The sequence below is a fragment of the Paenibacillus sp. A3 genome (genome assembly GCF_001399685.1).
Taxonomy (GTDB): domain Bacteria; phylum Bacillota; class Bacilli; order Paenibacillales; family NBRC-103111; genus Paenibacillus_G.
Genome location: NZ_JTHN01000087.1, coordinates 1 through 57671 on the forward strand (window position 1 = coordinate 1; position 57671 = coordinate 57671).

Annotated in this window: 48 protein-coding genes, 5 tRNA genes and 2 pseudogenes (1 of these 55 running past the window's edge); 45 read left to right on the top strand and 10 right to left on the bottom strand. The window is 46.1% G+C overall.

The features are described 5' to 3' along the window. Nucleotides 1–298, top strand: a pseudogene (locus QJ48_RS37465) (hypothetical protein); the annotation flags it as partial. 28 nt (nt 299–326) lie between these two features. Here QJ48_RS37465 and QJ48_RS13415 read toward each other — a convergent pair. Beyond that, nucleotides 327–2306 (bottom strand): ABC-F family ATP-binding cassette domain-containing protein, encoded by a 1980-nt coding sequence (locus QJ48_RS13415; protein WP_054974082.1) that lies wholly within the window; start codon nt 2304–2306, stop codon nt 327–329. 246 nt (nt 2307–2552) lie between these two features. Here QJ48_RS13415 and QJ48_RS39490 point away from each other — a divergent pair, with 246 nt between their 5' ends. Next, nucleotides 2553–3041 (top strand): endonuclease/exonuclease/phosphatase family protein, encoded by a 489-nt coding sequence (locus QJ48_RS39490; protein ID WP_162238488.1) that lies wholly within the window; start codon nt 2553–2555, stop codon nt 3039–3041. A 41-nt stretch (nt 3042–3082) separates the two neighbouring features. On the opposite strand, the gene QJ48_RS13425 is transcribed toward QJ48_RS39490, so the two are convergent. Further along, nucleotides 3083–4843 carry an ATP-binding cassette domain-containing protein gene (locus QJ48_RS13425; protein WP_054974084.1) on the bottom strand — a complete coding sequence of 587 codons (1761 nt, stop codon included), beginning with the start codon at nt 4841–4843 and terminating at the stop codon, nt 3083–3085. Beyond that, nucleotides 4834–5664 (bottom strand): ATP-binding cassette domain-containing protein, encoded by an 831-nt coding sequence (locus QJ48_RS13430; protein ID WP_054974085.1) that lies wholly within the window; start codon nt 5662–5664, stop codon nt 4834–4836. The genes QJ48_RS13425 and QJ48_RS13430 overlap by 10 nt, the downstream gene beginning before the upstream one ends. A 125-nt stretch (nt 5665–5789) precedes the next feature. On the opposite strand from QJ48_RS13430, the gene QJ48_RS13435 reads away from it, so the two are divergent. The 9 genes from QJ48_RS13435 (at nt 5790) to groL (ending at nt 12994) form a co-directional block, all read left to right on the top strand. Continuing rightward, nucleotides 5790–6365 carry a biotin transporter BioY gene (locus QJ48_RS13435; protein ID WP_054974086.1) on the top strand — a complete coding sequence of 192 codons (576 nt, stop codon included), beginning with the start codon at nt 5790–5792 and terminating at the stop codon, nt 6363–6365. A 641-nt stretch (nt 6366–7006) separates the two neighbouring features. Then, complete coding sequence (locus QJ48_RS13440) at nt 7007–7642, top strand: 5-formyltetrahydrofolate cyclo-ligase (RefSeq protein ID WP_054974087.1); 636 nt, start codon at nt 7007–7009, stop codon at nt 7640–7642. Then, the gene (moaC, locus tag QJ48_RS13445) at nt 7635–8129 is read left to right on the top strand and encodes a cyclic pyranopterin monophosphate synthase MoaC (protein ID WP_054974088.1); all 495 of its coding nucleotides are present in this window, start codon (nt 7635–7637) and stop codon (nt 8127–8129) included. The genes QJ48_RS13440 and moaC overlap by 8 nt, the downstream gene beginning before the upstream one ends. A 33-nt stretch (nt 8130–8162) precedes the next feature. Beyond that, a complete protein-coding gene (gene mog, locus QJ48_RS13450; protein ID WP_025851909.1) occupies nt 8163–8663 on the top strand; it encodes a molybdopterin adenylyltransferase in 501 nt (166 codons plus the stop codon). Next, complete coding sequence (locus QJ48_RS13455; RefSeq protein ID WP_054974089.1) at nt 8653–9657, top strand: molybdopterin-binding protein; 1005 nt, start codon at nt 8653–8655, stop codon at nt 9655–9657. The genes mog and QJ48_RS13455 overlap by 11 nt, the downstream gene beginning before the upstream one ends. A 40-nt stretch (nt 9658–9697) precedes the next feature. Further along, nucleotides 9698–9961: a twin-arginine translocase TatA/TatE family subunit gene (gene tatA, locus QJ48_RS13460; protein WP_054974090.1), complete on the top strand. Its 264-nt coding sequence runs from the start codon at nt 9698–9700 to the stop codon at nt 9959–9961. A gap of 47 nt (nt 9962–10008) precedes the next feature. Further along, nucleotides 10009–10776, top strand: a complete 768-nt coding sequence (gene tatC / locus QJ48_RS13465; protein ID WP_054974091.1) for a twin-arginine translocase subunit TatC — start codon at nt 10009–10011, stop codon at nt 10774–10776. 198 nt (nt 10777–10974) lie between these two features. Further along, on the top strand, nt 10975–11256 hold the full coding sequence (gene groES / locus QJ48_RS13470) for a co-chaperone GroES (protein ID WP_010494510.1): 282 nt from the start codon (nt 10975–10977) through the stop codon (nt 11254–11256). 103 nt (nt 11257–11359) lie between these two features. Beyond that, nucleotides 11360–12994, top strand: a complete 1635-nt coding sequence (groL, locus tag QJ48_RS13475) for a chaperonin GroEL (RefSeq protein WP_054974092.1) — start codon at nt 11360–11362, stop codon at nt 12992–12994. Nucleotides 12995–13295: 301 nt separating this feature from the next. Here groL and QJ48_RS13480 read toward each other — a convergent pair whose 3' ends face one another. Next, on the bottom strand, nt 13296–14990 hold the full coding sequence (locus QJ48_RS13480; protein ID WP_054974093.1) for an S-layer homology domain-containing protein: 1695 nt from the start codon (nt 14988–14990) through the stop codon (nt 13296–13298). A gap of 159 nt (nt 14991–15149) precedes the next feature. Continuing rightward, entirely contained in the window at nt 15150–17633 is a 2484-nt protein-coding gene (locus QJ48_RS13485; RefSeq protein ID WP_054974094.1) for an O-antigen ligase family protein, read from the bottom strand. Between the two features lie 201 nt (nt 17634–17834). Here QJ48_RS13485 and galU point away from each other — a divergent pair, with 201 nt between their 5' ends. The 16 genes and pseudogenes from galU (at nt 17835) to QJ48_RS13575 (ending at nt 38900) form a co-directional block, all read left to right on the top strand. Further along, entirely contained in the window at nt 17835–18722 is an 888-nt protein-coding gene (gene galU, locus QJ48_RS13490; protein ID WP_054974095.1) for a UTP--glucose-1-phosphate uridylyltransferase GalU, read from the top strand. Nucleotides 18723–18743: 21 nt separating this feature from the next. After that, a complete protein-coding gene (locus QJ48_RS13495) occupies nt 18744–19493 on the top strand; it encodes a glycosyltransferase family A protein (RefSeq protein WP_054974096.1) in 750 nt (249 codons plus the stop codon). A gap of 120 nt (nt 19494–19613) precedes the next feature. After that, entirely contained in the window at nt 19614–20741 is a 1128-nt protein-coding gene (locus QJ48_RS13500) for a glycosyltransferase family 4 protein (protein ID WP_237762906.1), read from the top strand. 60 nt (nt 20742–20801) lie between these two features. After that, the gene (locus tag QJ48_RS13505) at nt 20802–22820 is read left to right on the top strand and encodes a glycosyltransferase (protein ID WP_054974098.1); all 2019 of its coding nucleotides are present in this window, start codon (nt 20802–20804) and stop codon (nt 22818–22820) included. Beyond that, the gene (locus tag QJ48_RS13510; protein WP_054974099.1) at nt 22807–23940 is read left to right on the top strand and encodes a bifunctional 2-polyprenyl-6-hydroxyphenol methylase/3-demethylubiquinol 3-O-methyltransferase UbiG; all 1134 of its coding nucleotides are present in this window, start codon (nt 22807–22809) and stop codon (nt 23938–23940) included. Before QJ48_RS13505 ends, QJ48_RS13510 begins: the two co-directional genes overlap by 14 nt. 24 nt (nt 23941–23964) lie before the next feature. Beyond that, nucleotides 23965–26061: a glycosyltransferase gene (locus tag QJ48_RS13515; protein WP_082420489.1), complete on the top strand. Its 2097-nt coding sequence runs from the start codon at nt 23965–23967 to the stop codon at nt 26059–26061. Next, nucleotides 26058–26858: an ABC transporter permease gene (locus QJ48_RS13520; RefSeq protein WP_054974101.1), complete on the top strand. Its 801-nt coding sequence runs from the start codon at nt 26058–26060 to the stop codon at nt 26856–26858. The genes QJ48_RS13515 and QJ48_RS13520 overlap by 4 nt, the downstream gene beginning before the upstream one ends. Next, a complete protein-coding gene (locus QJ48_RS13525; protein ID WP_054974102.1) occupies nt 26848–28140 on the top strand; it encodes an ABC transporter ATP-binding protein in 1293 nt (430 codons plus the stop codon). Before QJ48_RS13520 ends, QJ48_RS13525 begins: the two co-directional genes overlap by 11 nt. 856 nt (nt 28141–28996) lie before the next feature. Then, complete coding sequence (locus tag QJ48_RS13530; RefSeq protein WP_082420490.1) at nt 28997–30427, top strand: HAD hydrolase-like protein; 1431 nt, start codon at nt 28997–28999, stop codon at nt 30425–30427. Continuing rightward, nucleotides 30403–31068 (top strand): NTP transferase domain-containing protein, encoded by a 666-nt coding sequence (locus tag QJ48_RS13535; protein WP_054974104.1) that lies wholly within the window; start codon nt 30403–30405, stop codon nt 31066–31068. The genes QJ48_RS13530 and QJ48_RS13535 overlap by 25 nt, the downstream gene beginning before the upstream one ends. Before the next feature lie 20 nt (nt 31069–31088). Next, nucleotides 31089–32672: a hypothetical protein gene (locus tag QJ48_RS13540; protein ID WP_054974105.1), complete on the top strand. Its 1584-nt coding sequence runs from the start codon at nt 31089–31091 to the stop codon at nt 32670–32672. After that, on the top strand, nt 32665–33456 hold the full coding sequence (locus QJ48_RS13545) for a glycosyltransferase family 2 protein (RefSeq protein WP_054974106.1): 792 nt from the start codon (nt 32665–32667) through the stop codon (nt 33454–33456). Before QJ48_RS13540 ends, QJ48_RS13545 begins: the two co-directional genes overlap by 8 nt. Then, entirely contained in the window at nt 33453–33920 is a 468-nt protein-coding gene (locus tag QJ48_RS13550; RefSeq protein WP_054974107.1) for a hypothetical protein, read from the top strand. The genes QJ48_RS13545 and QJ48_RS13550 overlap by 4 nt, the downstream gene beginning before the upstream one ends. Nucleotides 33921–34210: 290 nt before the next feature. Beyond that, on the top strand, nt 34211–34429 hold the full coding sequence (gene tnpB / locus QJ48_RS39495) for an IS66 family insertion sequence element accessory protein TnpB (protein ID WP_082420491.1): 219 nt from the start codon (nt 34211–34213) through the stop codon (nt 34427–34429). 951 nt (nt 34430–35380) lie between these two features. Next, nucleotides 35381–35764 (top strand): annotated as a pseudogene (locus QJ48_RS39500) (DUF4277 domain-containing protein). A gap of 1726 nt (nt 35765–37490) precedes the next feature. Beyond that, a complete protein-coding gene (locus QJ48_RS13575; protein ID WP_054974112.1) occupies nt 37491–38900 on the top strand; it encodes an undecaprenyl-phosphate glucose phosphotransferase in 1410 nt (469 codons plus the stop codon). A gap of 728 nt (nt 38901–39628) precedes the next feature. Here QJ48_RS13575 and QJ48_RS35900 read toward each other — a convergent pair. Further along, nucleotides 39629–40111 carry a hypothetical protein gene (locus QJ48_RS35900; RefSeq protein WP_237762907.1) on the bottom strand — a complete coding sequence of 161 codons (483 nt, stop codon included), beginning with the start codon at nt 40109–40111 and terminating at the stop codon, nt 39629–39631. Between the two features lie 362 nt (nt 40112–40473). Here QJ48_RS35900 and QJ48_RS13580 point away from each other — a divergent pair, with 362 nt between their 5' ends. The 5 genes from QJ48_RS13580 (at nt 40474) to QJ48_RS13600 (ending at nt 46638) form a co-directional block, all read left to right on the top strand. Next, nucleotides 40474–41883 carry an outer membrane lipoprotein-sorting protein gene (locus QJ48_RS13580; RefSeq protein ID WP_054974113.1) on the top strand — a complete coding sequence of 470 codons (1410 nt, stop codon included), beginning with the start codon at nt 40474–40476 and terminating at the stop codon, nt 41881–41883. A gap of 169 nt (nt 41884–42052) precedes the next feature. Then, complete coding sequence (gene alr / locus QJ48_RS13585) at nt 42053–43240, top strand: alanine racemase (protein WP_054974114.1); 1188 nt, start codon at nt 42053–42055, stop codon at nt 43238–43240. 473 nt (nt 43241–43713) lie between these two features. Next, nucleotides 43714–43995 (top strand): CopG family ribbon-helix-helix protein, encoded by a 282-nt coding sequence (locus QJ48_RS13590; protein WP_010494551.1) that lies wholly within the window; start codon nt 43714–43716, stop codon nt 43993–43995. 3 nt (nt 43996–43998) lie between these two features. Next, entirely contained in the window at nt 43999–44349 is a 351-nt protein-coding gene (locus QJ48_RS13595; RefSeq protein ID WP_010494553.1) for a type II toxin-antitoxin system PemK/MazF family toxin, read from the top strand. 63 nt (nt 44350–44412) lie between these two features. Further along, nucleotides 44413–46638, top strand: coding sequence for a Tex family protein (locus QJ48_RS13600; RefSeq protein ID WP_054974115.1), 2226 nt, complete (start codon nt 44413–44415; stop codon nt 46636–46638). A 98-nt stretch (nt 46639–46736) separates the two neighbouring features. Here QJ48_RS13600 and cmpA read toward each other — a convergent pair whose 3' ends face one another. Beyond that, nucleotides 46737–46877 carry a cortex morphogenetic protein CmpA gene (cmpA, locus tag QJ48_RS35905; protein ID WP_173426559.1) on the bottom strand — a complete coding sequence of 47 codons (141 nt, stop codon included), beginning with the start codon at nt 46875–46877 and terminating at the stop codon, nt 46737–46739. Nucleotides 46878–46956: 79 nt separating this feature from the next. Then, nucleotides 46957–47319: a hypothetical protein gene (locus QJ48_RS13605; RefSeq protein ID WP_054974116.1), complete on the bottom strand. Its 363-nt coding sequence runs from the start codon at nt 47317–47319 to the stop codon at nt 46957–46959. 141 nt (nt 47320–47460) lie between these two features. Between QJ48_RS13605 and QJ48_RS13610 the strand changes: the two genes are divergently transcribed. The 3 genes from QJ48_RS13610 (at nt 47461) to QJ48_RS13620 (ending at nt 48128) form a co-directional block, all read left to right on the top strand. After that, nucleotides 47461–47937, top strand: a complete 477-nt coding sequence (locus tag QJ48_RS13610; RefSeq protein WP_054974117.1) for a SprT family protein — start codon at nt 47461–47463, stop codon at nt 47935–47937. 18 nt (nt 47938–47955) lie between these two features. Then, a tRNA-Asn gene (locus QJ48_RS13615) sits at nt 47956–48031 on the top strand. 9 nt (nt 48032–48040) lie between these two features. Further along, nucleotides 48041–48128, top strand: a tRNA-Ser gene (locus QJ48_RS13620). A 153-nt stretch (nt 48129–48281) separates the two neighbouring features. Here the strand turns inward: QJ48_RS13620 and QJ48_RS13625 are convergent. Next, nucleotides 48282–49061 (bottom strand): CPBP family intramembrane glutamic endopeptidase, encoded by a 780-nt coding sequence (locus QJ48_RS13625; RefSeq protein ID WP_054974118.1) that lies wholly within the window; start codon nt 49059–49061, stop codon nt 48282–48284. Between the two features lie 262 nt (nt 49062–49323). Here QJ48_RS13625 and QJ48_RS13630 point away from each other — a divergent pair. Further along, a tRNA-Glu gene (locus QJ48_RS13630) sits at nt 49324–49395 on the top strand. A gap of 147 nt (nt 49396–49542) precedes the next feature. Then, a tRNA-Leu gene (locus tag QJ48_RS13635) sits at nt 49543–49625 on the top strand. A 104-nt stretch (nt 49626–49729) separates the two neighbouring features. Here QJ48_RS13635 and QJ48_RS13640 read toward each other — a convergent pair. After that, nucleotides 49730–49939: a CsbD family protein gene (locus QJ48_RS13640; protein WP_054974119.1), complete on the bottom strand. Its 210-nt coding sequence runs from the start codon at nt 49937–49939 to the stop codon at nt 49730–49732. A gap of 160 nt (nt 49940–50099) precedes the next feature. Here QJ48_RS13640 and QJ48_RS13645 point away from each other — a divergent pair, with 160 nt between their 5' ends. From QJ48_RS13645 to QJ48_RS13680, 8 genes are all read left to right on the top strand, one after another. Next, nucleotides 50100–50519, top strand: coding sequence for a pyridoxamine 5'-phosphate oxidase family protein (locus QJ48_RS13645; protein WP_054974120.1), 420 nt, complete (start codon nt 50100–50102; stop codon nt 50517–50519). Nucleotides 50520–50557: 38 nt separating this feature from the next. Then, nucleotides 50558–51454 (top strand): manganese catalase family protein, encoded by an 897-nt coding sequence (locus QJ48_RS13650; protein WP_054974121.1) that lies wholly within the window; start codon nt 50558–50560, stop codon nt 51452–51454. A gap of 153 nt (nt 51455–51607) precedes the next feature. Further along, nucleotides 51608–51690, top strand: a tRNA-Leu gene (locus tag QJ48_RS13655). Nucleotides 51691–51854: 164 nt separating this feature from the next. Next, complete coding sequence (locus QJ48_RS13660; RefSeq protein ID WP_054974122.1) at nt 51855–53162, top strand: plastocyanin/azurin family copper-binding protein; 1308 nt, start codon at nt 51855–51857, stop codon at nt 53160–53162. A gap of 189 nt (nt 53163–53351) precedes the next feature. Then, nucleotides 53352–53918 (top strand): sigma-70 family RNA polymerase sigma factor, encoded by a 567-nt coding sequence (locus QJ48_RS13665; RefSeq protein ID WP_054974139.1) that lies wholly within the window; start codon nt 53352–53354, stop codon nt 53916–53918. Nucleotides 53919–53923: 5 nt separating this feature from the next. Next, the gene (locus QJ48_RS13670) at nt 53924–54724 is read left to right on the top strand and encodes an anti-sigma factor (protein ID WP_054974123.1); all 801 of its coding nucleotides are present in this window, start codon (nt 53924–53926) and stop codon (nt 54722–54724) included. 527 nt (nt 54725–55251) lie between these two features. Continuing rightward, entirely contained in the window at nt 55252–55431 is a 180-nt protein-coding gene (locus QJ48_RS35910) for a putative motility protein (RefSeq protein WP_157261623.1), read from the top strand. A gap of 193 nt (nt 55432–55624) precedes the next feature. Beyond that, nucleotides 55625–57671: the 5' portion of a YhgE/Pip domain-containing protein gene (locus tag QJ48_RS13680; protein ID WP_054974125.1), read on the top strand. 170 nt of this gene lie beyond the right edge of the window; 2047 of the gene's 2217 nt are visible here — the first part of the coding sequence; the start codon lies at nt 55625–55627; its stop codon lies beyond the right edge, outside the window.

Below are 57671 nucleotides of genomic sequence, written 5' to 3' on the forward strand. Positions count from 1 at the left end.
CGTGATCGGCGCGATCATCGCCCGCAAGCTGGCGATGAACGTTCACCTGATCCGCGTCTCCGCTTGGAGCAAAGTGCTGCTTACGGCCTTGGCCGTGATGGCCGTACTGGTGCTGCGCCCTTTAGGACGGCTGCGCCTGTGGGAGCAGCGCTACCCGTACCTGATGCACGGGTGCTACGCCAACGTCATCGGCGCGCTGGCCGCGCTCGCCTTGAACGATTCCGGCATTGTCGCCGCCGCGGCGATGATCGTCTACAGCAGCGTGCCGCTGCTGCTGTTAAAACTGGAGGGCGCCTGATCGCAACGACAGGCGCCCTCCAAGATAACTATATTATTTCCGCAAGCTGCTCCCACTGCTCGTAGCATTCCGCAAGCTGTTCGCGCTTCGCTTCCAACGCCGCGTTCTTCTCTTGCACGAGCACGTAGTTGTTATACACGTCCGGGTCGGTCAGCTCGGCTTCCAAACCGCCGATGGCTTCCTCCAGCTGCGCAATCTGCTGCTCCAATTGCTCCAGCTTGCGCAGGCGGGTGCGCTCTTCGCGCTTCGCCTGCTTTCCGGCCTCGTAATCGCTGCCGGCTCCGGGTTCAGCCGTTTTCGCCGCGCTGCCTTCCGCATGTCCGCGGCCTTTGGCGGCTTCTGCGCCACCGCGGTTTGCCGCTTCCGCCAGCCGTTGCTGCTGCATCTCGGCCAGCTCAAGCTTCTTTTCCACATAATCGTCGTAATTGCCCAGATAAACGGTTACTCCGTCCTTGTCCATTTCGAGCATGTTCTCGGCCATTTTGTTCAAGAAATAACGGTCGTGGGAAATGAAAAGCAGGGTGCCTTCGTACTCCATCAGAGCCGATTCGAGCACTTCCTTGCTGTACAAATCCAAATGGTTCGTAGGCTCATCGAGAATGAGCACGTTCGCTTTTTGCAGCATCAGCTTCGCAAGCGCGACCCTGGCCTTCTCCCCGCCGCTCAGCGAGCCGACCTTCTTGAACACATCCTCGCCGCTGAACAAAAAGTTGCCGAGCACCGTGCGGATTCGCGCTTCCTCCAGATGAGGGAAGGCGTTCCATACTTCTTCCAGCACGGTTTGGTTCGGGTTCAGGCCCGTTTGCTCCTGATCGTAGTAGCCGATCTTGACGTTCGTTCCCCAATCGAACGCGCCACGGTCCTGTGTGTGTTGCCCGATCAGCGTCTTCAGCAGGGTCGATTTGCCGATCCCGTTCGGCCCGATCAAGGCCGCCGTGTCGCCGCGGCGTAATTGGAACGTAATTCCTTGCACCAGCGGCTGCTGCCGATCGTAGGATATGGATAGTCCTCGTATGTCGAGCACTTCCCGGCCGGAAGGCGCTTCGACCTCAAACGAGAAATTGGCCCGCTTCAGTTCGCCAAGCGGCTTGTCGAGCCGATCCATTTTATCCAGCGCTTTGCGGCGGCTTTGCGCCCGTTTGGTCGTGGAAGCCCGGACCAGATTGCGCTGGATGAAGTCTTCCATTTTCGAAATTTCTTCCTGCTGTTTTTCGAATTGCTTAAGCTGCACTTCGTAATCCGCAGCTTTCAGCTCGATGTACCGCGAATAATTTCCGGTGTACCGGCGCGACGTCGTGCGTTCGATCTCATAGATGGCGCCGACAAGCGAATCGAGAAAATAACGGTCGTGGGAGACGACCAGAATGGCTCCGGGATACGAACGCAAATACTGCTCCAGCCACGTCAGCGTCGCAATATCCAAATGGTTCGTCGGCTCGTCCAACAGCAGCAGGTCCGGCGCTTCGAGCAGCATTTTGGCTAGTGCTAGCCGCGTCTTCTGCCCGCCGCTCAGCGTTTGCACCGGGGTAGCCGGGTCCATGTGTCCGAAGCCCATCCCGCTCAGGATTCCGCGGATTCGAGCTTCGATCTCGTAGCCGCCGCGCTCGCGGAACGCATCCGACAGCTCGGCATAGCGGCGCATCGTTTCCTCCGTTTTTTTCTCGTCGGCCAGCACGTCCGGATCGGACATGCGCGTTTCCAGCCGCCGCAGCTCCTCTTCCATTTCCAGCAAACGGTCGAATACGCTCATAAGCTCGTTCCAGATGGAGCGGTCCGACGTTAGTCCGCTGTTTTGTTTCAAATAGCCGATTTTCGTCTCTTTTGCCTTAAAAATGCTTCCCGAATCGTATGATAGCTCGCCCGCGATGATTTGAAGCAGCGTCGATTTGCCTGCGCCGTTGACGCCGACGAGTCCGATGCGCTCCCGCGCCTCGATTTGAAGTGATATATTGGAAAGTACGGTGCTGACGCCGTAGCTTTTCGTGATGGATGAAACTTGAAGCAGCATAATGAATAAAGCCTCCTGAAATCAAAGTCCTGAAAAGGCGACAATCTCCCTCAGTTTAGCATATTTGCCCGCCGATTTCGATTTCCATCCGTTCCCCGATGTACAAAATCAGCCCGCTTGTCTTATGCTTTTATACGCATACTTCCGAATCGTGATCAAACCGAGTGGAGAGGAGGCGATCATCGTGCTTCCGGTACCCGTACAAAAAGAGGCAAACCCGGGACGCGGCGCACCGTCCCGCCTCGTGTGGCTCTGTCGCGGTGTGTCGCGGTACGGCGTCGTACTGCTGAGCCGCTATCCGCTCGAAGCGCCGCAGATTCACCGGCTCACCGGTGGACGCGAACCGCGGCTGCTGCTGACGGCCCAGCTGCGCTTGCCGGACCGAACCGTGACGGTTGCGACCACGCATCTCAGCGTCGAGCTGAAGGACGAAGGCGCCAATGGCCGCAGCTGCTTGCTGCGCTGCGGGTCGGGCAGACGCCTCTGATTTTGCTCGGCGATTTTAACAGCCCGTCTTCCAGTCCCGAGCTTCGGGAGACCATCCGCGGACTTGGACTGAGGCAAGTCAGGCCGAAGCCTTCCTTGCCGACGATTGCTCATGGAGGCAGGATCGACCACATCTTTATCAATTTGCCGGCGGAGCGGTCCGCGCTTGTCAGAGACAGCCGCGCTTCCGATCACAGACCCGTATTTGCCCGGTTGAACGAAACTGAAATCCCCCTCCGCTCACGTTAAGCTGCCAGCTTCACGTGAGACGAAGGGGGATTTTTGTTGGGTCAGCCGCGCAAGGCGGCAAGCCCGCCAAGAAGCAGGAGGCCTGTGACGATGGCGATTCCGTCGGCGCGGGTCAGGCGAAGAGATTCGGTATGGCCCAAGAGCGCGGTTCGACGGCCGATTTTTTTCATCTCCAGAGCGGAGGTCATTTCCTCCGCCCGGTGGAACAGCGCCAGCAGGAGCGGGACGACCAACGCCGGCATATCGCGTCCCCGTACTGCTCCCGGCCGGATGGCCGCTTTGCCTCTTGCCCGAACGATGTCCGAGAACCGCTGCCATTCACGCACGATCAACGGGATAAATTTGAACATGAGCGACACCGCCAAAGCAAACGAATCCGTTCGAAGCTTCAACCGTTTGGCATATCCGAGCCCCCAGGCAAGACCCTGCACCATACGCCCGTAAGGCGTTGCAGCCGCAAACCAGTAGCTTGCGAGTGTGATCAGAAACAGGCGAAACACGTTCAAGCCGGTAGCTAGCGAGTGCTCAAGGGAAAACCCGACGAAGGGAAAGCTGCCGTTTGCCGTCCACTCCAACCCGGCCAAGCCGACGGAGATCAGCATGAACCATGCTAACGGTTTTAGGAGTTTGACCGCGCCGAGCAGCGCGGAGCGGGACAGTCCGATATAGGTGGCGGCAATCGGCAATGCGGCGCAGGCAAGTCCGAGCCAGCTGCTTTGCAGCATCGTGCCTATGACAATGAGAAGATACAGCAGCCACTTGGTGCGCGGATCGAGCCGATACCAGAGCGATTTGGTCGCGGCAGGCGGATGCGCACTTTCCTCGGACAGGCCGGCCGCTTGACTCTGCGGCGGAAGCGGCGCGTGCAGCGCAGATTCATCTGACAGGGGTTCCATCTGCTGCTTGCCGTCCGGATGTTCTGCGTACGGTGCAGATTTTACTGCAACTTTGCGTTGTTCCTTCAGCCGCTCTGCTATTGCATCGGCCAAATCTTCAGGCGAAAGCTTGCCTTTGTCCATCACGGCAATGCCGTTCCTTGCCAGCGCATGCGAAAGCAGGACGCAGCTGGGGAGTCCGACTCCCGCTTGTACGAACGGTTCGGGATTGCCGCATAGAGCGGCGGGTGCCCCATCGGCTGCAATCGTACCGCGGTCGAGCACGATTACGCGGTCCGCCAGCGGAAGAAACAAGTCCAAATCATGGGTGGCGATAATCATGCCGCCCTTGGCCGCTTTGCGGGCTTGCACGTACCGGAGCAGCTCTTTGGCTGCCGCCGATTCAAGCCCCGCGGTGGGCTCATCCATCAGGAGCCAGTCGGGCGAGGTAGCGATTGTTGTGGCTAGAGCAAGCCTGCGCCGCTGGCCTCCGCTTAGCGCGAACGGAGAACGATCCGGATCGAACGCGGCGGCGCCGAGGCTGAGGTCTTCGCAAGCGGATTGAATGCGGCGTTCCTTTTCCATCGCCGTAAGCCCATACGGACGCAGCGAATAGCCGAACTCCTGCCGAAGGCTTCGCGCGAACAGTTGCTGCTCCGGAAACTGGAACGTCAAGCCGAGCCGACGGAGAAGCGGCTGGATGACCCGGTTGCGGCGCCAAAACGGCTCGTCATCCAGACGAATGTCGCCCGACGAGGGCGGCCGCATGCCTGCCAGCAGGTGAAGCAGCGTGGACTTGCCGGAGCCGGTACGTCCGACGAGCAGCGCGACCGTTCCGTCTTCGAATGTAAGATTGATGTCGCTGAGCAAGCGGCGGTTCGGGTCGTCCGATGCTGCTGCGCTTACGTTGTGCATCGTCAGAGGCATAGGCCGCTCACCGCCTTCGCCAAATCATCGTAGCTTAAGGGACGGTCAGGCAGACCATGTCCCTTTTTCTTTAAATGCAGCGCCGTCTGCACGACGAAGGGAGGGTCAAGTCCGATTCGCTCACATGGCGTCTCTGAAGCCGAATCCAAAGCCAGTTCTCCATAAAAGAACGTCTCCGGGGCTCCGTCAAATGCTATCTCGCCTTTCTGAAAAGCGACCATACGGCTTGCATGGACAGCTTCTTCCAGCCGGTGCGTAATCCATACGACGGTCGTTCCCTGAAGATGAGCTTGCCGGACAACCTGCAGCACTTGTTCTCTCGCGGCCGGATCGAGCATGGCGGTCGGCTCGTCCAGCACCAGCACATCGGGAGCGGTTGCGAGTGCCGTGGCGATGTTGACGAGTTGCTTTTGCCCCCCGGACAAGGAGTTCAACGGCGTTTCGGGTGATAATTCGAGCCCGACCCGCAGCAGCGCTTGCTTTTGAATCTGCCTTAGCTCCTCCTTGTTTAAATGCCGGTCGTTCAACGCGAAAGCAAGCTCTTCCGCCGGCGTATCGCCAATATGCTGGGCTTCCGGATGCTGCAGTACGCCGCGGATCTCAATATGCTCTTTCCGGACCATTCGCCCCGCCGTAAGCCGGCAAGTACCAAGCAGTACGGCGGCCAGCGTGCTTTTGCCGCTTCCATTCGGACCTGCAACGGTTACCCACTCCCCGGATTCAATGAGCAGCGTGACGTCGGATAATGCTTTATGGGCGCCCGAGCCGGTCGGGTACTTCACGGATGCTTCCTGCAAGGCTATGAAGAAGGAAGAAGACATAGGTAAAAAATCCTTTCGTTTTTAAAAACCGTGTGCTATAATCCTCAATTGTTAACCTTGAAAAAAAGTTATTGGTTGACGATTGTGTCATCATAACCATACCAAAAAAGGAGGCATTCATCAATATGAAGCTTACGCTTCGAGGCATTGTTTTTAGTGCGCTGTTCGCTGCGCTCGTCGTACTTTTTGGATTTATCAGCATTCCGCTAGGCTTTACGCCCGTGCCTATCACCCTGCAGACGCTGGCCGTTATGCTGGCAGGCGGGCTGCTCGGCGCGCGGTACGGGTTTTTGAGTATGGCGCTGATCGTGGTGCTGACGGCCATCGGATTTCCGCTGCTGCACGGCACCGGAGGATTGGGCGTTCTGCTCGGGCCGACCGGAGGGTATGTATTTATGTGGCCAATCTCCGCGCTCCTGATCGGCTGGCTGCTGCCGCGGATACGTATTCGGGGCCTATGGGGATACGTTGCCGCGTTTCTTGTGCTCGAGCTGTTCGGCTCGCTTCTGCTGTATGTAAGCGGAGTGCCTTGGCTCGCCTATGTGACGGGCATGTCGCTCTCCAAAGCGATGGTTGCCGGTTGTTACCCGTATCTGCTGGGCGACGCTATTAAGGCTGTTGCAGCCACACTGATAATCGCCTCCGTGCGTCAAGTGTTTCCGCCGGAACGGTTAACCGGGGAAGGAATTCCCCAAGAGTAGAAATGATACGGCGGGGATCTTTCATTGGCACGTTAATCTACGAAACTCCCCTTTTACATACACGTCTGCCTTCGGGCAGGCTTTTTTTATTTATGTATAGAATGTATAAGTATTCAGCAGAGCTGAGCCTACTCTTCCTCTAAAACAGAATATTTTTTCCTCGAAAATGCTTCGATAAGAAGTCAACTTGTTGAGAAAGTGGATTTTTACAAAAATAGAGATAAAAACGGAGGTGGGGTATCTACTGGAGGAGCGATAGCGTTCGCCTTTGTCTGCGGGAAATACCCGCTGCTAAGCGGCTACAATCAAAGTTTCCCGCTGACCCGGGGTCCCCGCAAAGTACTCGGACTAAGCTTCCCCGGTTCAACTTCACTTTGTGGGGCGGAGCAGCGACCGGAAGTAGATACCCCACCCCCTCGTACACCTCTATTGGCTATTTGACCACTTTCTCAACACTCTGGCTTCGATAAGAAGATTTTTTATTTTGCGGCGAGTTTTTGGGTAAAATCGTAGAAATTCGTTATTTTGCTTCGATTTATGTTAAACTAGGAGAAAATGCCCCAAAAGGGATTTGCCATCGAGCACGGCACCTATTAGAATGTTGTTAATCCAGAATCGACCCGATGAAATGAGGCCGTTTCATGAATATTAAAGAGAAAAAAATCGAACTTCGCCGCCAGGCCGAAGCGGTTCGTTCAGCCATCCCGGAGGACGAGCGGAAGCGCAAGTCCGAGATCATCAGCGACAAGCTGATCGAGCGGTTGGATGCGCTGCTTCGTCCCGAGCCGTCGATGAGAAGACGTCCGACGTTGCTTACCTATATGCCGGTCAAAACCGAAGTGGACGTGACCCCGGTCATGGAAGCCTGCTGGGATCGTCCTTGGCGCGTCGTGGTCCCGAAGGTCGTGCCTGCCTACAAGCAGATGAAGCTGTTCGAGGTGCGTTCGTACGCGGACTTGGAGCGCGGAACGTGGGGAATCCGCGAGCCGATAGCCAAAGCGCAGCAGCTATTCGATATCCGGCAGGTGGATGTCGCGCTGGTTCCGGGACTGGCGTTCGATGCCAATATGGGCCGGCTTGGCTACGGCGGCGGCTTCTACGACCGTTTTATGCAGCAGTATGTCCGTACCGGTCTGCCGAAGCCTTATATTTTGGCAGCGGCTTATGAGGAGCAGTTGATCCCGGAAGTCCCGATGGGACTGTTCGATTTCCGGATCGACGAGCTGGTGACGGAAACCCGAATTTTGACGGAGAAGGGAGCGGATATCCATGACTGAGGAACGGCAGCCGTCTCCGCTTACCCATCTGAACGAGCAGGGCCGCGCGCGCATGGTGGACATTTCGGACAAGCAGGAAACCGTCCGTACGGCGACGGCCCGCACGACCGTTACGATGCTCCCGGCTACGCTGGAGCTGATCCGGCAGGGAGGCATCGCCAAAGGGGATGTGCTGGCCGTCGCGCAGGTTGCCGCGGTCATGGCTGCCAAAAAAACGTCCGATTGGATTCCGATGTGCCATCCGATTGCGTTGACCGGGGTCGATGTCCGGTTTAGCGATAACGGAGAAGGGCAATTATACATCGAAGCGACCGTCCGCACGAAGGGACAGACCGGTGTGGAGATGGAGGCGCTCACGGCCGTATCCGCCGCGGCGCTGACGGTCTACGATATGTGCAAGGCTGCGGAGAAAACGATGCAGATCGGACCGACGCTGCTGCTGAGCAAAACCGGCGGTAAGAGCGGAGATTTTCACGCAGTCCCATAGAGACTTAATGAAATCCGGGAGAGGAGCAGATGTATGCGCTGGAAAGTGGCTATCTTGACCGCTAGCGACCGTGGTTCGCGCGGAGAGCGGGAAGACACGAGTGCACAGGTCATTCGGGAATTGATTGAAGAAGAAATGAACGGCGAAATTATCGAATACCGTGTCGTGCCTGACGAGAAAGACGAAATTATGGCGGCGTTGATCGAAATGACGGATTATTTCCGGGCCGATCTCATTTTGACAACCGGAGGCACAGGTCTCGCGGCGCGGGATGTCACGCCGGAAGCGACCTTGAGCGTCATCGACCGTCACGCTCCGGGCTTTGCCGAAGCGATGCGCATGTATTCGCTGCAAAAGACGCCGCGTGCGATGCTCTCCCGGGCCGTGTCCGGGATTCGCGGCAAGACGCTGATCCTGAACTTGCCCGGCAGCCCCAAGGGGGTTTCGGAAAATTTATCCGCCGTTATCGACCAACTGCCGCACGCTCTTGCCATTCTGACCGGACGCGAGGGAGACCACGGCGATGAAGCATGATTCGATGCTCGAAGAAGTTCCTGTGGAACAAGCCGTCGGCATGGTGCTTGCGCACGACTTGACCCAGATTATTCCCGGAAAGTTCAAGGGCCGGCTGTTTAAAAAAGGACACGTGATCCGCGAGGAGGATATCCCGGCGCTGCTCAGCATCGGGAAAGAGCATATTTATACGCTTCGTCTGGAGCAGGGCTATCTGCACGAAGACGAAGCGGCTCTGCGGATGGCGAAGGCCGCGCAGGGAGCGGGCGTCACGTTGACCGAGCCGCACGAAGGCAAAGTCACGCTCAAGTCCGCGATCCATGGTCTGGTCAAGATCGACAAAGACCGGATCGACCGGGTCAATTCGCTGGATCAAGTCATCATGTCGACCGTGAAGACGAATACGGTGGCGGAACCCGGCCGTTCCTTGATGGGGACCCGCGTCATTCCGCTTGTTATAGAAGAAGACCGCATTACAGCCGTTGAGCGCATCGCGGCTTCCACGGGACAGCCCCTGGTAGAGGTCAAGCCGTTCCGCCCGCTGCGGGCAGGACTGATCACAACCGGCAGCGAAGTGTTCAAGGGCCGGATTGAGGATAAGTTCGGTCCCGTCGTACGCAGCAAGCTCGCGGCGCTCGGCTCGGAAGTAATCGAGCAACGGTTTGCGCCGGACGACAGTGAAAAGATCGTACAGGAAATCCGCCGCTTCCTGGAGGAAGACCGCGCGGATCTTATTCTCGTTACCGGCGGCATGTCCGTAGACCCGGACGATCGGACGCCCGGCGCCATCAAGCGAGCTGGAGCGTCCGTTGTCAGCTACGGCACCCCGATGCTTCCCGGCTCCATGCTTTTGATGGGCTATCTGGACAGCGTTCCGATTATGGGGCTGCCCGGCTGCGTCATGCACGACCCGTACACGTCGTTTGACGTTCTGCTGCCGCGCATTTGCGCGGGAGAAACGATTACCCGGGCGGATATTACCGAGCTCGGTTACGGCGGGCTTTACGGCTGTTAGTTGATACCGGCAACATCTCCACTGAAGGAGGATCATCGATATGCTCGGAAATATAGGATTCAGCGAAATTTTGCTCATCGGCCTCATTGCTCTACTATTGTTCGGTCCTAACAAGCTGCCGGAGCTCGGCCGGGCACTAGGCAAGACGCTGCGCGAGTTCAAGCAAGGCGCCCGCGATCTGATGGAGACGGATGCTGCTCAGCCGTCGCGTCAAGACGTTACGCCGCCGGCGCCAGCGCAGCAGCCACAGCCGCATGCTGTACAGCAGGAAGCAAAACAAGACTCGCGTCGTTTGCCGGATTAGGGAGCCCCTTGTACTCCCGATTTTGACCGTGTGGAAGGTGAACCGTTATGGAACATGATGAAGGCATGACGCTGGTGGAGCATCTGGCGGAGCTGCGCAAACGAATTATTTGGGTGCTGCTTGTCCTGATCGTCGGCATGGTGGTCGGCCTGCTCGTGGCCAAGCCGTTAATTAATTATTTGAAAAGCGTTTCTCCGATCGCAAACCTGGACTGGTATGTGTTTTCTCCGTGGGATGCAATTAAGATGTATATGAGCTTTTCTTTGGTTGCCGGCCTTCTGGTCACGCTTCCGTTCGCTTTATACCAGATTTGGGCTTTTTTGAAGCCGGGACTCCGTGAAGTAGAGCAAAAAGCCTCTTTAATCTTCATTCCCTTTGCATTTCTTATGTTTTTGCTCGGTCTGGCGTTCGGCTATTTTATCGTGTTTAAAATGGCGCTGTTATTTACTACTGCGATCAGCCAGAGCATGGAGCTTAAAGAAAACTTCGGCATCGCGCAATACTTTTCGTTCATGTTCAATATATTGATCCCGATCGCGCTCGTCTTTGAGTTGCCGATTGTTGTGATGTTTTTGACCAAAATCCGCCTGCTCAACCCGCTGCTTCTCCGCAAATTGCGCCGTTACGCGTATTTGGCGCTCGTTGTGATCGCCACGATGATCACTCCGCCGGATGCTGTGTCCGCCATTATCGTCGCTGTGCCGATGATTGTTCTGTACGAGTTCAGCGTCTACTTGTCGGCGCTCGTCTACCGGAAGCAGCTGCTGCAGGATCAAGCTTGGGAGGCGGAAAGCTCCGCAAAGTCTGTCGAATGACAGGCTTTTTTGTTTGTCTGCTTGTCGTATATTTTGGAAAGGTCTGGAGACAATGATTGAGGTGTGAAAATGTTGTAAAACCACTTGCAAAATTGCTGGGAAATAGTTATCATAAGAATTGTTGTTAGCACTAAAGACGTTTGAGTGCTAATAGGATAAACCATCGTTACCCTAATATCAAAAGGAGGCTATTTTCTCATGATCAAACCGTTGGGTGATCGCGTAGTCATTGAAGCCATCGCTAAGGAGGAAACGACCGCAAGCGGTATCGTACTGCCTGACACGGCGAAAGAGAAGCCGCAAGAAGGCAAAGTCGTAGCTGTAGGCAGCGGTACACTCAAAGACGGCGAGCGCGTTGCGCTTGAGCTGAAAGAAGGCGACCGCGTGATTTTCTCCAAGTACGCCGGTACGGAAGTAAAATTCGAAGGCCGCGAGCTGCTGATTATGCGTGAGAGCGACGTTCTGGCCGTTCTGGCTTAAGAACCAACGCCTCGATTCGATACTTAAGTTTTTGGTTATTTACTTACAAAAATATTCGAACAACCGTTAAAAATATACGATTAATTCTCGGGAGGGTTCATTCATGGCAAAAGAAATTAAGTTCAGTGAAGACGCTCGCCGCGCGATGCTTCGCGGGGTTGACGCGCTTGCGAATGCCGTAAAAGTTACCTTGGGACCGAAAGGCCGCAACGTCGTGCTGGAGAAAAAATTCGGCAGCCCGCTCATCACCAATGACGGTGTGACGATCGCGAAAGAAATCGAGCTCGAAGATGCTTTCGAGAATATGGGCGCTCAACTCGTGAAAGAAGTAGCGACCAAAACAAACGACGTTGCCGGTGACGGTACGACGACGGCTACGGTTCTGGCTCAAGCGATCATCCGCGAAGGTCTGAAAAACGTAACGGCTGGCGCTAATCCGATGGTTATCCGCAAAGGCATTGACAAAGCTGTTCGTGCAGCTGTAGAAGAGCTCGCGAAAATCTCCAAAACGATCGAAGGCAAACAATCCATCGCTCAAGTAGCGGCAATCTCCGCTGCTGACGACGAAGTAGGCCAACTGATCGCAGAAGCTATGGAAAAAGTGGGCAAAGACGGCGTAATCACCGTAGAAGAGTCCAAAGGTTTCGCAACGGAGCTGGAAGTGGTTGAAGGCATGCAGTTCGACCGCGGTTACATCTCCCCGTACATGATCACGGACACGGACAAAATGGAAGCCGTTCTGGATAACCCGTACATCCTGATCACGGACAAAAAGATCACTAACATTCAAGAAATCCTGCCTGTCCTGGAGAAAGTCGTTCAATCCGGCAAGCAGCTTCTGATCATCGCAGAAGACGTAGAAGGCGAAGCTCTGGCGACTCTCGTCGTGAACAGACTGCGCGGTACGTTCACTTGCGTAGCGGTTAAAGCTCCTGGCTTCGGCGACCGCCGCAAAGCTATGCTCGGCGACATCGCTGCCCTGACTGGCGGCCAAGTGATCACCGAAGAGCTCGGTCTTGAGCTGAAATCCACGACTCCGGACCAACTCGGTTCCGCTCGTCAAATTCGTGTTACGAAAGAAAACACGATCATCGTTGACGGCGCAGGCGACAAAAAAGACATCGGCACGCGCGTATCGCAAATCCGTGCTCAACTGGAAGAAACCACTTCCGATTTCGATAAAGAAAAACTGCAAGAGCGCCTCGCGAAATTGGCTGGCGGCGTAGCTGTCGTAAAAGTCGGCGCAGCTACCGAAACCGAGCTGAAAGAGCGCAAACTACGCATCGAAGACGCTCTGAACGCTACTCGCGCAGCAGTAGAAGAAGGTATCGTAGCAGGCGGCGGTACGGCCCTCGTGAACGTCTACGCAGCTGTAGAAGCTGTGCAAGCTGAAGGCGACGAGAAAACAGGCGTAAACATCATTCTGCGCGCTCTGGAAGAGCCTGTTCGCACGATCGCAGCAAACGCAGGTCAAGAAGGCTCCGTGATCGTGGAGCGCCTGAAAAAAGAATCCGTTGGCATTGGCTACAACGCCGCTACCAGCGAATGGGTGAACATGATTGAAGCGGGTATCGTTGACCCTGCGAAAGTAACTCGCTCCGCTCTGCAAAACGCAGCTTCCGTTGCAGCTATGTTCCTGACAACCGAAGCGGTTATCGCAGACAAACCGGAAAAAGACAAACCTGCTATGCCTGACATGGGCGGCATGGGTGGAATGGGCGGCATGGGCGGATTCTAATCCGACCCTAGCCCGGATAGAAACGGCAGCATCCTTTGGGATGGCTGCCGTTTTGGTTTTTGTTTGGGTGTGTCGATACTATAAAGGAGAGAATCTCTGAGGTTTGCGAAATGCTGTTTTAAAGGCCTGCTCATAAAATAGGCCCTGGGGATTAATTAAGCATTTTACGGTCTTGTAAGGAGGGGCTCGTGTCTCTAGCATCCCTTTTTCGTTGATATGATTGGTAAAGCATAACACTAGTTAAGGTCAAAAAATAAAAGACCCGGTACCAAAGGTACCAGGTCTCCTAAAGCATTAAAGATTAATCAATGAAGTCAGCCAGTTTGAGGTAACGTTTCAGCATCGTAGCTGCTTGCGAACGAGTTGCTTTCTCAGCAGAACCGATGGTGTCGTCAGTCAGACCATTGATGATGCCAGCATTTACGGCAGCAGCAATTTCTTTCTTAGCCCAAACGATTTTGGAAGAGTCTTTGAATTTTGCAAGCAGTTGAGCTTGGTTCGACTCGGAAACATCGGAAGCTACGCCTGCATAAGACAGGGAACGGATGATCATAGCAGCCAGTTCTTCACGAGTGATTTGTGCATCCGGACGGAACGTGTTGTCTTCATAGCCATTGATGATACCTGCTTGGGAAGCCGCTGCTACTACGCCAGCGTACCAAGCGGAAGAATTAATGTCAGTGAAATATGTGTTAGCCGTTACGGAGTTCAGACCCAAGGAACGAACAACCAATGCTGCAAATTCTGCACGAGTGATGTTGCGGTCCGGTTGGAATTGCTTGTCGGATACGCCTTCAACCACCAATTTGTTAGCAAGCAGCTCAACGTCTGCTTTGGACCAGTGAGAAGCGAGATCTTCAAACGATTTGTTTGCTTCGATTACCGTGTAGATGCTGTTGCCGTTACGTTGCAACGTAGCAACGGTTTGACCGTCTTTCGATTCAAACGTCGAAGGCACAAAGCTCAGCTTCTTCGTTGTTTCGTTGTAAAGAGCGCCGGTTGCTTTTTTAGCATCGAGGTTTTTGTTAACATTCAACGTACGGGAAACATACGTGTTACCGAAATCAACATTAACAGACTTGCTGTTGCCGGAAGCTGTTACGTTGAAGTCAACAGCCGTTGCAATCGGGTTACCGCCAGCAGCATATACTGCTTTTGTTACGTCTTCATCTGCGGTTCCGGTTACTTTTGCGATGGTTACATTGATTTTCGTTTCTTTCAGTTCAGCGCCCAGTTCTTTCGCGAGTGCTTCCAGTTTCAAAGCAGCCAACGGAAGAGTGATAGTACCGTTGTCGTTGATGATCGTTACAGAAATAGCACCTTTTTTCAGCGCTTCTGCCAATACGTCAGCCGGCATGGCAAGCTTTTCACCTTTGATTTTGATTTTAACTTCTTTGGAGTTTTCAAAAGCTCTTTGCAAGGTGAAAGCATCTACAGAATCACCGGATACTTCGATGACTCCGTTGTTAATGAATGAACCGAAACCACCACCAGGACCATAACTGTTGCTGGATGGATAGTAAGGTTCTTTACCGCTGTTTTGAACATAAACTAAATCGTACACGTTACCAATTCCGTAACCGGCACCGTAGTATGTTTGCATATATACAGTGTCCGGAACGTTAGAGCTAGACAAATTGATGTTGAAGTTATAGTATGTAACCCCATCAACAGTTGTCTCTCTAAACGTTGCATTGTAAGTCGCATCTAGTACGTTCTTAAGGTCGCTATCGGAATAAACTCCGAAGGTTACGTTGCTGCTCTCTTTATAAGTATCCTTAGTCACATAAACGGAACCAGAAACAGTTTTACTGTACTTATCGTATTTCAGGCCGTTTAAATCAAATTCAATGCCGGCAAATGCAAGCACAGGCAGCAGCATCGAGACGATCATTAATGCAGCCAATGCTTGGGATGTTTTTTTCAATACAGTAGATTTCACTTGGGTCTTGCTCCTTTCACGATTGTAAACATTTGTTTTCTCTATTTGACTCATTGTGCATTTCACCTCCCCCCCTGAGTAGAATCGACTAAAACAATACCTTTTTCGATTAAAAATCGTCTTTAAGGCCTAGAATCTATTTTAGCATTATGGACAAAAAAATGGTAGCAAATTGTAGTGTAAATTTAGCTACCATTTTTTTATAAAGTTATTTTAAAATTTTGCGTTTACTAGGTTCTGGATTTCTTGTCGTTCGTTCGGGTCTTTGGCTACCAGCTTATCGAAGAGAGCTTGGTCAGCCTTCCCTTGTTTTTGAAGCGAAGCAAGGTACCAGCGAATAATTAGCCGAGTGGTTTGATTATCGATAGATTCATTAACGCCAATGCGCAACATTGCTTCAGCTGCATCATAGTGACCTCTGATATATTGAATCTGACCCAAAGCCATGCCCATGATAGGAGTGACGCTAAATTCCCGGCCTTGCAGCTGCCCTTTGGGCAGCAAAGAAAGTTCCTTAATTCTGGCCTCTACTTTAGAGTAAATTGACAAAGCTTGGTCATGGTACATCTTCATTTCTTGGGCATCATTTTTGTCTTGTGCTGTGTTCCCGAGATCTGTACTTAAAACAATGCTTTTTTCATACAAAGAAATGTCCCAAGGAAAATTGTTGATTTCTTGATTGGTTCGCTCCAAGGATTCCTTGTTCTTGCCTTTTAATGTTAGAGTAGTAAGCTCTCTATCGATTAAAGTTCGATTATGTGGCTCTTTCTTAAGCATTTCCGTTAAAATACGATTTGCCTCATTAAAATAGTTTTCGTCTTTAGTCTGATTATAGACCTGCAGCAAGATATCAATTTTAAATAAAGCATAGTCCGGATGGTTGGGATTTTGACTCATAGCTTTATCTAACGGTCCGGTGATATCATTAAAATTTTTGCTGATTGAGGCCTGCATTCTGGCATTCTCGAAATTGCTATTAGCATTTAACAGTTGAACTCCGTTGAAGAAAAAAATGATGGAAAGAACAACAAGTAATGCAGGGTAAGCCCATTTAGCCTTTTGAATACTGTTCTTCCATTGTCCTTTTATTTCAAAATCATTATTAGCGATCATTGCTCCAAGGCAAAGGAATAAAAGAATTCCTAAATAAACAAAACTGAGATCAAAATCAAGCGTGCTGTGGATAAGTAACGATATAGCTAAAATATAATAAACATATCGAGAACTTGAGTTTTCACCACTATCATTATGAAACTTGCGATGAAAGAGCCACAGAATCGATAACAAAATAACAATAAAAATGACAAAGCCAATAATTCCAACCTCAACTAAATATTGAAGGAAAAAGTTATGCGCTTGTCGGCTTACATAAGGATTGTTTTGGTACTTCTCATAGAGCGCCGACCAAGCTCCTCCTCCGGCTCCCACCACAGGATAATCCGAATAGAGTTTTAAAGCGTCTTTATAAAATGTTCCTCTTTCCAATACACTGTTTTGTTCGAAGTTAATATTTTCGATACGCTGCTTGATGTTCTCTGGAAACAGATTCAGGAACCCTGTATTGCCAAGCAATAGGAAAGCGACTATGGCACCAAGTACGACAGTTCCTGCCGGAATAATAAAATATGAGACTTTTTTATTGCTTATGGCGTTGAGTTTTTCTTCAACGCGAGGAACAACGAATCTTTGTAATACAGCGGCGATCCCTGTAAAAAGCAATGCCGCGATAATTAATGTGGTCCAGCCTTTCATGGCTAGGGCACCATTGTATTGTTTCACCTGCTCCACACCAACATTTGTAACTGGACTAAGAATAGCCATAGTGATGATGGAAGCAACAATGGTGTAAAGAATGAAGGTGAGCTGCTTCTTCACCTTTAAAAAGATGATTACGACTAAAAAAATAACGGGCAGGATCACCAACGCGCCGCGGGACAAAGTTAGAAAGAAAGAAATTAAAATCGGGATGACCATAAACCCATGAAATACAGTTGAAGTCCATTTTTTGGATATTGAAATTAAATATAAAGAACCGAGCAGCATAGCGATCAGGAAGGCGGCGTAAGCATTTCCATATTGAAATACGGATGTCAGTCTGACGCCGTTATCGTCGGCCATAATAGCATGTTGGTAGATGTTATATTGTGCCATATCGGAAGCAAACCACTTCACGATTGCATAGGCTGTTTCTTTATGCCCAAACCAGTTCATTATGCCGAACCAGACGACCAAGTATCCTGAGCCCATAATTCCGTTTATAAGAAGAGAACTGCCGCTGTCTTGTTTGGCAAGAAAAAAACCAACTAAATAAAAGCTAGCATACACAAACGTGATGAAGACCATATTTGTAGCACTATATTTGGATGCCGGCGAAATGGAAGAGATAAAATAAGTGATAGGAATCAACCAGATCATAATGCTTAGGAAGTCGGACCATCGGTTCAAATTCCATTTATAAAAAGCTAAAATAGAAATAAGAAGCAACATAATAGCCGACCATACGAAGGTGGAAAAAATAGATCGCTCGAAATCGAAATTGTTGCCATTAAACAATGCTCTCTGAAATGGAGCCCATATTAAAATCAATAGGGTAATGCCGGCTAAAAGCCAGAACAAAATAGAATGTTTATCATCACTTGCCAGAGCCTTGTTGCCCACTGCATGATCAGGGACATAATACTTCTTCTTGCCGCTCATGGTTTCTCTCCTTTTTATCTAAAATTACGACATTTATCTTATCATAAAGTAGAATGAATGGGTATATTACACAAGCTTAAGGATTGTTTTGGATTTTTGTAGCGCTGGCAATTAAATAGTAAATTTGATAGAATAACTTCGAGGAAATTCGTCAATTTATTACTTAATTTCGTGTTTTTTAATGAAATTGGAGGATTTATTATGGGTTTAAAAGTGCGGAAAGCAATTATACCTGCCGCGGGGCTGGGCACAAGATTTTTACCTGCAACAAAAGCGATGCCCAAGGAAATGCTTCCTATTGTCGACAAGCCAACGATTCAATATATTGTTGAAGAAGCAGTGGAGTCAGGGATTGAAGATATTATCATAGTTACGGGTAAAGGGAAACGAGCTATTGAGGATCATTTCGATAATTATTTTGAGCTTGAACAAAATTTGTTAAAAAAAGGTAAGTTTGATTTGTTAAATGAAGTTCAGAAGCCCGCAAAGATGGTTGATATCCATTATATTCGACAAAAGGAACCAAAAGGTCTTGGTCATGCGGTATGGTGTGCGCGTAAGTTTATAGGCAACGAACCTTTTGCTGTACTTCTGGGAGATGATATTGTCCAAGCTGAAAAGCCATGTCTGAAGCAGATGATGGAACTTTATGAGGAATATCAATCATCTATTATTGGAGTTCAGCCAGTGAGCTACGATGAAGTATCCAGATATGGGATTGTGGATGGCTCTAATATAAAGGGGCGAATATACTCAGTTTCTTCTTTGGTTGAAAAACCAAAAAGAGAATCTGCTCCTTCGAATTTGGCTATTTTGGGCCGTTATATTTTGACTCCCGAAGTCTTCGAGTTATTAGATCGTCAGGAAACCGGCACAGGCGGCGAGATTCAGCTTACTGATGCCATTTCTCGGTTGGCGCAATCCGAAAATGTCTATGCATATGATTTTGAAGGTATTCGCTATGATGTAGGAGAAAAAATGGGATTTATTAAAACTACCGTTGACTTTGCTTTAGAGAGAGATGACTTAAGACAAGAGATGCTCAAATATTTAATTGAAGTTTATGAAAAAAATAAATTGCTTATTTAAGTGGAGTATTTTGGAGGTATTATGGAGCCATTGGTAGGCATTGTTATTCCCTGCTATAATTATGGGCTATACATTGAGGAAGCAGTCGATAGCGTGCTGAAATCCACATACAAAAATATTGAAATTATTATAGTTGATGACGGGTCTACAGATCCATATACTGTTGACATTTTGAGTAAAATGGAGGCCAAACCATTAACTAAAATTGTCAGAAGAGTTAATGGCGGATTGTCGGCGGCCAGAAATACGGGGATTCATTTTACACAGGCTAAGTATATTCTTACTTTGGATGCCGACGATAAAATCGAGTCTACTTTTATAGAAAAAGCTGTATGGATTCTTGAGCAGAACAGTGATGTGGCTTATGTTTATTCATTAGTACAGCTTTTTGGTGAAGAGAATAAAGTTTGGAGAACATTTAAAGCTCCTTTATCATACTTAAAGTTTCGTAATGTGGTACCTGCCACCATTGTCATGAGGAAAGATTGCTGGGAAGTTGTGAATGGATATGATGAGTCAATGCGTGACGGATACGAGGATTGGGAGTTTATTCTGAGACTCGCCAAATCACGCTTCTTTGGCTTTCATATTAATGAAATTCTTTTTTATTACCGTAAACATAAAGGCAGTATGCTAGAAAGCTCTAGGAAACAAAATAAGAAACTAAGACGTCTTATTAGAGAAAAACATCCGGATCTCTATTTTGCTTGGCGAATACAATACGTATCATTTCTTTTAATTGAATTGTTACGAAGGGTTAAAAGTTATTAATTAATAGCATATTCTATAGAATTAGGTCTTAATTTACTTAGAGGTGCTTCGGAACAATAATATTCTCTTAATAAGAGTCCAGTATTTGTGTGAACTAAGGCTATGGCGGTGAAGTATGTTTTGAAAATAAGAATCTGCCACATAAGTGAAGCAACTTCAGGTGGTGTTTTAACGCACTTAACTCAGCTTGCAGAAAACTTGGATGCTGACGTTTTCGAACAATCCTTTATACTTTCCTCAAAAAAAAACTCAACATTGTCTCAAACTAACTCTTTTTTGGGACATCCATTGTTTATAGTTGATATGGCTAGGACTATATCACCGCGGGCTGACTTGCAAAGTTTATTTCAATTAATAAAAATTCTCAAGACCAATAAATTTGATATTATACATTGTCATAGTTCAAAAGCAGGCGTATTAGGAAGAATGGCAGCATACATGACCGGGTGCAAAATTATTTATTACACTCCTCATTCTTTTTCATTTAATATTTTTAATTCGAAACTAAAAAATGCATTCTATGCATTTGTTGAAAAAATTATGGCCTTGTTTACAACCAAAGTCATATGTGTATCCGTAGGTGAATTTCATTTAGCATTACAAATGAAAGTCTCAGATGAAAAAAAAATGGTTGTTATCCCCAATGGTGTTGAGCTTAAGAAAGAAGGTATGACTCGTGAAAAAAAGAATTTGCCTGAAATCAAGGGGATTGCTTATTCAAAGAAAGTAATAGGATTTGTTGGAAGATTAAGTATTCAGAAGAATCCCGAAATGATCATAAGGGCAATTGAAAAAATAAAAATGGATGATGTTCTCTTGCTTATTATGGGAACAGGTCCTTTAGAAAAAAGTTTAATTGAATTAGTAAATTTACTTGGTGTATCTGACAGAATATTTTTCCTTGGAGAAATACCCAATGTCAGGGAGATACTTGGATCCTGCAACATATTTGTCAGCACCTCGCTTTGGGAAAGTATGCCTTATGCTATTTTAGAAGCTATGGACGAAGAAATTCCTGTTATTGCAACGGAAATATCAGGTGTTACAGATATTGTTAAAAACAATATCACAGGTATTCTCGTTCCGCCTAATGATTACGAGAAATTGGCTAGTGTAATAGAGGAGCTACTTCTAGACAGTGATAAACAAGAAAAATTAACTCAAAATGCAAAAAAAATAATAAATCAAGAATACAATATTGAAAATATGATAGAAAAACTAAAACATCTTTATCTATCTGCTCCTTAGATTTTTTAAACGGATTTTTGAATTAGTTTGTATAAACTCACGAAATAGGTGTTCATTACAATGAAAAAGGAATCTCCGTTAGTTTCTGTAGTTATACCTTGTTTTAATTATGGAAACTATATTAAGGAAACCATTGATTCAGTTTTGTCATCGTATTATAACAACATCGAAATAATTGTCGTTAATGATGGTTCGACCGATCAAGAGACATTTGAAGTTCTACAACAACTTGAGTTAAATACAAAATTAAAAATTATACATCAGGATAATAAAGGACTTCCAGCGGCAAGGAACACTGGAATAAGAGAGTCCCTAGGAGAATATATATTACCTTTAGATGCTGATGATCTAATTCAACCTTCTTTTATAACGAAGGGCGTCTGGCTGTTGGAAAAGGAATCGACGATAGGATTTGTTTATTCATTAGTACAATTGTTTGGGGAAATTAATGAGCTCTGGATCACCGAACCCTTTGATCCAGATATACTGTTACATCATAATTATATCCCTGCAACTGCTCTTTATAGAAAAACAATGTGGGAGCAAGTTGGCGGTTATGATGAATCGATGACTATGGGATACGAAGATTGGGAATTTTGGATTAGATCCTTTTCTTTTGGATGGAAGGGGAGAAGAATAAATGAAGCTCTGTTTTTATATCGGAAACATGGCGTTTCAATGTTATCTGACTCAAGATTAAGACATAATGAAATTGTAAGTTATATAAAAGAAAAACATACGAATTTATATACATTTAAGTGGCAATTTAAACTTTGTAATAAATATGTACTACGGAAAAGTTATAAAATAATTTTTAGAGCTTTACAATTCTTTAAAAGTTTTTTGAGGAAGAATAAATATTTGAAAAAATTAAAGAAAGTAAATATAAAACCCTTAAATATAACAACCAACAAAAGTTATAATAAAAAGGTGCTTTATATCTCAGGAAACCAAGATAAAATACAGGTAGTCTATATTCTTCCTTGGCTTAAGGTTGGAGGCGTTGAAAAAGTATTTCTTGATCTGTTTAAAAATATAGATCGAAGCAGATTTTCTATCACTTTAATGACAAGTATAAAAGATGTAAACGAGTGGGAAGATAAATTTAAAGAAGTTGTAGATCAAATATTCCATTTAGCAGCTTTTACTAATGATGAAAATGAAATGGTGCAATTTTTGTTGGATTATGTTAGTGTGAATGAAGTTCAGTGCATTCACATTAGTAATACACAATTTGGATATCGTGTTTCTAAAATATTGAGAAGTTCTTTTCCTAATGTCAAACTATTAGATACTTTGCATATGGAAGAACCTTATGAACCTTGGGACTATTTTAGGTTTAGTCAATCTTTTTCAATAAATTTTCATAAGAGAGTTGTAATTACTCAATTTTTATCAGAAAGACTAGTTGGATTTTATAAAGAGAGTGCCGATAAAGTGGTTGTTATTGAAAATGGAATTAGTATGCAGAATGCTAATTTTAGTGCCAGTGACACAAATGAAAAAAAATATATTGTATTTGCTGGTAGGCTAGTGAAACAAAAACAACCACTATTATTTATAGATATTGCTCACAAACTTCTTGAAATGAAACCCGAAACAAGATTTCTTTTAATTGGTGATGGACCACTTTATAAAAAAGCAAAAGAGAAAATTGTGCGGCTGGGATTGACAAACTCCATAACACTAATGGGCTATCAAGAAAAAGTTAAACAATTATTGCTGGAAAAAGCTTCGATTTTTATTGCGCCATCGTTAATGGAGGGTTTGCCAATAGTAGGGATCGAAGCAATGGCTAGTAAAGCGGCTGTGGTTGCTTCAGACGTTAGAGGTTGGAGTGATTTGATCAGCACAGGAATAAATGGTTTTCTGGTAGCGCAAGATGACATTCATGCTTATGTTGAAATTATTACAAAATTAATGAATGATGATGAATTCAAACAAAAAATAGTATCTAATGCATTCCAAACTGTTATGGAAAAGTACACTGCGGAATCAATGTCTCGTAAGTACCAAGATGTATACGACAAGTTAATACAATCAAATAAAGGAGAGGATTGTTATTATGGATCATATTGAGCGCATGAATCCATTTTTAAATCAAAATGATTTGATGTTTCCTGAACATTATGGCAGATATATGTTCGCTTTGCAATTTTGCAATGATAAAAAAGTTGTCGATTGTTCTTGTGGAAATGGCTATGGTAGCTACTATTTGGCGTTAAATGGCGCAGGATCTGTTGAAGGAATAGATATTTCGAAAGAAGCTATCGATTTTTGTAAAACCCATTACAAAGCAAATAATTTAACATATACTTTGGGCAATGCGCTTGATTTACAATTTATTGAGGATCATTCTGTTGACACATACGTTTGTTTTGAGACTATTGAACATATTGAAGGGGTAGACTCTTTATTAAGTGAAATAAAGAGAGTTTTAAAAAAGGATGGCCGATTAATTATTTCATGTCCAAATGATAATATTTTTAACCCTGATAACCCCTTTCATGTTGATATATATAATAAAAATAAATTTATTAGCTTGGTTGAAAAGTATTTTAGTACCACATCGTTATGGGTGCAAAACAATACTACCGGTACTTCAATAATGAGGCCGGAACATGTACTAGATGCCAGTGTAAATCAATCGGCTGTACTAAGTAATGCACATCCAATAACTCCTAAGGATGATGAACAGGCTGATACATGGATTTTGGTTTGCAGTGATACTGATTTAGAAATACCGTCCGTTCCAGTAATATCATTTTTCACAACATATAGCCAATATGTTAAAGAAGTTCAGGATACCATAAATTCTTTGTATAAAGAAAATCAAAAATTATCAAATGCATGGAATTTTCAAGTTGAGCTTATTAAAAAATTAGAAGATGAAAATTCGAGATTAGCTATCGCTTGGAATGAACAAGTTGAATTTATCAAAAAAATGGAAGCTGAAAACTCTAAATTATCTAAAGCGTGGGAGGAACATACGCAAACAATAACTGAATATTCCCAAACAATTAAAATACACGAAGAGCAATTGAAAGATTATAAATTAGAAAATGAGAAATTGGCCGAGGCTTGGAATAGGCATACCGAATATATTAAAAACTTAGAAGAAAACAATAAAAAACTATCAGAAGCATGGGAAATTCATACGAGTTATATAAAAAAATTAGAAGAAAAATTATCAAAATAATTTCCGATATAAAATTTGAGGTGCATGATGAGAATTTGTTATGTTTCTTTTGAATACCCCCCCCAATTCGGTGGGGGGATTGGTACTTACGTTGGCAATATTAGTCGAAATTTGGCGAGCCAAGGTCATGAAATACATGTATTAACTTTTAATCCTGAAAATTTACCAGATCAAGAAAATATATTAGGTGTGAATGTTCATAGAATTAAAATGGATGGACCGCAGATGGAAGTGATTAACAATGCGGATTCGGCGAATTTGTCAACTCTTTTATATTGGTCACATTATAGTGAAAAAGTGTATTGGAAGTTAAAAGAACTTACTAATCGCTATTCGTTCGATATTGTGGAGTTCTGTGATTATAGAGGCGAAGGTTATTTTTCAATGCTTGCAAAAAGAACTCGTGGAGAGTTCCGAAATACAAAATTAATTGTAAGACTTCATACTCCTCTATTTGTATTAAATAAGTATAATAGCGTAATAAATGATCCAGGCATGGAGCAGCTTGTACAATTCGAAAACTTCTCAATGCTTTTGGCTGATGAAGTTGTCTCCCCATCGAATGTGCTTGCGAAAATGACTGTCCAAGAGCTAGCATTAAAGAAAAACATTGAAATAGTTCCGCACCCGATAGATATTGAGTCTATTGCAATAAATGACTACGTAGATAGTAATACACTTTTATATGTTGGGAGATTAGAATTAAGAAAAGGTGTTAAAGATCTAGTAATCGCCACGATTAATTTAATGACTAAATATCCAGAGCTAGAATTGAAATTTATTGGTGGGGATACTAATTCAGCTCCAGACGGGAGTTCGATGAAGCTTCATCTTCAGTCATTAATTCCAAAAGAACTCAAAAAGAGAGTACATTTTATAGATCGTTTGCCTAGAGAAGAAGTGTTGAAAGAATACAGTAAGTCAAAGGTAAGCATTTTTCCATCACTTTTTGAAAACTTTCCGAATGTTTGTTTGGAGGCGATGGCCTCTTCGGTACCAGTAATTGTATCGGATTTCAGTGGTATGGCTGAAATGGTTGAAGATAAAAAATCCGGTATTATTTTTGAGGCGGGAAATATAAAGGATCTGCTTGAAAAATTAGAATACGTATGTAAGCTTTCTTTTGAGGAACGCAAAAATATGGGCTTACATGCTAGAAAAAGAGTAGAGGATCATTATAGCGTACAAGCTATTAATAAATTACAAGAAAATTATTTTAATAACTTAAAAGGGATTTCCAAAAAGAACAGAAGTACAAATTATGAAAAAGGACTTGTTTCTGTAATTATTCCTTGTTATAACCATGGAAAATTTATTGAAGAAACTATTGAAAGTATTAAGAAAAACACCTATAAAAATTTTGAGATTATAATTGTTAATGACGGATCCACAGATGAGGAAACTTTAAAAGTATTAGACCATGTTGAAAAAAGTGGTGTTAAAGTTCTGCATCAAGAAAATTCCGGTCTATCAGCAGCAAGAAATACAGGTATAAATACTGCTATCGGCGAATTTATCCTTCCTTTAGATGCGGATGATATTATCGATCCTTTATTTTTTGAAAAAACGGTGGAAGCTATTCAAAAAGATGAGAATATAGGATTTGTTTATACTTACGTCCAATTTTTTGGCGCGGCAAGTGGAATATGGAAGACTCCGGAATTTGACCCTAATCTATTATTAATATCTAACCTGTGCGTAGCTTCATCACTATTTCGGCACGATGCCTTTGACCAGATTGGCGGTTATAAAGAAGATATGACTTTTGGTTTTGAGGACTGGGATTTTTGGATTTACATGGTGGAAAATGGTTGGAAAGGAAAGTGCATTCCTGAACCGTTGTTTTTCTACCGCAAACATCAAGAATCTATGTTATCAAATTCTCAGAAAAACCGCTCCTATCTGATTGAAAAACTTGTTGAACATCATTATACAAGCTATCAAAAATCTTTAAGCTACGTCGTAGTGGAAAAGGACAAAATGTTTTTTGATGCTCATATGTCAAACTATTATAATTTTAGCGAATTAAATTCAATAAAAGGATCAAAAGCTTGGAAGTTTGTCATTACTTTTAGAAAAATTAAAGACAGAGTTCGCAAAGTTTTGGGAGGAAGACGATGACGTCTATACTTCGCAATTTATTTAACCATCGCAACTTGTTGTTTCAATTCATTCAAAGAGATATAGTAGCCAGATACAGAGGATCTTATTTAGGGTTGGTTTGGACACTCATTCAACCTCTCGTAATGTTAGTTGTTTACTCCTTCGTATTCTCGGTTATATTTAAGGTGAAATGGGGAAATGCAGAGGGGGTTTCTAAACTCGATTTTGCAATGGTTACCTTTGCAGGGCTAATTATATTTCAAATTTTCTCGGAACCGATGTACCGATCAACGGCTATCCTATCTGCAAATAGTAACTATGTTAAAAGAGTTGTTTTCCCGCTTGAAATTCTTCCTACATCTGCAGTATTCAGTTCTTTTGTGCTTAACTGTTTTAGTATGGCAATTCTTTTTGGTGCTTTAATATTTTATCAATATCCAGTGGGATGGAATGCTCTTTTCCTTCCCGTAATCTTGATCCCATTGTTGTTGTTTACATTAGGGTTTAGTTATATAGTAACCACATTAGGAATATTTTTTAAAGACTTGGGGCAAGCAATGAGTATTATTATGAATATTTTGTTTTATATTTCGCCTGTTTTTTATCCTATTACTGCTGTCCCAAAAGAATTTCAGATTTATATGATGTTTAACCCGCTTACTTTTTTTGTTGAATCTTTTAGAGCGGTGGTTATTTATAATAGTCAGCCTAATTGGAGTAATTATTGTGTATTACTTGCAATCAGTATCGTGATCTTTATATTTGGGAGTACTTTGTTTAACAAAACTAAGGAGACGTTTTCAGATGTCATCTGATGTAGTTATTGATGTTAAGAATATTACAAAAATTTATAAAATGTATGATAAACCTTCTGATCGCATGGTAGAATGGCTATTTGGAACCAAACGAGGGAAGGAAGTAGTATCGCTTAATGATATTTCGTTTCAAGTAAAAAAAGGACAGACCGTTGGTATAATTGGTCGAAACGGAGCTGGTAAATCGACTATTCTACAAATTATAGCGGGAACACTCTCTCCCAGTTCCGGAACTGTATCGATTCGAGGGCGCGTAGTAGCTTTGCTTGAGTTGGGTGCAGGATTCAACATGGAGTTTACAGGAGAAGAAAATGTATTTTTGTATGGATCTATACTTGGGCTCACAAAACAAGAAATAAAACAACGATATAAACAAATATTAGATTTTGCAGAAATCGGAGATTTTATTAATTATCCCGTTAAAACATATTCGTCGGGTATGTTTGTTCGGCTTGCCTTTGCAGTGGCAATCAATGTTAACCCTGAAATCTTAATAGTAGATGAAGCTCTTAGTGTAGGAGATGTTCAGTTTCAACACAAATGTATGGCTAAATTAAGGGAGCTTCAACGTAATGGTTGTACAATACTATTTGTAAGTCATGATATTGATTCTGTAAAAAGTTTGTGTGATTATGCAATCCTCTTATACAAAGGAAAGTTGCACTCTCAAGGGATAGCAGCCGATATTGCTAGTAATTATATGGAACTTATACACCTTGAGCAACTAGAAAAAAGGACTAGCCAAAATCTAAATTCTAATTCCGTTTATAAAGTGGAAGATGACAGTCTAGATTGGTCTTTGGAAACTTTTGAGGGCTCTGAAAGACATGGATTAGGTGAGGGGAAATTCGTTAGAGTTTTATTAGAAGATGCTTCAGGAAGAGCTCTTGACAATATAGAGTTTGGTGAAAAGCTAAATGTTAAGTTGCTTGTAGAATATTTTAATGATGTTTCCACCGAAATTAACGTTGGTTTATTATTCCGCGATGATAAAGGTATTGATATGCTAGGAGATGATAGTTGGAATCATAAGGTATTACTACCTCCCGGTAAGCAAGGTTCAAGATTTATACTTAATTTTGAATTTCCAAATGTTTGTTTAAAACCAGGCACTTATTCTGTAACTGTAGCATTAGGAGCTATGAGTGAAGATCACTTAACTTGGAATGATTATTATTATGACTGGATCGATAGGGCAAAGATTTTAACAGTGAGAAATAAAGAAAATATAAGAGTATGGAGTAAGGTATTGTTACCTGCAAAAGTATATATTGAGAACTAGATGCTATTTATTATTTGGAATCCGCGGCTAAGAACGTAAAAAAAGATATCGAAGCTAGACAATAAGGGTGTCTCTCATTTTCATAAGAATACGTGCTTATAACCAAGAATTTTTTTGAAATAAAGATGCCCTTTTTCGTGCATAATAGATGTGAGATGAATCTTAATTATTTAAAGATGAGAATCTGCTTGGTGAAGCGGCAGCGCAGGCATCGTGGATAACCATTAGGTTCATCGTCCCGAGCTGGTCATTCGCATTCGCTTCGCTTACTGCGGAACAGTTCTATAGTAGAGCCGGAATCGAGCGCTTCTGTAGCTTGTCGCAAAGAGGACCTCCGACTTTTAACGATCGCGAGCGGAACGGCGATATTCTCTCACGAACGGTCAGATTGTTGAGCAAGAAGCTACTCTTGAAAGATAAGGTCTACCTTGAGAGAATTGAACGTGCAGTTGAGATGGACATAGCCCCTTTTTACCCAATTAAGATATAAGCCCCTCACATATCACAATAGGCATGTATTTTGTTTAGGGCCGAAAGGCTTAACCAAAAGAAGGAAAATGATGTGTATGGTAACCATCTATTTCAAAAAGGACAGATGTCCTTCGCGGTTTAGTTCACAGGGTACACCATTAAAAAGCTGCGTGTTTATTCCAATTACAATCCTTACGAGTTATGGAAGATAGAAAAACCACTAACCCTTTGACGAAACCATTTGCATGCTGGGGTTACGGTTAAAAACCGTGGATTTTTAGTTATTAATCTTCGACAAAGACTCTATATTGTTTGCAGTTTGTTGCAGTGTTTTTGCTGTAAGTTTTTATTATGCTTATTAAATAGGCAGTTCTCATGTTTAATTATGTCGGTATTAGAAGAACTATGTCGTTTACCTTTACTATTAAATGCTGTATTCTTAGAGAAGGTAAATATTATAAATTGGATACGGGGTAGAGAAGGTATGCATATAAATTTAGTTGATTTTGATCAAGTACTCTTTTATACAAGAGAAGCATTAACAAAGGCATATCAGGAAGCATTCCGTATACACGGATTTGTTATTTCAGAACAGCAGTTAATTGAGATTGAGGGACAATCCATTGTGCAGCTGTTCGATAATTTAAATATTCATGATGAGCATTTGCGTTCGGAAATACGCCGATTTAAAAAAGAAAATTACAAGACTTATTTTAAGTATATCATTCCTAATATTGATCTACTTTCTCTTCCTAATAAGGTAATTGTTTCGAATGCTAGCAGCGAAGATATCGCTGATATACTTACATACTATAATATTACAGATGTCATGGGAATTATCGGCAGAGACAAGGTTAAAAAATTAAAACCTCACCCAGATCCATATCTGCAAGCTATGAATTCATTTCCTGCAACCAGTTATACAATATATGAAGATAGTGATACCGGTTTAGCTGCTGCTAAAGCTGCAATGCAATCTGTGGAATATAAACATAAGATTAATATTGTAAAAGTAGATTTACAAATTACTGAGTTCAAAGGTGGCAGTGGGCAATTAATCCGTAAACTTAATAATAAGATTGACAAAATTACCACTACCAATTCTGCTTTACTGACATTAAAGAGAAACAAAGTTCCTGTTCCTGAGATATATTTCTCAAATGATGAAAAGATTATTATGGAATATGTAGAAGGTGACCTGTTATATAACCAATATACTAACGAAAAACACTTTAAAAAATTGATGGAACTGCAAGGAAATATAAGGAAGATACATTATATTAACGGCTGTTCAACAACAACATATATTGAAAGGTTAAAAGATCACAGTAAGTATTTTTCAGCCGACCCCGAACTAACTTATATTTTTAATTATTGCTGTAAATCGTTGTTAGAACATCAGGAGCTTTTTAATAATGAGAGATCTTTTTGCCATGGGGACTTCACTCTCTCCAATATCATTGTAAAAGACGATAAACTTGTTGTAATAGATCCTAATATTAATGATAATGCGATGAGCAGTTGGCTGTTAGATATCTCTAAACTTCTACAGTCCACTAGAGGTTATGAGTATATCTTCGGTATTTCAAAGAATGAGAATCGACCAGAGTTAATCAAGTTGCGGAAAAGCATCATGACTTCTCTTTCTCCCGAGCTTATCCCCCTTGTAGAAACACTTGAATTAAGTCATTGGTTAAGAATGTTAAGGTATAAAAAGGAAATTGGTCATAATGATTTTATTAAAGCCCGAGATATCACTATAGAAATTTTAAAGGAGTTGGAATCCGAAACATGGCAGACTCAGCTGTTATACTAGCAGGTGGACTAAGTACTAGATATGGAAAAAATAAAATACTCGAAATATTCAAAGGGAAAACTCTAATTGATTTTAGTTTGGAATTTTGTGATGAAAATAATATTGAGAAAAAAGTTGTTGTTTATTATGACGAATCTATTGCTAACTACATAAGTGAAAAACATTATAATCAGATAGAAAATGGTCAACTTGTCCTTGTCAAACGGCCAGATTCGCCCGAAGGGACTGGGATGTCCCTAAGAACTGGCGCCGACTTCGCTGGTGATCGATTCGTCGTTTTGTTTGGTGATAACTATTATAAGGGAAAATTAAATGACACTTCTGATCTAAATATAGCCACGTACTTGAGTAAAGAAGAAGACGAAAAAAATCTTCGTTTTGCTGCAATTGTTGATAATAAAATTATTGAAAAGCCACATACTTACTCAAGTGGTCTGTTTTTCACCGGATATATGATTCTCAATAAAAACGACATTCTAAGCCAACCTATAATCTTATCTAAAAGAGGCGAAGTCGAAATCACAGATATTTTTAATAATTGTGTAAATAAAAAGGTTAAAGAGTTGGACATATCGTGGGAAGAGATCACATATATAGAAGATTATAATAAAATGGAATCTTATATTTATAAAAATATCTAAAAAACAATAAGGTGCTTATTATGAAGCTTTTAAGATATGGTATATTTGCCATAATTGCAATTCTAGCGGTATTTCTATCTTTTTACACGGAAAAGTTCTTCATGGTTGGACAACCAGCCCAAATTTTCACATACTATTCTTCCAAAGTTATTTACTTTTTCTATATATTTTTCAGTCTCAGTTTTCTTTTTAACTTTGGTTCATTTTTAAAGAAAAAAGACCCGTTTTATCTTAAATGGGGACGTTATTTTATTTTTCATCTAATCCCATTGCTAATTGCACTAATTTTTTCATGGCCCGGTATCTTTGTATGGGATGAATTTTGGATTTATGAATGTGCAAGTAAATTTATACTAGATAACTGGCAGTCCTATCTTAGCGTTTACTATTATATTATTAATCTTTATATCTTCCCTTCGATCGGGACTATCGTGCTAGCTCATATTATTATATTTTCTTTTGTTAGCTCTTGGATCCTTACTCACTTGACAATAACTTTAACTAATCACAAATTCAAATGGTTACTGCTACTTTTAACTGGGATTGCAGTCGTATCGCCAGCTATTTTGTTTAATACTTTAATGACCTACAGAAGTTCGATTCTTGCGACCTTGGAATTGTTACTTTGCGGATTACTGTACTTCTCAGCTCAAAAGAAAATACACATTAATCCACCTAAATTAGCATTAATTTGTTTGCTGACCGTTCTACTTTCTGTTTGGCGTAAAGAAGGAATATACCACTTACTTCTTGTTTCAATGTTCTTACTTATTTTCTGCCGCCATTATCTAAATCGTAAGGCTTTGATAAGCTTTTTCATTGCTATTATAGGAGGATATTTTACCTTAGATGTTGCGTACTCCTACTTTTTTAGCCAACAACATACTTCAATGAAGTACGAGTTAACAGCATATATGAACCCTCTATCGATCATTCTTGCGGATAAAGATTCATCTATTGATGGTAGAACCATAGAAGTTTTTAATAAAGTTATTGATGTTGAGAAAACTAAACAACTTTCTTATCATTACGAAACACCCAGTTTTTGGAACAATGGTGTCAGAGATAACTTCACAGCCGATGATTTCAATGATTTTAAAAAAGCATATTGGAAAACTGTTTGGGCCAATAAAGACATTTTTGTTACAGCTCGATTAAGAACCATGCTTGGAGCATCAGGATTTTCACTCAAGGGTTATTACTCAGCCAATGGAATTTATAATTATTTGATTGGCGTGGACAATAGAGAGAATGCTAAAAAGACTGTTCTCGAACATAAAGTGAATTTTCCTATTAGTCTATGGACAAGTTCAAAAATAGTCACTTACCTGGAGTATTCCAAGAGGCATTCGATTATTTTTTGGAATTTTATTCCTCTTGTTTTGATTCTATTGATTATTTTTATTAGGGAGTTCAGTTTGAGAAATCCCTCTATATGGATAATTTGCATTATTTTGGCTAGGATTCCAATATTGTTTATTCTCGAGCCGGGAAGCTATTTTATGTATTACTATCCAATGTATTTAAGCGGAACTTACTTGCTCTTCTTCTATTTAGTTGATAAAACTAGTCATTTTTTAGCCAGAGGTGGTTCACATGGATAAAATATTATTGTTTATCCCGATGTATAATTGCCAAGCACAAATTTATAGAGTATTGGAAAAAGTAAGCAAGTCGTCGGTTTATGATTTAATTACCGAAATTATTGTTATAGATAATCACTCAAAAGACGATTCGTTAAGGGTAGCACAAGAAGCTATTAATAGATTTCAGATGAGTAAGTGCTCATTAATTCAAAATATACAAAATGTAGGTCTTGGCGGATCACATAAATCAGCATTCAAATATGCTCAGACTCATAACTTTGATTACCTTATCGTTTTGCATGGGGACGATCAAGGTGACATTAACGATTTTTTGAAAATAATAAAAAATAAGCTTTATCAAAAATATGATGCGATACTTGGTTCAAGATTTTCCAAAGGGTCCAGAACAGTGGGCTATTCTAAATTCCGGATTTTTGGTAACCATGTTTTTAATACATTGTTTTCTATGATTTGTTTCAAAAAAATCAATGATTTAGGCTCCGGATTAAATATGTATAAAGTATCGGGTTTAAAATATTCTTTAACCTTCCCAGATAATCTTATATTTAATGTCTTTATGTTAATGGCGCATGTTTCATATAGACAAAATATTATTTTTGTTCCAATAACTTGGAAAGAGGAGGATCAAATTTCAAACGTAAAAATGTTTAGTCAGACTCTTGAGATGACTAAATATATACTTAAATATTTTTTGTATCGCAAGTCTTTTTTGAATATGGAACATAGAACAACACAGGTTTCCGATTATAATTATAATTTAATTTATCGGATAAATGTATGAAAAAGCTTGTTATAAAATTATGGTCATCTCAATTTTTCCGTTTTTTGGTAGTTGGCGGTTTTAACGTTGTTTTTGGCTATGGGCTTACAATTATCCTTTTAAAGTTATTGCAAAACTTTGGATTTAATCAAAATATTGTATGTTTTGGACTGGTTATTGATATACCAATTCTGGCTAGTACACTAATTGGAATTCCATTAGCTTATACAACGCAAACACTAGTAGCTTTTCGGGAAAAATGGAAGCTTACAAGGATGCTTTATTATCCAATAACCATGATACCAAATGTATTAATCCAACAAATAACGTACTTTTATATGGAACGATTAATTAACCAATTATCACCGCTCGCTTACAGCACATATATCTCTTATGCCATTGCAACGATTGCTCCAATACCGGTCATGTTTATTATGGTTAAATTTATTGTCACGAATAAAAAAAAGATTATTCATACAGGTTAGTAGATGATTGTAGTGGTTTTTATCTAAACATTCATGACCCCATGGTTCGTAACCTCGTATGAAAATTGTTCTATCTAGTGGCATCCAGCAATTTCGGTTTGAACTTTCAAGGATAATGGAATCAGGGCAGGGGATTGGGAAGTTCGAAATTTTTATAGTTGTATTTGATCAGAACCCGAGTTCTAAACGGACAACATAGACGGTTTGGAGTACCGATCTTGTTGCCGCGGGCACGTATATCAAATTACCCTGAATTTCGAAAGCCCAGGGTCTCAGTAATTGCATAGGCGATCAACGAAAAAACAACTGTAAATAACAGGGGCAATTTACACTCGGTCCATTTTCCTAGGTGCTGTTCGTGTTTTGCAAACCGTAGACGCGAAAAGCTTAAAATCTTGCACTGGGATCATGCGGGCTTCAGGCTGTACTACCGCAGACTGGAACGCGGCACGTTTCAGTGGCCTGCTGGCGGTAGCGCTCCGTTGTGTCTCACCCCGCGGGAACTGTGATGTTACTCGATGGCTTGTCGCTTCTCCAGCGGCAGGCTCACCCTCATGGCCTGCCAGAAGCAGCTATTTAATCCTCATCAGCAGGTTTGGCAAAGGACTGTCGATTTTATTTTGTATGAAAACAGACCTTACCCTGGAACAACTCCGGCAGCACAACGTGAGCTGGAGCAAAAAAATATAAAATAAGCTCGTTAGTTGGCCGAATTGTCGGCTAAATTCAAGTAGTATGATTTTCTGCTGGCACAGCAGAAGCACTTTGGCACTTCAAGCGAGAAGACGCATCCATCAAGTAGAGCTGAATCTGTTTAACGAAGCGGAAATGATCGTTGCGCCTGAACCGGAGTCCGAGAAGGAAGCCTACGTATGAACGCCGCAAAACGAGCGGCAAGCGGGCAGAGCCTGTACGGCAGGTTTATGCTTGCCGTCGCTGAGAGTGCCATGAGCTAACTGCAAACTCCGATCGTGACCGACCTGATGCCTCGTCCGGTCTATTCGGGCTACCAACAAGAGTAAGTTTGGGCTATCCCCTATCACTGCAAACGCGGATAAATCCATGCACAACCCCCTGTTGGCTCACTTTTTTAAGGGATGACCACGTACAGAGAAATCGTTACTTTCCTTCGAATGCGCCAATTGCGTATACACATCCATTTAGAGGAACGTATGGACACATTAATTATCCATTGTGCCGGAACGGACGTACATCAAGAATGTATTGTCGCTCTGATCCATCACAGGCGATGCCTCCGTCGTTGAGATCCGAACCTTTTTTATCATAATAAGGAACTTGTTCGCACCCCTGCAATAGCTCGAATCCGAAGGAGCTACTCAAATCGCTATGGAAAGCACCGGTATTTTACAATGAGGGCTACTTTAACCTCAACACTGTTCTGGAATACGTCCTGAAAAGCAATAAAGGACGGTGAGCTCATGATTCTACCTACCGAACAAATGCAACAAGTCATTCAAGTGGGGAGTTCGAGTATCATTGCCTATTTCTGCGATCAACTACATGTCGTCGAACACATCAATGCGAGTGTGAAAATAGGCCCCCCTCGATCGGAAATGTCCCTCGGCGAAGTGATCAAGGCGCTGATCATCAATTTGCTCGTCCTCTGAGAGCCGCTCTATCGGATCGAATCGTTTTATGAGCACATGAACAATCCCCAACTCTTCGGAAAGCCGTTGCAGGCGAAGGATTTCCACGGCGACCGTCTCGGCGCTGCGCTGGAAAAGCTGGCAAAAAGCGATCTTTCCGCGTCTATCAGGAGGCAGTATTGTCATCGATCAAGTGCACGTGTCCTTGCAGATGATCCTGAATGTTGCGAGTGCTGACGCCTTAGGCATACAGGGCGATGATCTATCGTACGGATTTGATTGGTCATGCCCATTTTGAAAGGGATAGAGGACTGCCATTGTCGTTCATGGCGAATTCTGTTTGTTGTTTTCAAGAATTTCGACATTTTCTAATCGGCGGAGTATGGGTTATTGAAAGAGGTAAACGCAATCCTATTCAGCTTAGCTGGAAGTACGGCATAGAGTCTGCGCCAAAATAAGCTTATTTTTGAATCGCTATACTTAGGAAGCTTTAGGATATCACAAGATTGCCTGATTGGGTTATCTTTCTATCCAACTATTTCTCGACAAGAACTTTTCAGTGTCTAATTTTAACTTGACTGTTGTAAATCTCGGTTTCAAAGCCCAAAAAGGGCATACGGGTAGAGTACAAGGCGAAGTGGTTTTTTAGGATATGAGTTTCAGACGCCTTAAAATGTCGAACAAAGGTTTTTGGGCTACTGCCTGTTCATACACATAGACGATCAACTGCCCAAAATGCTCTTGCCGAATTCGTCTGACTACATCCCCGAGCGTAAGAAGCTCGTTTGGTGTTGACCACTTGGCTCGTTGCAGTTCCAAGAAGTTTTGCGTCAATAACTGAATCTCCCAAAATCGCTCGATCGCCTGAAACGATCACAACTGGTACTCGTCAAAGCCTAACATTTCCTTGAAATGCCGATACCGGTTTCGATGTGCCGACGCACGTCATAATAGCGCAAGATGGCCACGACATCCAGGCTCTTATCCTTGCAAGGGAGACAAAAAGGTGACTTGGTCCGACGCAAATTCGGTTTGCCAAGAAAAAAGGACATTGACGTTTTCGATGTCTGCCACGGGGCCTTCATATTCATAAATCCAGTACCGTCCCTGATTCTCCACCTACATCAGCTCATCCTCCAAAGCAGGATAAGCCTCGATCATTTCGACGGCAAGATCGTTCTTGCTTTTTTGCCTATACTGCTGGCAGTATTCCTTCCGAAAGTAAGGATGGAAATCCCATGCGAAGGAGCGAGGCGCTGGTAACGACGTGAGAAATCACGACACACCAGCGGCTTTTGCCATCGTCATGGGCGAAGTAAAAGTCCAGTCCTTCCATCCGTTTTTGTGGTCGCGTCTTTTTTTGTAGCATGCATCGTCGATGATGAGGAAGACCAGGCTTCGCTCGTCACCATTCATTTTGCGGGAAAGTTGGATCCATTCGAGTAAAAAATTGCATGCGCCGCCGCTACATCCGATTTTGGCACCAAGGCTACTCTTTCAAAAAACAAGTCATGCAGCAACGTCGCGGTATTGATCCGCCGAGTTTCGAATTCGAGTGATCGTTTTGCCGCCTTCGCGAAGAATGAGGCTATATATATGATAGCGATCAAATGTTCCGTTGCGGACGGGATAAGTGAAGTGCAAAAACGAACTTGACGATAGCGGTATACAAGGTTACCATGAGAATTGGAAATCTACTTTTCTTGGAAATTGGTGTGGTAACCAAGAATTTCGCTGAAAAGGACGACGTCCATCTTTTTATTTTCGCTTCGATATTTGTTCCCTTTTGTTTACTTTTACTGACTCATTTCGACGACTATTTTTTGCAAGACTCGAGTAATAAAGTTTTATTTGAAAAATAGCAAATTATTGTGCAATATATTAAGTAAATATCCTTGAATGATTACATGCAACTTTCAGCTGTGGAAAAGCGTATATAACTTTAGCTTTGTGAGGTGAGTAAATGGTACGTCAGAGCCAAGGATTTTTGTCACAAATTTATTCTTTAACTGATTTTATTTGTGTGCAGCTAATTTTCTTGTTTTCATGGTGGATTAAATTTAAAAGTGGATTGATTCCGTTTGATGGTGATCGACTCCCTTTTCAAAATTATGTAGTATGGGGCTTAATTTACGGTGGAATCGCAATTTTTCTAAGTTACGCCTTTAATTTCTACACCCCGAAACGAAGAAAAAAATTTTCTTATGAATTATTCACTATTATTCAAGTTTACACAATAAGCTTACTTATTTTGCTAAGTTTTCTGTTCATATTTAAGGCAATTGATATTTCGCGTTCGTTTCTTTTCTTATTTTTAGTAAATAGCATACTGGCCATCAGCTTTTACCGCTATATCCTTAAGACATCTTTGAAACGTTTGAGGCAGAAGGGATATAACAAACAATTCGTATTAATTCTGGGGGCAGGTTCGATCGGGAAAAAGTTCTATCGGAATTTATTACAGTATCCCGAATTAGGGTATGAAGTAGTGGGTTTCCTGGATGATTATCAAGACTGTCATGAGACCGGCTTTGAAACCTACAAGCCCATCCTTGGACGAGTCGATGAACTTGAGGCTATTCTGGAAAAGACACTAATTGACGAAGTTATTATTGCTTTGCCATTGGATGCTCACCATAAGTTCGGAAAAATTATCAATACTTGTGAGAAGGCCGGGGTTAAAACGTTAATCATTCCTGATTATTTTGATTATCTTCCGTCCAGACCGTATTTCGATAACTTTGCAGGCATTCCGTTAATTAACGTTAGGGATATTCCGTTGGATGAATTCAGAAATCGCTTTTTCAAACGTGCCTTTGATATTGCATTTTCGTTAGCTGCAATCCTTATTACGCTGCCATTATTAATCCTTATTGCAATTGGTGTGAAGATTACTTCTCCGGGTCCTGTTATTTTTAAGCAAGAACGTGTCGGGTTAAACAGACGGAATTTTATGATGTATAAATTTCGTTCGATGCGAGTACAAAATGAAAAGTCTTCCGATACACAATGGACTACAGAGAATGACCCGCGCAAAACGAAGTTCGGTACGTTCTTAAGGAAAACGAGCTTGGATGAACTGCCGCAATTTTTCAACGTATTGTTCGGGCATATGAGTGTCGTAGGGCCCCGGCCTGAACGGCCTTATTTCGTCGAGCAATTTAAGGAAGAAATTCCGAAGTACATGGTGAAGCATCATATTCGCCCCGGAATTACCGGCTGGGCTCAGTCCAACGGGCTGCGTGGCGATACATCCATAGAGGATCGGATTAAGTACGATATTTTCTACATTGAGAACTGGAGCTTTTTGTTCGATATCAAGATTATTTGGAAGACGATTATCAATGGCTTTGTTAATAAAAATGCATATTAATTAAATGTCAATAAATGTATTGGAAAGAGTGAGTGAAGTTATATTTATCATTTATTAGGAGCACCGACTCTTCTGAGTCGGTGCTCCGTTCTTGTTTACGTATGCTAATATTAGTGGCTTCCCTGCAATGTAGTAAGTTGGGAGATGGCTATAAGTTCAGGAGATCAAGGATGAGTAAAATAAACGAACTATAGGGGGCTGTGAGTTTCTTGCGGCATAAACCGAATACAGTGGTGGCGAGAAAAATTGATAAGGAGCTAATCATAAGCTCATCCAAAATTGGTTTAAAGCAGGGGTGATTGAATGCTTGGCAATAAAATGATTCCCGGTTTGGTACAGGCAATGTATCTTTATCGGCTTTTTTAGTAGTTTTTCGAAACCTGTGGAAAATAATTTTCAGATGGCTTCCGAAGTATAAATCATTTTGTTTGTACGATAAAAACAACCAGCTTAGTTTATATGCATAACAGGCTCTGAGCCATTCCGCCCCTCGCTCAAAGACAGCTGGAAATAAGAGGAGGAGTGGACTACATTAAACCGCTGGCGAAATTACCTAGACCTTATCAAACGTAAACGGGGAGGCGGCCTAGGCCGATAGACGTGAACGGAGTACCGAATTGGCTACAGATTTGAATCGACGTATACGGAGATGGGAAATTAACGAAATCTCGCGGCCAAAAATAACCGCGAGATAATTATCCTTTTGTTTATACTAAGTAAATATGCAATTAATTTGGAAAAATGTAACCTTCAATACCTTCAAGAGTGTACCCGTTGCTGCCTGATCTCAGTTCGTTGAAGTCGGTAGTGTAATAATGATCTGTACCATTGTAATATCTGAAAAGAGGAGTAGTGCCGTTATGTGGTTGTGCATAGATATATCCTTCAGTTCCTTCGAGAGAATAGTCATTATATCTGCTGCCTAAATATGAGACAGTATAAAAGTGATCTGTACCATTATAATATCTGTAAAATGGTGTAGTGTCTGGTTGTTGTTCCCGGAAAACATAACCTTGAATGCCTTGATAAGTATAACCGTACTTTCCGTTTCCAAGTGGCTCAAAAGACGTAATGTAGAAATGATCTAAGCCGTTGAAGTATTTGTAAAGTCCTACAGTTCCCGCAGGGGCTGCTTTAGTTGAGTTTACAATGAAAATACTGGAGAGTACTGTGAAAAGAATTATAAGCGGAATTGTAAATTTTTTAAACACCTTTAGATCCCTCCACATGTTTTTAGTAATAGCAATAAACCTATTGCTAACTGGCCAGTTAACGCTTTAATTATTTCATAAAAAAGTAAATAATTCAATATATTCTTATTTAAACAAAAATTTATATAATAATATTTAAAATAACCCTTTTCTTTATGGAGACTATGAAGAGGGAGTCCAAAGCTTTCCTTGATCGCTCTAAGCAATTGAAAGGAAAAGTATACATTAAGTTTCCAACTCCTATAACCAATCGGTTATAGGAGTTTTTATTTCCTCGCCAAACCTTGTCTGCATAATTGGCCAAGTCCCCACATAGACATGATATCAATCTGGATTGATTATGTGGTGGAGGGGATGAGACGATGCGGCGGTTCACGTGGGTGGTGGCCCTTGTGATGGTTTGTTTAAGCCTGGTAGTGTCCGGGTGCGGCAAAAAGGATGCAGGATCGGTAGTAAAGGAATTGGACGGTGTGATGAGCAAGCTGCAGAGCTATCACGGAAAAGGGCAGATGACGCTGCGTACGGGGCAGGATCCTCAGGAATACGACGTGGAGGTTAGCTTTCAGGCCCCTTCATTTTACCGGATCTCGCTGACGAATGCGAAGAAGGATATTACGCAAATTGTGCTGCGCAACGATGACGGGGTATTCGTACTGACGCCGCATTTGAACAAAAGCTTCCGTTTCCAAAGCGATTGGCCGGAAAATCAAGGGCAAGTTTACTTATATCAGTCGCTCGTCCAAAGCATTCTAATGGACAATGAACGGCATTTTACATCGGACGAGAAGGCCTATGTCTTCGATGTAGTGGCGAATTACCAGAACGGCTCCCTGGCGCGGCAGAAGGTGTGGTTGGACAAGAGAAACTACGCCCCGCAGCATGTCGAAGTGTCGGATGCCAACTCCAATGTGATGGTCATTGTAAAATTCGATCAATTTGAATTTGGTACGAAGTTTGAGAAGGATCAATTTGATATGCAGCGCAATATGACGGGCTGGAACCTGAAGACACTGCCAACGATGACGCAAGGAGATTCGAAAACCGGCGAGAAATCGGGAGCGACCGATTTCAAGGCCGGTACTGAGGCAGCTAGTGGCAATGTAGGGACCGGAATGAAGGGAACCGCTCAGGAAACAGGCGGCAAAGGAACGGCAGCGGGACAAGGATCGGGAACTGATGCAAAGGGCGACGCAGCGGGCAAGGGCAAGGAGGTTTCAGCGGGAGCGGCAGCTGGTAACGCTACAGGGACGGGAACAAGCGGAACCTCTAAGGGAGAAGGATCAGGAGCCGATGCGAAGAACAACGCAGCGGGCACGAGCAAAGGCAATACAGCAGGCGCAGCAGCCGGAGACGGCAAAGGTACTTCCGATTCCAGTGCTACCAACGGGGCGCAAGCGGCAGCTACAGGCACTAAAAAGGATACTTCCAAGCAGCAGTCGTTCGGCATCATCGAACCGCGTTACATGCCGAGCGGCGTGAAGAAACAAGACGTAACAGAGCTTAAACTGGGCGAAGAACAAGCGATTATGCTCCGTTACTCCGGCAAATATAACTATACGTTGGTGGAGTCGCGTCCACAGGTACAGACGGTGTCGATCTTACCGGGGGATATTTTGGATTTGGGCTTTACGCTCGGCGTTGTAACCGGGGATGCGAAGAAAACATTGACCTGGACCTACGACGGCATCGAATTCCGCTTATCTACAGGGGACTTGCCGGCGACGGAGATGATTAAGGTGGCCCAAGCGGTGCAAGGGGAAATCGGAAAATAATAACCAAAAACTGACGGATGCGATGTTACTATTTTGTTCGTTGACAGGGTCGACGGTACGCATTACCATGATCATATGAATTTTTAAGTGGGAAGCTTCTTTACAGGTGCAAGCTGTGGCCTCGTAAGCGGCTTCCCTTGATTTTATGAGACCGAAGAAGGTGGATCAGGTGGATTCGTTTTACCGGCCGACCCGGGTGGAAATTTCATTGGATGCGCTGCGCCATAATTTGGGCGAGTTTCGGCGGGTGCTTCCGGAACATGTAAGCATGATGGCAGTCGTCAAGGCGGACGCCTACGGACACGGAGCGGTAGAGGTATGCCGGGAGGCGCTCCAATGCGGCGTGGAATATATTGCGGTCGCTTTTTTGGATGAGGGTTTGGAGCTTCGGCAAGCAGGCATTACAGCCCCGATCCTCGTATTGGGCTATACGCCTCCGGAAGGGCTGGAAACCGCATGGGCCAATGAGATTACGCTCAATATATATACCCATGAGCTGCTGGACGCGTGGGAACGATTAGGGGCTAAAGATCGCCCGTTAAATATTCATATTAAGATCGACTCCGGAATGAACCGGCTCGGCTTAACGGATGCGGAAGAAGCGATCGCGCTGATTGAACGGGCGATGCGGACACCGGGGATTCGAGTGGAAGGGTTGTTTACCCATTTTGCTTGTGCGGACGAAACCGATAAGAGCTATACGCTCGAGCAGTACGGCCGATTCGAGCGGGTCGTCGATTATTTTACACAAAAAGGAATTCAATTTCCGTACGTTCACGCCGGGAACAGCGCTGCGGGGATCGATACGCCGAATTTATCCTTTAACATGGTACGGCTCGGGATCGCGATGTACGGATTGTACCCGTCCGAAGAAGTGAATAAGCAGCAGATTGATCTGCAGCCGGTGATGAGCATCAAATCCAGCGTCGTCATGGTAAAGCAAGTGCCTGAGGGTTCAGGGATCAGCTACGGCATCGTTTACCGGACGCAGGGTGAAGAGACGATTGCGACGCTGCCGATCGGGTATGCGGACGGCTTTTCCCGGATGCTGACCGGCAAGGCGCAAGTGTTGATTCGGGGGCGGCGCGTCCCCGTAGTAGGTAGAATTTGTATGGACCAATGCATGCTGAATGTATCTGAAATGCCTGATATCCAAATGGGCGAAGAAGTGGTTATCCTCGGATGCCAGGGTGAAGACCGGATTACGGCGGAGGAACACGCGGCCTGGCTCGGAACGATCAATTACGAGGTCGTCTGCATGATTTCGCACCGGGTGCCTCGCGTGTATATGAAGGGTGGCTGTGCAGCCCGGTCAGTGAATCCGCTGCTGCGCCACGTATGGGAGCCGGAGGCATAACAAAGGCTCCAAGCATTCAAACAGGCCTCCGACTCGATAGTCTCGGCGTTGTGCCGGTCGACAAGGTGCCTGTTTGCCAAGGGTGTGACGCTGAGACGGGAAGCGGCAGGCGGAAAATTGTGGCTCTGTGTTACTGGCTGGGAGCAAGCATTTTAAGGAATGCCGCCAGAAGCTTTCAAAGCAGAGGCTAAATGCCCGTCCCAAAGGCTCCGTTGCCTCTACAAACTCTTCGCGGGTAGCCATACTTTTTGTCCAAAAAAAGAACTGGGCGCATTTTCCATTGAATTTTTTCTCCTAACATGAGAGGATTTTCTTGGTTTGCCGCGAATAAGTATAGAGGCAAAATGCGGCGAAGCGCGTCAAGGTATAACATATTTGCTATACCTTCGGCATATATTGATTTTGTATATTTTATCTGGAAGTTTGCCATAATGGAAATAGGTTCTTGTATGTTTTTGGGGGTGCATGTATACGTGGCGGGTGCGCATAACACGAAGCGAATCATGATCAGCTTGCCGGACTATTTGCTGCAGGAGGTCGATCATCTGGTGGAGAAGGAAAATTCCAACCGCAGCGAGTTTATCCGTCAGGCGATGAAGCTTTACTTGTTGGAGCGTAAGAAACGGCATTTGCGCGAATCGATGCAGCGCGGCTATATGGAAATGGCTAAGATCAACCTGAACATGGCCTCGGAAGCGTTTCAGGCGGAGGAAGAAGCGGACAATACGCTGGACCGCCTGGTAAGCGGGGTGTGACGCTTGATTGTCAAACGTGGCGATGTTTTTTTCGCGGATCTTTCACCGGTCGTCGGTTCGGAGCAGGGCGGCATTCGGCCCGTACTGATCATTCAGAATGATATCGGCAATCGCTTCAGTCCTACGGTGATCGTAGCGGCGATTACGGCGCAGATTCAGAAAGCCAAGCTGCCGACGCATGTGGAGATTGACGCGGAAGCGCACGGTTTTGACAGGGATTCGGTCATCCTGCTGGAGCAGATTCGGACCATCGATAAGCAGCGCCTGACGGACAAAATCACGCACTTGGATGAGGAAACCATGCGCAAGGTCGATGAAGCTTTGCAAATAAGCGTAGGTCTGATTGAGTTTTAACAAGCTGACGAGGCGGGGGTATGGGTGCCCTCGCTTTTTTATGTCTGGGAGGAGAAAAGTCGGATGGCAAAAGAGCAAGCGGGACAGACAGAAGAAGTTCGGGCGGTTGTGGAGCTGACGGAAGAGATGAAAGCGGCGATTCAGGAGCGCATTCTGAAGCAGATCGCTTCCGAGCTGCAAATTGCGGCGGGGCGGGTGAAGACGACGGTCGGCCTGCTGGATGAGGGGAATACGATTCCTTTTATCGCGCGGTACCGGAAAGAAATGACCGGAGAGCTCGACGAAAATCAGCTGCGGGACATCGAAGAGCGGCTGACGTATCTGCGCAATCTGGAGGACCGGAAGCTGGAGGTCCTCCGCCTGATCGACGAGCAGGGCAAGCTGACGGCCGAGCTGCGAACGGCGATTGAGCAGTCGGCCAAGCTGCAGGAAGTCGAGGACTTGTACCGCCCGTACCGGCAAAAGCGCAAGACGCGCGCCAGCGTGGCAAAGGAGAAAGGGCTTGAGCCTCTCGCTCTCTGGATTCAGACGCAGCCTAAGCAGGGCGAGCTGCTTGCGGAAGCAGGCAAGTATGTAAGCGAGGAGAAAGGCGTCCAGACGGCCGAGGAAGCCGTACAAGGCGCGATGGATATCCTCGCGGAGCAAATCGCCGACGATGCGAAAATCAGGGCTTGGGTGCGCCGTCATACGTTTGAGCAGGGCATCCTGCGGACCGAAGCCAAGGACGCCGAGCAGGAATCCGTCTACGAGATGTACTACAGCTATCAGGAGCCGGTCCGCAAGCTGCCGCCGCACCGGATTCTGGCGATCAACCGCGGAGAGCGGGAAGAAGTGCTGAAGGTGGCGCTGGACGTTCCTGTCGAGCGGATTCACGAGTATATCGCGAAGCAAGTGATCAAGGGGCCTTCTATCGTTCGAGACACGCTGACGGCTGTCATTGAAGATGCGTACAAACGGCTGATCGCCTCGTCCATTGAGCGGGAAGTGCGCAATGAAATGACGGAGAAAGCCGAGGAAAAAGCGATCGAGGTATTCGCCGAAAATCTGCGCAATCTGCTGCTTCAACCGCCGGTCAAAGGCAAGGTGGTGCTCGGCGTGGACCCCGCGTACCGGACAGGCTGCAAGCTTGCCGTCGTCGACGATACGGGGAAAATGCTGGAGATTGCCGTCACGTACCCAACGCCGCCGAACAACAAAATAGCGGAAGCGAAAGCGACGTTCAAGCGTCTGATCGACGCTTATGGCGTCGAATTGATCGTCATCGGCAACGGGACGGCGTCCCGCGAGACGGAGCAGTTCGTAGCCGAGCTCATCGGCGAGATCAAGGCACGGAAGCTGCAGTATTTGATCGTCAACGAAGCGGGGGCGAGCGTCTACTCGGCGTCCAAGCTGGCCCAGACCGAGTTCCCGGACTTGGACGTGGCGGAGCGGAGCGCGATCTCCATTGCGCGGCGGCTGCAGGACCCGCTCGCGGAGCTGGTCAAAATCGAGCCAAAAGCGATCGGCGTCGGCCAATACCAGCATGACGTGACGCAAAAAAGGCTCGAAGAGAGCCTGAAGTTCGTCGTCGAGTCGGCGGTGAACCACGTGGGCGTAGACGTGAACACGGCGTCGCCGTCGCTGCTGTCCTATGTTTCGGGCGTTAACAGCACGCTTGCCAAAAATATTGTAAAATACCGCGACGACAACGGGAAATTTACAAGCCGGGCGCAGCTGCAAAAGGTTCCGCGGCTCGGGGCGAAGGCGTTCGAGCAGTGCGTCGGCTTTTTGCGGATCGCAGACGGCAGTAATCCGCTGGACAACACGCCGATCCATCCGGAGTCGTATGACGTGGTGGACAAGCTGTTCCGCGAGCTGAAGCTGGAGCTGTCGCAGCTTGGCAGTGCCGAGCTCAAAGCGATGCTGCAGAGCCTGGAGCCGGAAGAGCTAGCTCCGAAGCTTGGCGTCGGGGTGCCGACGCTGCGCGATATTCTCGATTCGCTGCAAAGGCCGGGACGCGACCCGCGTGAGGAGCTGCCGGCGCCGATTTTCCGTACGGACGTGCTGCAGATCGAAGATTTGAAGCCGGGCATGGAATTACAGGGAACTGTGCGCAACGTGATCGACTTCGGCGCTTTTGTCGATATTGGCATCAAAAACGACGGGCTCGTTCATATATCGCAGTTGAGCAATTCCTACGTGAAGCATCCAATGGACGTCGTGTCCGTAGGGGATGTCGTGACGGTATGGGTGCTCAACGTCGACCTGAAGAAGGGCCGCGTCGGGCTGACGATGAAAAAGCCTTCTTAAGCATAAAATAGAGCATAAGCCGGAGAAAAGGGATGTCGCGGAAGCCGCGTCCTTCGCTCTGGCGTATGCTCTATTTGTTTTTGAGCGTGAGCTCATCTTTATTGAAGCTGGGATGTCGTGGGGTCCGTCTCGCTTTTGCGGGTGCGGTAAAAAAACCAGCAATCGTTCAGCAAACGGATTTGCCGGCGATTTTTGTTGTAAAATGCCCGCATCAGCTGGTTGCAAAGCCATTGTGGCAACACCATCAGTCCCTTCCCGTCTAGCTGCCGTACACTATACAGGATATGGGCGTAAGCCGTTTCGGGTGCAGGTCCTTTTTTAAGCGAAATCTTCTTCCTCTTCATACCACTGCTCAAGCTGCGCCTGAAGCGCGCGGATCTCGGTCAAGAGGGAGATGAGCGGATATTCTTTTTCCTGCTCTTGGATGGCGCTGAACGTTTGTTCCAAGCGGTTGATATAATCCAGGCCGTGGTGGAGCGTATAGCCCGGGTGCACAAGCTCAAGCCCGTCGAATTCCGCGATAAATACCGGCAATCCGGGGACGTTAGGCGCGGTTAGCTTGTCCAGCTCTTTATGCAGCCGCTGATTAAGCGCGGCCAATTGGTACATATGGGTAGCGGGCATTTCTACGAATTCGATCCGGTCCTCCAGCTTAAGCAGGGCGCATTTCTTTTTGAACATCGGGTTAAACTCCTCTCTATGGGTCAAAGGGACGGTTCGTCCGAATCAATTCCAGATTCCTACTTGACAGTTTAGCCTAACCTGCGGTTACAATTCAAGAGAGAAACGAAGAGAAACCAGAGAGTAAAGGGTGGGAAAACGATGGATGACCGACAGCTGCAGCTGTGGGTAGAGCAAATATCGCTGTCGTCGTTTGGATGTCCTTTTTTGCATCGGGCGCGGTTCAACCGGAGATTAAGATCGACGGGAGGGCGGTATTTCACCCGGACGCACGATATCGAAATCAGCTGGCTGCAGTATGAACAGTTCGGAGCCGCCGACGTGGAGAAAATTATTAAGCATGAATTGTGCCATTACCATCTGCATTTGCTGGGCGGAGGGTATCGGCACCGGGATGACGATTTCAAGCGGCTGCTGGACAAAGTCGGAGGGACGCGCTACTGCCGGTCGCTTCCGCAGGAGCTGAAGCGTACCGAGCCTTACCGGTACAAGCTCGTTTGTACAAGCTGCAGTGCGGAGTATATGCGTAAACGCAAGACCGATCCGAAGAAATACGTCTGTGGTTTCTGCAAAGGCAAATTGAAGCTGCTTGCCCTTGACTTACAGCCGCATTCATGATAAATTAAAAATTGTCTTTCCCCGATAGCTCAGTTGGTAGAGCACTCGACTGTTAATCGAGTTGTCACAGGTTCGAGTCCTGTTCGGGGAGCCATTCTTTCTTGGAGAGATACCCAAGTGGCTCAAGGGGACCCTCTGCTAAGGGGTTAGACTGCGTAAGTGGTGCGAGGGTTCGAATCCCTCTCTCTCCGTAGATAATAAACGAAAACCGCCGAAAGGCGGTTTTTTATTGTCTACGGAGAGACGAAGAGGGATTCGAACCCGAGCAGAGGGGGCGTCGGAGCGGCGGAGTTTTCGCGAGTACAGAGTGAGATCTCGCTCTTTGCTGCACATAATAGGACAGGCTACCTGGATAGGTATCCTTTATTAAGACCATGCAGAACGTTTCCGTTTGAGGCGCGGCCTTTTGACCAAAACCAAACGACCAAGAAATTCAACAAAATTATGATCACATTGCCGATCAAGCCTCCGGTATACGGATACTGGAACAGATCCTGGACATAGTTCCAGCTGATGTGAAAGCCGATCGAGAGCCATAAGCTTCCCGTTCGAAACAGCATATAGATAAGCAGCAGCGCTGCCAAGCCGGCGAACAGGTATGCCTTAAGGTCATATTGCGGATTTACGGCATGAATTAAGACGAACAGCAGACTGGAAATAACAACGGCCCAAATGGTATTGTAGCTTTGTTGAAGCAAACGAAGCAGGTACCCTCGGAACAACAGTTCTTCCCCGATTCCGACGCAGATGCAAAGAGCGAGCTTCTTCCATAAGGAGTCCGGGTTCGTCCAAAAATCAGAACTCATTTCACCGGTCAAAACCATGTATAAGCCCAGAAGAATGGCCGAAGCCGTACCGAGGAACACGCCATAAAGCAGATGGGGCAGACGTTGCCAAGTTACGCCTATATCTTTCAGCTTGATGCCGTCGAACCACCTCATACATAACAGTACAGCAAAGATAATGCTCACGGGGATAACCCATGAAGGAACTTTGCCTTCTCCTGTTGACAGCTTAAACATAAATGCGAGAATAAATACAAATCCGAGCGTAACCGTTCCGACCCGTAACAGCTTCCAACCGCCCCGCAGTTGCCCTTGCTTGTTAAATAAAATCGTTCTCATGCTAGTACCCCTTTCGAGTGAACAAGAGTATATTAATAGCGTTGAACCGGCTTACCGCTTCACCGGGATTCAGTATAGTTGGTATATCTTAACAACTGGCTGGTGAAATTCTTAACAAGTCCTTAAAGTTTAATGTTTGGGGGAATAGCCGGGGTAACGTACTCATGGCATGTAAATTTTTTTGCGCTAGGGCTTGTCAAGCTCATTCCATTCCGCTATAATAACACTTGTCGCTCAAAAAGGCGGCAATAATACACAGCATGGCCCGTTGGTCAAGGGGTTAAGACACCTCCCTTTCACGGAGGTAACAGGGGTTCGAATCCCCTACGGGTCATAGATAGTAGGGAGAGAACCCTCGGGTTCGTCGGAGCATAAGCTTCGGCAGGAACCGCTTCGCAGTCTCGGAGTGAAACGGAGAGTATCCCCTACGGGTCATAGATAGTAGGGAGAGAACCTTTCAGGTACATCCCTACGGTAACCTGCGGTTGTGGTGGAATGGCAGACACGCTATCTTGAGGGGGTAGTGGGCGTACGCTCGTGGAGGTTCGAGTCCTCTCAACCGCATCACAAAGAGAAAGAGCTTGCATCCAAGCGGATGCAGGCTCTTTCTCTTTTTAGCATAAACCATCAGCGGTGCAAACTTTTCATGCAGTTAATCATGCGGAAAGTTAGAGCCGGTCGCGCCAGCCGCTTTCCCAGCGCTCGTATTCCTCCTGCGCCGCTTCTTTGGTATGCCCGTATTTCTCCTGAAGCTTCCCTAGGAGCTTTTCCTTTTCCCCGTTAATAACATCGAGGTCGTCATCGGTTAGTTTGCCCCATTGCTTTTGCGCTTCGCCCTTCAACTGCCTCCATTTTCCTTTCAAAACGTTGGTATCCATTCGAATCAGCTCCTTTTGGAAGAAATGTACTATGCAATTAACCCGGCTGTCAGCTTTTTGAAACAAGTTTCTTAGGGAAGCGAAGCACTGTTTGGCATTATCGCCGTTCGGGTAATCAAGGAAGGAAGCCAGACTTCCATAACCGAAAGGAGATGTTCCCATGTGGAAGACGGAGCAACTGGAAGAGCGGATCATGAAGGTGCTGGATGCGAATGACGTCTGCGCGATCGGTACGGTCGCCGGCGATCAGCCGAAGATTCGCTATATGGTCTTGTTTCATGAAGGACTCACGGTATATTTGGCGACCAACAGCCGAACGGACAAAGTGGACGAACTGCGGGAAAATGCAAACGTATTTGTCCTGACGGGGTATGACGGATCTTCTTCGTCCGAAATCGTACAGATGGAAGCGACGGCGAAGCTGTGTACGGACAACCGCCTGCGGGAGAAATTGTGGAACGACGAGCTGAGCCGCTGGTTTAAGGGGCTGCACGACCCGGAATATGTCGTTCTTGAACTGAATCCGACGAGAATCGAATACGTCAAAGGGGAATCCGAGCCGCAGGTGTGGCAAAAGTAACTTAGCCCATAGGGACAGGCATGGAGGAGGGATATTGGATGTTCAAACGTATTCATAAGCTTGCAATCGAGCTTCCGAAACCGAAACACGCCGACCCGAATGCGGCGGCAGCCGTTCAGGAGTTGCTGGGCGGAAGGTTCGGAGAAATGTCGACGCTGAATAATTACATGTTTCAGTCGTTTAATTTTCGCGGCAAAACAAAGCTGAAGCCCTTCTACGATCTGGTGTGCAGTATAACGGCGGAGGAATTTGGTCACGTCGAGCTGGTCACGAATGCTATCAACCTGTGCTTGACCGGGTCTACGCAGCCCACCGATCCGAATGCGGCGCCGATGATGGACGCGCTCGACAAGCGGAACTCGCACCATTTTATCGCTTCAGCACAAACGGCTCTGCCTTTGGACTCCATGGGCAAAGGCTGGTCAGGGGATTACGTATTCAACAGCGGCAATCTGGTGCTGGACCTGCTGCACAATTTCTTCTTGGAATGCGGGGCTAGGACGCATAAAATGCGCGTGTATGAAATGACGGACCATCCCGTAGCGCGCGAAATGGTCGGTTATCTGCTCGTCCGTGGCGGCGTGCACGTAGTTGCCTACGCCAAGGCGCTGGAAATCGCGACAGGTGTGGACATGACGAAGCTGGTTCCGGTCCCCAATCTGAGCAACCGGGCGTTCGAAACAACCCGAAAATATGAGGAACAGGGTCTTCATCGCAAGCTTTACCGTTTCAGCGACGATGCTTATGAGGAGATACGACAAATCTGGAAAGGTTCTCACCCGGAGGACGGCCAACCGCTGGAAGTGGTTGACGGTACGCCGGAAGGCGGACCCGTTCCGGAGCTGGATGAGGTGCAGGAAGAATTCGCTCCGGGCATCGGTCCCGACGAATTTATGGAAATTGCGAGAAGGCTTCAGCGGTCTGCGGGAATGTAAAGGCGGGATCGTCTAAACTTTGTGGGCAGACTCCGTTTCCCTCGGGACAGATTCGCTTCTTGTGTCTGTTACGGGCGTTTCCGGGGGGAAATGTCTGCTAAAGGATGCCACTTTACTTTTTCCTGCGAAACCTATACAATGAATAGTACATCCGCGGTTGTGGTGGAATGGCAGACACGCTATCTTGAGGGGGTAGTGGGCGTACGCCCGTGGAGGTTCGAGTCCTCTCAACCGCATACCTTAATAGATTGTTGATCGTGCAAAGCCCTGAATCTTCAGGGCTTTTTAGTTTTTCCGGACAATAAAAATCTTTTTTGCGTTTAGCGGCAAACCGTTTTCGCTTTGGCGGCGTTTCCTCTATTGATTGGCCTAAAAACCTTTAAAATTCAGGAGGAATCTGATGATGAACAAACGTTGGAAACGTGCAGCCCTGCTGCTGGGAAGTGCCCTGATGCTCTCAACGGCTGTAAACGCTGCAACTGCTGCGGATAATTCCAAGGCCGCAGCGGTCGCCGTCAAAACGGATGCGCAAATCGCTGCGGAGCTGGGAGTATTGCAGGGCGACGGCAGCGGTGTAACCGCAAGCTACTTGTCCCAATCGACGACCCGTTTGCAGGCGGCGATTATGTTCCTGCGGCTGCAAGGCTTGGAGAACGAGGCTCTGAGCTTCAAAGGAAATGAGAATTTCGATGATGCCGGTGCGGTCAATGAAAGCAACCAGGCGGTGTTAGCTTACTTGAAGGCGAATCCGCAACTGGGGTGGACGGGAACCGGCTCGGGACGGTTCAACCCGACGGAGGCGGTCACGGCGCAGCAGTATTACAAAGTGATTTTGGAATCGCTTGGCTACAAGCAGGATACCGATTTTGCTTTTGCAGATACGATTCGCTTCGCGGAAGGCAAGGGCTTGAATCGGATCGCCGAAGCGGGCCATCTGAATAACCGACACATTGCTGCGGCAACGGTAGAATCGCTCGGGGTGAAGCTTAAGGGTGGGGACAAGACGCTGCTGGATGCACTCGTCGGCCAAAAGGTTGTTACCGCCGAAGCCGCGGCGGCAGCAACTGCATCGTCCGTTCGTCTCGCAACGAGCGATAAGGTCGGCACCTATATGACGGACGGCTCCGGCAAAGCGCTCTATACGTTTACGAAGGATACGCCATTCCAGAGCAATTGCAAGGATCAATGCGCAGTAAACTGGCCGGTATTCAAAGCGGAATCGCTTCAGCTTCCGGCGTCCTTGAAAATAGAAGATTTTGGCGTTATTACGCGGGAGGACGGCACGAAGCAAACGACATACAAGGGAAGCCCGCTCTATTACTTCATCAAGGACACGAAGGCGGGGGATGTCAACGGACAAGGCGTCAACAAAGTCTGGTTCGCAGCGAAACCGGAAGGCGCCAGCCCGAAGCAGGAAGATAAACAACCGGCTGCTTCCAAGGAATATCAGGTACAGATGGCCGGATTCGCTTTCTCCGTCAAAGAATTGACGGTCGAAGCAGGCTCGAAAGTTACGTTTTCGAATAAAGATAAGGTCAAGCATAATGCGGTATCGGATACGCTCGGCGACGACGGTAAGCCGGTATTCGAAACGAAGCTGCTGGGAGAAGGCGAATCCGAAACGATTACGCTGACCAAGCCGGGTACGTATACGTATTACTGCGCTCCGCATAAAGCAGAGATGAAAGCGACGATTATCGTCAAGTAAAATGTTACTGAAACGTTAACCCGGGGTACCCGCCGCAAGGAGGGCCTCGGGTTGTTTGATGTGGAACGGCTAAAAATTGCATCTTGCCAAACGAAAAGAAATGTCGGAATATGGAGTCAATTCGCTTCCTTCCACTCGTTTATAACCGGAACAAGGAGCGTGGCGTCAGAGACGGGGGTGTTCCGATACGTGCAGCATTATTCGGACGAGCAATTGATGGAATTAATCAAAGCCAAACAGAGCGAAGCGCTTCATGTGCTGTACGACCGGTATGCCAAGCTGGTCTATTCTTTCGCTATGAAGGCGAGGAAGGACCCTGAGTTTGCCAGGGACGTCGTGCAGTTAGTATATACCCGAATTTGGACGACGGAGAGCGGATACGATCCGGCGAGGGGCTTGTTCGTCAATTGGCTGCTAACCGTTACCCGTAATTTGACGATTGACCAGCTGCGGAAATTAAGAAAGCAATCCGCCTTGGTGCCGCTAGAGCATAGGACCGAAGCGGAATTAAGCGCAGCGGAGGTCCATCCTTTTGCAGATCCTGTCTCCCGGAAGCTGTTCAAACAGCAGTTGGAAGAGGCATACCAATATATGTCCGAGCATCAGATCAAGCTAATCCGGCTGTTTTATTGGGAGGGCTACACCTTAAGCGAAATTGCCGAGATGTTGGAAGAGCCGCTCGGAACAGTGAAAAGCCGGCTCCATCAAAGCTTGAAATTGCTGCGCAAACACATGACGTCATGGAGAGAGGAGTGAACGACATGGTTCGAGAAGAATCGGTATGCGAGCTATGCTTTTCTTATTTTCTTGAAGAGCTTTCGGAGGAACGGAAACGGACTTTCGAACGTCATCTATCCGCGTGTCAAACCTGTACACAAGAGCTTGCGGAGCTTCGGCGGACGTGGCAAGCGCTGCCCGCTGAAGCTGAGCTGGTGGAATTGCCCGAGGACTTAAAAGAGCAGGTGCTAGGAAAGGTGCTTGGAGAGCCTGCGTCTGCGGGCGGGGAGACGCTCCTTGAAGAGCGTCCGGCGGATAAGCGGCCGACCGTGGATTGGCGCCTTAACGATGGGGGGGCCCGGCGCCGCAAGCGGTGGACGAAAGGGCTCGGGTATACGGCGGCCGCGCTGTTCTTCTTCATTTGCGGGGCAGGAACGGTCATTGTTGGGGACCTTGGCCTCCCGTTCAAATCCTCTGTCGAGCGGCCGGAAGCCCGTCTGGCTATTCCTGTGGAAGTGATCGGACAATACAGGTTGAAAGCATTTGATCAAGCGCTTCCGTCGGCAGGCGGGCAGGGATGGTTGACACGCCAAGGCAATAAAGCGCAGCTGGTGCTGCAGATTCACGGTTTGCGGCCGACGGACGGGGTTCAGGCGTATCAAGTGTGGCTGCTGCGCGACGGCAAGCGTTCCAACTGCGGAACGTTTCAGGTTGACTCTCAAGGAGCAGGAGTGCTGACCTGGGACATGGGGCTTGAGGATACTTCCTTCGACGGCATCGGAATTACGCTGGAGCCCGACTCCCGTGGGTCGGAGCCGCGCGGGAAAAAAGTGCTGGGCACCTGAGAGCGGAACAAGAAAGGCGTCCGGCCGATTGCTTGCTTAAAAGGAAGTCAATTCGCTCCCAAAAGCGCCATTAGGAATGGGCAGTCACAAGCGCATGAAGTCTTGACGCTCCGCTTTCGGCCGGCAGGCCCGGCAGACACCGACGACTTTGCCGGCTGTGGCGTAAAAAGCTAGCTCCTTCGAAGGAACCTTTCGTCGACAAAAGGAGCAGCTTTGCTTGGTCTGGCTTTTATCGGCAGGTTGGGACTTGGAGCCGGGCCGGCCGAATCGGTTTCGTCTGAAAAACTTTGGAAGAAAGACAGCCAGACAGATCAAAAGCAGGATACCGGCGATTACGATGACGTAAGGCTGGACAGGCAGGGGGAACACCTCGCATTACGAAAGGAATATGTTGATACGAATAGGGTTCGGCAGAAAACGACAATTTCCTTTATTTGTATTGAAGGGCTTGTTTGTTTCGATTATACTGGCCTTAGCGAACGGACTTCCAGCGTTTGCTCCATCTTCCGAAGAAATGAGGCGAGCTTGTGCAAATTAACGCAGCATTGAACGCCGTTAGCGGTGGAAACGCATTGAAGCAGGCGGTCGGCATTGCTCTGCTCAATCAGATGAAGGATTCTCAGACTGCCCAAGCGGCTACGCTGCTTCAGGATTTTGCGGCGGCACAGCATCCCAACCTGGGCAAAAACCTGGATATTCGCATCTGATCCCCCAGCCTTACATATTCAAAGGAACGAAGCGTGCATGAAACCTGCCTGCGCTAGGTAAATCCGAAGCCTGGGCAGGTTTTTTGCGTTACCGGCAGGATAGGTTTCGCAGATGGAAGAATACTAAAAGCACAGCATGAGGAAATCGCATGCAAGCGGGAGAGAATATGGACAAAAGCGAGTGGATCGATCGATGAACGGTTTTCAAATGGCATGGCATGATATCAAGCAAATGTGGAGCTCCAACATGGCGCGCCGCTCAGTGCTCGGCTTGATGGTCCTGCCGCTTATGTACAGTTTTATTTATTTGTGGGCTTTTTGGAATCCTACCGACTTTTTACCGCATTTACCGCTGGCGGTTGTCAATTTGGACCGCGGCATGTCGCAGGGCGGCAATCCGGTCAATCTGGGCCGGGAGCTGACGGACAAGCTGCTCGCCGACAAGCAGACCTCCTGGACGGTGGTGAGCCCGGAGCAAGGGGCGGAGGGGATCGAGCGGCTGCGCTATTTTATGGTGCTGACGATTCCGCCGGACTTCACCGAAACGGCCTACAGCCCAGGCACTCCACAGCCCAGAGCGAGTCAGCTTTCGTACGCCGTCAACGAAGGGGCGAACATGCTCGGCGTCAAAGTGGTGCGCAGCGTGATGGATAAGGTCGGGCACGAGCTGGAACAGCAAATGACGGAGAAATATGTGCGCACCATCTTCGACCAGATTCTCAACGGCGGTGAAGGGCTGAAGAAGGCGGCCGACGGGGCGGCCAAGCTGGCCGAAGGAACGAAGAAAGCGCAGGAAGGCGCAACTTCCTTGCAGGATGGTCTGAAGCAAGCGCAGGACGGCATGAAGCCGCTGTCGGAAGGGCTCACGAAGCTGCTGGACGGCGCGAATCAGCTTGAGAACGGCATCATCCGTTTAGATACGGCCGTCGGATTAGGCGCAGGAGGAATCGACAAGCTGAATGCGCAGCTCTCGCAAATCCTGGAGCCGATCAATCAGCTGACGGCTGAGGCCGAGCGGCTTAGCAAGGTGATCGACGCTTCCAATCAATCGCTGAAATTCGGGCTTAACGCGCTGGATGTGATGGGCGCGTCCCTGCAGGATACGAATCGCCGGATCGACGAGCTGCAGCGCGTATGGGATTCGGGCATAGGCGGCCGATTGCAGAAGCAAAAGGATCAGCTTGACGGCGCGATCGCAGACCTGCTGGCACTTGGCGAGCAGTTCAGCGAAATCACCGGCAGCGAGCGGTTCAAGGGAGCAGTCGACAAGCTGAAGACGGCAAATACGCAGCGGCTTGAGCTTGAACAGGCCTTGCGCGATACGAAGGCGTCCATCGATCAGATGCGCAGCTCTACCTCCAAATCGATCGAACAGCTTAATGTGGCCCGCGACCAGCTCTCGGCGCATATGAACGAGCTGCAGGCCGGGCTGCAGGCGATGCAGACAACCGTGCGCAGCACTGTGGACCAACTGAATAAGAATAAGCAGTTGGTGGACGATTTGTCCGGACGGCTTAACCAGCTTGCTACCGGCATCAATCAGTTGCAGCAGGGCAGCACGGCGCTGGTCGAAGGCCTCAATGCTTTCGGCAGCGGATTCCATCAGCTGCAGGACGGCGTGACGAGACTGTACGACGGCAGTGCGCAGCTTTCCGCGGGCCTCAAGGACATTAACGCCGGCCAGCAGGAGCTTGCCGCGAAGCTTAGCGAGGCGGCGGGTGTGGCGGCGATGGACGGGCAGGCGGAGCAGCGGATCAATACGATCGTCTCCCCGGTGAAGGTGACGGAGAACAATCTGCATCCGGTGCCGAACAACGGCACGGGGTTTGCGCCTTACTTTATTGCGCTGTCCTTGTGGGTAGGGTCGTTGGTACTCTTTTTTGTCATCGATCTGAACAAGGTCGTCTCGATGCCGAAGCGGCCGATCTCGTACCTCATCAACAAATATCTTGCGCTGGCTTCCGTCAGCGTGTGCCAATCGATGCTTTCGGTCTTTATTCTCCATACGGGACTTGGGATTCCGACGGTGCTGCCGGCGATTCACTTATACGGATTCGCGCTGCTGCTCGGATTGACGTTCGCGGCAATTCTGTTCATGCTGATCTCGATTCTCGGCAGTGATGTGGGACGTTTCGTCGCCATCGTCATTCTCATGCTCCAGCTGACATCCAGCAGCGGCTCGTATCCGGTCGAGATGGAAGCAAGATTCTTTAATTTCATCCATCCGGCGCTGCCGATGA

What these genes read in the sequence shown, in the direction of transcription:
- QJ48_RS13520 (WP_054974101.1), top strand. Translation starts at nt 26,058, where the DNA reads ATGACGTCTATACTTCGCAATTTATTTAACCATCGCAACTTGTTGTTT.
- QJ48_RS13610 (WP_054974117.1), top strand. Translation starts at nt 47,461, where the DNA reads ATGGATGACCGACAGCTGCAGCTGTGGGTAGAGCAAATATCGCTGTCG.
- groL (WP_054974092.1), top strand. Translation starts at nt 11,360, where the DNA reads ATGGCAAAAGAAATTAAGTTCAGTGAAGACGCTCGCCGCGCGATGCTT.
- QJ48_RS13440 (WP_054974087.1), top strand. Translation starts at nt 7,007, where the DNA reads ATGAATATTAAAGAGAAAAAAATCGAACTTCGCCGCCAGGCCGAAGCG.
- QJ48_RS13425 (WP_054974084.1), bottom strand. Translation starts at nt 4,843, where the DNA reads ATGCCTCTGACGATGCACAACGTAAGCGCAGCAGCATCGGACGACCCG.
- tatA (WP_054974090.1), top strand. Translation starts at nt 9,698, where the DNA reads ATGCTCGGAAATATAGGATTCAGCGAAATTTTGCTCATCGGCCTCATT.
- mog (WP_025851909.1), top strand. Translation starts at nt 8,163, where the DNA reads ATGCGCTGGAAAGTGGCTATCTTGACCGCTAGCGACCGTGGTTCGCGC.
- groES (WP_010494510.1), top strand. Translation starts at nt 10,975, where the DNA reads ATGATCAAACCGTTGGGTGATCGCGTAGTCATTGAAGCCATCGCTAAG.
- QJ48_RS13625 (WP_054974118.1), bottom strand. Translation starts at nt 49,061, where the DNA reads ATGAGAACGATTTTATTTAACAAGCAAGGGCAACTGCGGGGCGGTTGG.
- QJ48_RS13650 (WP_054974121.1), top strand. Translation starts at nt 50,558, where the DNA reads ATGTTCAAACGTATTCATAAGCTTGCAATCGAGCTTCCGAAACCGAAA.
- QJ48_RS13645 (WP_054974120.1), top strand. Translation starts at nt 50,100, where the DNA reads ATGTGGAAGACGGAGCAACTGGAAGAGCGGATCATGAAGGTGCTGGAT.
- QJ48_RS13495 (WP_054974096.1), top strand. Translation starts at nt 18,744, where the DNA reads ATGGAGCCATTGGTAGGCATTGTTATTCCCTGCTATAATTATGGGCTA.
- QJ48_RS13430 (WP_054974085.1), bottom strand. Translation starts at nt 5,664, where the DNA reads ATGTCTTCTTCCTTCTTCATAGCCTTGCAGGAAGCATCCGTGAAGTAC.
- QJ48_RS13550 (WP_054974107.1), top strand. Translation starts at nt 33,453, where the DNA reads ATGAAAAAGCTTGTTATAAAATTATGGTCATCTCAATTTTTCCGTTTT.
- QJ48_RS13530 (WP_082420490.1), top strand. Translation starts at nt 28,997, where the DNA reads ATGTCGGTATTAGAAGAACTATGTCGTTTACCTTTACTATTAAATGCT.
- QJ48_RS13535 (WP_054974104.1), top strand. Translation starts at nt 30,403, where the DNA reads ATGGCAGACTCAGCTGTTATACTAGCAGGTGGACTAAGTACTAGATAT.
- QJ48_RS13455 (WP_054974089.1), top strand. Translation starts at nt 8,653, where the DNA reads ATGAAGCATGATTCGATGCTCGAAGAAGTTCCTGTGGAACAAGCCGTC.
- QJ48_RS13670 (WP_054974123.1), top strand. Translation starts at nt 53,924, where the DNA reads ATGGTTCGAGAAGAATCGGTATGCGAGCTATGCTTTTCTTATTTTCTT.
- QJ48_RS13580 (WP_054974113.1), top strand. Translation starts at nt 40,474, where the DNA reads ATGCGGCGGTTCACGTGGGTGGTGGCCCTTGTGATGGTTTGTTTAAGC.
- QJ48_RS13485 (WP_054974094.1), bottom strand. Translation starts at nt 17,633, where the DNA reads ATGAGCGGCAAGAAGAAGTATTATGTCCCTGATCATGCAGTGGGCAAC.
- QJ48_RS13415 (WP_054974082.1), bottom strand. Translation starts at nt 2,306, where the DNA reads ATGCTGCTTCAAGTTTCATCCATCACGAAAAGCTACGGCGTCAGCACC.
- QJ48_RS13435 (WP_054974086.1), top strand. Translation starts at nt 5,790, where the DNA reads ATGAAGCTTACGCTTCGAGGCATTGTTTTTAGTGCGCTGTTCGCTGCG.
- moaC (WP_054974088.1), top strand. Translation starts at nt 7,635, where the DNA reads ATGACTGAGGAACGGCAGCCGTCTCCGCTTACCCATCTGAACGAGCAG.
- galU (WP_054974095.1), top strand. Translation starts at nt 17,835, where the DNA reads ATGGGTTTAAAAGTGCGGAAAGCAATTATACCTGCCGCGGGGCTGGGC.
- QJ48_RS13505 (WP_054974098.1), top strand. Translation starts at nt 20,802, where the DNA reads ATGAAAAAGGAATCTCCGTTAGTTTCTGTAGTTATACCTTGTTTTAAT.
- QJ48_RS13525 (WP_054974102.1), top strand. Translation starts at nt 26,848, where the DNA reads ATGTCATCTGATGTAGTTATTGATGTTAAGAATATTACAAAAATTTAT.
- QJ48_RS13540 (WP_054974105.1), top strand. Translation starts at nt 31,089, where the DNA reads ATGAAGCTTTTAAGATATGGTATATTTGCCATAATTGCAATTCTAGCG.
- QJ48_RS13480 (WP_054974093.1), bottom strand. Translation starts at nt 14,990, where the DNA reads ATGAGTCAAATAGAGAAAACAAATGTTTACAATCGTGAAAGGAGCAAG.
- QJ48_RS13640 (WP_054974119.1), bottom strand. Translation starts at nt 49,939, where the DNA reads ATGGATACCAACGTTTTGAAAGGAAAATGGAGGCAGTTGAAGGGCGAA.
- QJ48_RS13510 (WP_054974099.1), top strand. Translation starts at nt 22,807, where the DNA reads ATGGATCATATTGAGCGCATGAATCCATTTTTAAATCAAAATGATTTG.
- QJ48_RS13660 (WP_054974122.1), top strand. Translation starts at nt 51,855, where the DNA reads ATGATGAACAAACGTTGGAAACGTGCAGCCCTGCTGCTGGGAAGTGCC.
- QJ48_RS13575 (WP_054974112.1), top strand. Translation starts at nt 37,491, where the DNA reads ATGGTACGTCAGAGCCAAGGATTTTTGTCACAAATTTATTCTTTAACT.
- tatC (WP_054974091.1), top strand. Translation starts at nt 10,009, where the DNA reads ATGGAACATGATGAAGGCATGACGCTGGTGGAGCATCTGGCGGAGCTG.
- QJ48_RS13515 (WP_082420489.1), top strand. Translation starts at nt 23,965, where the DNA reads ATGATGAGAATTTGTTATGTTTCTTTTGAATACCCCCCCCAATTCGGT.
- QJ48_RS13600 (WP_054974115.1), top strand. Translation starts at nt 44,413, where the DNA reads ATGGCAAAAGAGCAAGCGGGACAGACAGAAGAAGTTCGGGCGGTTGTG.
- QJ48_RS13605 (WP_054974116.1), bottom strand. Translation starts at nt 47,319, where the DNA reads ATGTTCAAAAAGAAATGCGCCCTGCTTAAGCTGGAGGACCGGATCGAA.
- QJ48_RS13545 (WP_054974106.1), top strand. Translation starts at nt 32,665, where the DNA reads ATGGATAAAATATTATTGTTTATCCCGATGTATAATTGCCAAGCACAA.